The sequence below is a fragment of the Streptomyces sp. NPDC002537 genome (assembly GCF_053594975.1).
Genome location: NZ_JBSFWT010000065.1, coordinates 1 through 42,316, shown reverse-complemented (window position 1 = coordinate 42,316; position 42,316 = coordinate 1). Strand labels below are relative to the sequence as shown.

Below are 42,316 nucleotides of genomic sequence, written 5' to 3'. Positions count from 1 at the left end.
CCGGCTTGTCGAGCCAGCGGTAGCGGGCTGTCTGGCGAGCTTGAGCACCCGGCACGTCACCGTGATGGGCGCCCCGTCCACGGCCAGCTCTTTCGGGCCGGGGGCGTACCGAGTATCCAACGCCGGGACACCACTGCCACAAGAGCCGCTATTCCGCCACCCGGCGGACCGCCCGTACCGCAAAAGTTGCCGGACAAAACCTGATATGTAGCATTTTCGATGTGTGCATAGCGGCAGGCCCGCTGGACTGGTCCCTGGTGAGCGGATGGATTCCGCTCACCCTCCTTGTCGTGGGCCTGTGCTCCCTGGTGGCCCTGTTCTGCTCCCGCCGACGCACCTGGTGGACCCGCTGGGGCCCGGCCGCCGTCCTGCTGGCCGCCCTGCTCACCTGGCTGCTGCGGACCGCCGTCGACGACTGGCTGCAACCCTTCCCCGACCCCCTGCCCACCGACGTGGTGATCTGGGTCGGCGTCGCCGTGCTCGGCGTCTGCCTCGCCGTCCTCCGCATGCCCACCCTCCGCTGGAAGGGCCGGGCCGGCGCCGCCCTGGCGGGCCTGCTCGTCGTGCTGCTCGGCGCCTCCGAGGTCAACAAGCACTTCGACCAGTACCCCACGCCCCGCACCGCCCTCAACTCCTGGCTCACCAGGACGACCCGCCTCACCGAGGCCACCGGAGGCACCGAACCCGCCCTGAAGGTGCCGAGCGGCAAGACGATCGCCGACGTCTGGCACCCCCCGCCCGGCCTGCCCAAGGACGGCACACTCTCCAGGACCGCCATCCCCGGCACCGTCTCCGGCTTCCACGCCCGCAACGGCTACGTCTACCTGCCGCCCGCCTACCGCACCACCCCGCGCCCCCTGCTCCCCGTGATCGTCCTCATGGCCGGCCAGCCCGGATCGCCCGACGACTGGATCAACTCCGGACGGCTCGTCGACATGATGAACGCCTTCGCCGCCGACCACCGCGGACTGGCCCCCGTGGTCGTCGTCGTGGACCCCCTCGGCTCCCAGTTCGCCAACACCCTCTGCCTGGACTCCCGGCTCGGCAACGTCCAGACCTACCTGGCCACCGACGTCCCCGACTGGATCCGCGGCCACCTCCAGGTCGCCACCGCCCGCACCTCCTGGATCGTCTCCGGCATCTCCTTCGGCGGCACCTGTTCCCTCCAACTCGGCGTCAACGCCCCCCAGGTCTACGGCGTCGTCAACGACATCTCCGGCCAGGAGGCCCCCACCCTCGGCAGCCCCAAGAAGACCGTCGACAAGGCCTTCGGCGGCGACACCGCGGCCTTCGCCAAGGTCAACCCGCTCGACGTGCTCGCCCGGCAGCGCTTCCCCGACACCAAGGCCGCGTTCGTCGCGGGCAGCGACGACACCACCTACCGGCCCCAGCAGCGCACGGTCTACGAAGCGGCCGTCAAGGCCGGCATGCGCGCCGAATGGGTCCTGCTCCCCGGCGGCCACAGCTGGCAGGTCTGGCGCCCCGGCCTCGAACGCCAACTGCCCTGGCTGGCCCGGCAGACGGGGCTGATCCCATGACGGACACCACCACACCCCCCGCGGCGCCCGTCCCCGGCGACAGCGCCCACCCCTGGCGCACCACCCTCGACCGGCTGCTCGCACCCGTCCGCCACGCCCCCTTCACCCTCGGCTTCCTCGCCGTCCTGTGGATCGTCGGCGCCGTCACCCACAGCCTCGGCAGCGGCCCCAGCACACGCCGTATGGAGCACATCGCCGTCGGCGTCCCCGCCCTCGCCGAAGGCCGCTGGTGGACCCCCGCCACCTCCCTCCTCTGGTGCCCCGGCCTCGGCGGCTACATCGGCTCCACCCTCGTCGTCCTGCTCCTCGTCACCCCCGCAGAACGGCGCCTCGGCGTCGCCCGCACCGCCGCCGCGCTCCTCGGCGGGCAGATCCTCGGCACCCTCCTCGGCGTCGGCGTCGTCAAGCTCGGCTCCCTCGCGGGGGAGTGGTGGCTCGACGAACTCTCCGGCGACCTCGCCGTCTCCCCGAGCGTCGGCGCCCTCGCCGTCGGCGGCGTCCTCAGCTACCGCCTCACCGCCCTCTGGCGCCGCCGCACCCGCCTCGGCATCACCGCCTTCGCCCTCGTCATGGCCCTCTACATCGGCCACCTCCAAGGCGTGCTGCGCCTCGGCGGCGCCGTCGTCGGCCTCGCCATGGGCGCCCTGCTCCACCCGCGCGGACGCACCTGGCGGATCCGCCACTCCTCCCACACCGAGGCCAGGGTCCTCGTCGCCCTCGTCGTCGCCGCGGCCGCCATCGGCCCCATGGCCGCCATCCTCTACCGCGACGCCTACGGCCCCTTCAACTCCTTCCAGCTCTACGTCGCCGTCCAGCCCACCGACCAGGAAGTCACCGACGCCTGCGCCGCCTCCACGGCCGACTGCCACTACGTGCACGCCCTACGGGGCTTCTACGACTCACCTGCCACCGTCATGGCCGTCCTCGTACCCGCCCTGATGCTCGTCCTCGCCGAGGGCCTCCGCCGTGGCCTCCGGCTCGCCTGGTGGCTCGCCGTGCTCGTCCACCTGGCCTGGATGGCCCTCTTCTCCTACTGGCTGCACGACTTCCTGGCCCACCCCGCGGGATGGGCCGCACCCGCCGAACGCTCCACCTACGCCCAGGCCTTCGCGGAACAGATGCTGCTGCCCGTCCTCGTCCTGCTCCTGCTCGTCGTCACCCGCGCCCGCTTCGACCTGCGCCTGCCCCGCTCGACGACCCACCGCCTCACGGCCGTCGTCGGCGGCGCCCTGCTGCTGGCCTGCGCCGTCTACATCGGCATCGGCTACGCCGTACGCGACCAGTACGACCCCGAGGCCACCCCCGTACGGCTCCTCCAGGGGCTCGCCCCGGAATTCCTGCCGCCCACCCTCATCGACGTCTTCACCGACTGGCCGGTCCCGGTCGGCGGCACCGCCCAGGCCCTCTTCCACTACTGCGGCCTGTTCTTCTGGCTCATCACCCTGATCGCGCTGCTCGTCACCTTCCGGCGGCCCCGCCTGCACACCGACGCCGACGCCGCCGTGCGCGCCCGCGAGATCCTCGTCGCCCACGGCGGTTCCACACTGGGCTTCCTGAGTACGTGGGACGGGAACTACTACTGGTTCGACGAGGGCGAGCGGGCCGCCGTCGCCTACCGGGTGATCGCCACGGTCGCCCTCACCACCGGTGAGCCCTTCGGCGCGCCGGACGCGAGGGCGGCCGCGGTCGCGGGCTTCGCCCGCCACTGCGACGAACACGGCTGGACGCCCTGCTTCTACAGCATCGGCGCCGAGGCCCGCGAGGCGGCGGAACGCCTCGGCTGGCGGTCGGTCCAGGTCGCCGAGGACACCGTCGTACCCCTGCCCGGCCTGGCCTTCACGGGAAAGAAATGGCAGGACGTCCGGACCGCCCTCAACAAGGCCAAGAAGGAGGGCATCACCGCCGAGTGGTGGACCTACCCCGACGCTCCCGTCGCGCTCACCGACCAGGTGCACTCGATCTCCGAGGAATGGGTCGCCGACAAGGGCCTGCCGGAGATGGGCTTCACTCTCGGCGGCCTGGACGAACTCGACGACCCGGCCGTACGCTGTCTCCTCGCCGTGGACGCCGACCGTACGGTGCACGGGATCACCAGCTGGATGCCGGTCCACGAAAACGGCCGACCGGTGGGCTGGACCCTGGACTTCATGCGCCGCCGGGCCGGCGGATTCCGCGGCTCGATGGAATTCCTCATCGCCTCCGCGGCCCTCGGCTTCCAGGAAGAGGGCGCCCGCTTCCTCAGCCTCTCCGGAGCCCCCCTCGCCCGCAAGGCCACCGCGGAACCCCCGGCGGCCCTCCAACGCATGCTCGACTACGCCGGCAAGGTCCTCGAACCGGTCTACGGCTTCCGCTCCCTCCTCAACTTCAAGGCGAAGTTCCAGCCGCAGTACCACCCCCTCTACATGTCCTACCCGGACCCGGCGGCCCTGCCGGCCATCACCCGAGCGATCGCCAAGGCGTACCTGCCGCATATGACGGCGACTCAGGGAGTACGGCTGATGCGGCAGTTCTCGGGGTGAACGGGGGAGGGGGGACTCGGCGGCCGGGGGCACGGTGGGACAGGGCCGCAGCGGTACGAACACCGCGTTCTGGAATTACAACGCCACGGGCTGCTGACCCGACCCTGAGCATTGCGTGGGGGGATCGCCCCGCGCCCCGGGCACTGGCAATAAGGATCACGTCAGAACTGGCAGGCCAATGGCCAGATTTGATCACTACTGGTGATCGGGTCGGAACCCTAGGGTGAGGGTGTGGTCCGCGGTGTGCGGGATGCGAGCAGAGAGGGATGTACGAGGGTGACGGTCAAGATCTTCGAAGGCAGTGGCGTCGAGGCGTGCCCTAAGGGCTGGTACGCGCTCTACGAGCACGAGGACTTCAACGCCAAGGAAGGCGGGCGGGTCCTGCTCTCCGACCAGACGCTCGGGGACCTGGGGGCCTTCGGGTTCGACGGCCGGGTCCTGTCGGTGGTGAACCACGCCGAGCAGAGCGTCGCCCTCCATGTCGAGCCCGACTCCAAGGGCTTCGCCGCCCAGGTGGGCCCGCGGGGCGAGCTCCGGTCCATTGCCGACAAGGACACACGGGAGATCGACGGCCTCGGAAGCCCGGTGGGCGAGTCCCGCAACAAGCTGGGCCCGGCGCTGAAGAACCGGACGGCCTCCATACGCATCTTCCCGCTCGGCTCCGACGCCGCACAGGTGATCCGCAAGCTGCCCGTCGAGGAGGGCACGTACATCCTCACCAACACCGGCAGCGGCAAGGTGCTGGACGTGCTGGGCGACGAGAAGGAAAACGGGGCGAACGTCGGCCAGTACACTCGTCACGGCGGTCCGAACCAGCAATGGACGCTCACGGCCGTGCGGCGCGACTACTCGCGCAACAACCCGGTGTACAACGTCACCGGCGAGTACGAAATCGCCTCCAAGGCGAGCGGAAAGCTCCTGGAGGTCGCCGGAGGGGCCCTGCAAGACGCCGCGAACATCCAGCAGTGGGACCGTACCGACGCCTCCAGCCAGCGCTGGTGGGTCACCCCGATCGGCGACGGCGTCTTCGTGATCAGCAACATCCACAGCGGCAAGACCGTTGATGTCACCGGAGCTTCCAAGGACAACAGCGCCAACGTCCAGCAGTACACGTTCAACGACACCGTCGCGCAGAAGTGGCGGCTCGAGCGCGTCTGACCACTGCCCGGCCGGCCCTGCGGAGTACTCGGCTCCGCAGGGCCGGTGCGTCAGCTGGTCGACGCAGTGCAGGTCAGGCCGTAAAGGTTCCGGCCGGGATCCCAAGTGTTGTACGCGAGGATGGCCTTGCGCTTGAGCGCCATCTGCGCTGACGGGATGTTCAGGACGTATGAAGCGCCTTTCGCCCGATCCGCCTCCGAGCGCTGCTTGTACGCGTAGATGTGGTTGAAGCGCACGTCCGTGAGTTCACCGCTCTGCATGAGCCGGTACGCGGCGTCACTGCACGCTTTGTGGGTGGCGGTGACATCAAGCCATCCAGCCGAGAACTTGTGCGAGGCGCCGGGATACGCGGCCGCTCACGTTTCACTCACGTTCCGCTGACGTCTGAGGGGTGTGTGATGTGCGGGTCCGAGCCCGCCACCGACGCATCACCGGCCCCGGGGGCCGGATGCCGTCAAGCACCTGAGAACATAGCCATCGGGCGAATCAGTGATTGGCGCTCAGTCCGGAAGACCGCATGGAGACAAGAGTTGCACCCTGAGTCCCAGCAGGCCGTCGAGATCAGGCTCTGCCTTCACTACGGCACAATCCAAATCGCATGCGTAGCGTTCGACCGACAGCCCGACGACGACGGCATCGTAAGCCTCCAAGGCCCGGCCCTGGAGCTCACAAGCCATGACGCGAGCGGCTACCCACTGCTGCGGCTGGAACGCCTCACGGCACCGCCCCGTTCGGTGCCACCGGGATCTTGGGGCTACCAACGCGCCCTTGACGGAATGATGATCTCCGATCCGCCCATCAAGGTACTGAGCCTCACGGGACCAGTAGAGGGTGAACTGGACCTGCCTGCAGGGACGTACAGCCTGCGCGTCCTGCGGGGCTCCAACCCCTCTTACGAAGAACCATCGGACGAGCCGGACGAGTTCATCGACGACGACTTCGACGAAGACGCTCTTCCTGGCGAGCCCGAAGAGCACTGGCTCGTTCAAATCTGGCCCGCCACAGGCGAGCCCGCAGCGTAAGTTCAGCGCTTGTGCAGGAGCGACCGCCGCTCGGCACCAGGGAGGCCTCCGTGTCCAGAACGCCACAGCAGATCTTCGAGAGCTACGTCTACGCCGGTGCCATGACCCGGAATGCTGATGCCCTTGCCGAGAGTTTCACCGAGGACGGAGTCTTCGAGGCACCGCTCATGCCTGTCGGCGCCACCTTCCCCAGGCGGCTGGTGGGTCGTGAGGAGATCCGTAGCGCGATGGCGGCGTACTACGGGCAACAGGCGGAGGACGACCGCTCGCCGAACCTTGAGAAGTCCGGGTACGTACTGCACACCACCTCCAGCCCCGACGTGTTCATCGCTGAAATCGATACGGTTTTCGACGGGGACGGAGAGGACGTGGTGGTCTCGCTGGTGCAGATCTTCCGCATCCGTGACGGGAAGATCGCCCGGCTGCGTGACTACTTCGCGCCACAGCTGACGAGTTGAGCGCGGCTGTCGCTGGGAGCGGTCGCTCAGACCGCGAACCACACCCGTTCGATGCGCTCCTCGCCCACCTCGTAGATGGCCATGGCGGTGCGGACCTGGTCGCCCAGGAAGCCGGTGACCCGCTCCTGGTCGATCACGATGCGCCCATGCGTCACCCGCGAGACCAGTTCCGCGTGCAGGTCCGGGCTGGACGCGAACAGCTTGCCGTAGCGCTCGCGGAACGCGGGGCCCGAGCGGTCGGTGAGGGCCTCGCCCGAGGGGAAGGCGTACACCGGCACGTCCTCGGCGTAGAAGTCGAGGAAACGCTCCAGGTCACCCGCGTTGTATGCGGCGAGCTGGCCGTCGACGATCTCCTCCGGAGACATGAGAACCCCTTTCTGGGTGCGAGATCAAGTGCGAGATCAAGTTCGGACCGTCCTCAGCTGCTGGCGTGCGGGGAGAGCGCGGTGAACCAGAGGAGGGCGACGGTGGCGACACCCATGATGGGGGTGAGTATCTCCGTTTCCAGCTTGTTGCCGCTGTGCTTGATCACCACGATCTCGTAGCGGGTCTTGTGGGGCCAGAGCCAGGGGGCGCCCCGCTTGGTGATGGAGTCGCCGAGCAGGTGTGCCACGCAGCCGAGGCCGATGGCGTAGGGGAGCCAGCCCGGTGCCGAGGGGATGAACTTGGCGATCACCGCCGTGCCGATGCCGGCCATCGCCACGATGGTGCCCCAGGCGTGGAAGCCGTGTCCGGGCGGGCAGATGTTGAGCGCCCGCACTGCGAGGGCCAGCAGGAAGAACGTCATGCCCAGGGTGAACGGCCTGCCGAGGTACGTCACTCCGGCCCAGCTGCCGAGGGTCATGAAGGCCACGAACAGCAGCGAGTGCGTGGCGTGGCGGTGTCCGCCGGAGGCCCATGCTACGAAGCGGCACAGCGCCTTGGACACCGGTCCGAGGAAGTTGGCTATGGTGCCGTCGTGGTGGTCCAGGTCGGGCAGCAGCGCGGCGCCGGCGCAGAGCACCGTGCCCATCAGGATCTCCTGCGGCGCCAGGTGAGCGTCCATCACCAAGGGCGGCAGGTAGGGGGCGGTGCCTGCGAAGAGCAGTGCACCGCTCACGGCATGTGAGTGGCCCATCATCGCGTGTGTGATCTCTCCGTGTCGGCGCCACGACGGTGGCGCGCTCCAAACCCGGCAGACGCTACCAGCAAGATCCGGATGAGCATGTCAACGCGGGCTTCTTCGTGAGCCGCTGCTGCTTCGCGAGCCGCTGTCACGACGTCAGCCAGCCTTGCCGCGCGCCGCCGCCTGCGGAGGCAAGCCGACTCGTTACGCGCCCGGAGGGCGCGCCGCGTCCGCGATCAGTTTCAGCGCGAGGTCGCGGATCTCGGGACCGGCCTTCTCCGGGCTGCCGCTGTCGAAGGGCGGCCGGGGGTCGTACTCCACCGCGAGCTGCATCGCGCGGGCATTCGCCGCGCGCAAGTCCGCACACCCGGCCACCACCGCTGTACACCGGAGGGCCGGCCGACAACTCCCGGGCCGCGCCCCGGCTCACCCGTGGCCTCGAACGCCCTCGCGGTACGGCCCGTATCGCCGCTGGCCACGCACCGCGATGTCCCTCATTCTCCGAATATGGGGGACATCGACGAATCGCCGTTGTGCCGGCAATGCCTCGCCGCCGGTGGCGGTGTCCGGGACCGGGGGCTGCCCTTCGGGGCCGTCTGCGACAAGTGCTTCGTCGAGGTCGAGGCCGCCGCCGACGCCGAACAGGCCCTGCGCGAGGGGGCGACCGCCGCGGGGCCGCCCGCGGAACCCGTCTGTCCCGGGTGCGGGTGCGTACAGGACCGCTTCCCCACCGGCTACGGGTACTGGGTCCTCCTCGAACGGCTCGTCCCGCTGCGCGTCGGCGAAGTCCCGGCGGGGGAGCGCTGGTTCATCGGCCGCGACGGGCGGGCCGTCAACAGGGACGCCGACGGAGACGCCGACGGGGCCGGGCTCCGGACGGCCGACTCCCCGTGCCGGTTCCGTCACGACCTGGTGTGCGGCAACGACCCCCGGCCCGACGGCGGCCTGCCCGAGGTCTTCGCCCGGATCCGGCGGCTCAACCGGCTCAAGGGAGGGTCAGGATACGAGGGCCCTCCTCGGTGATGGCCACCGTGTGCTCGATGTGGGCGGCGCGGCTGCCGTCGACCGTACGGAGGGTCCAGCCGTCCGGGTCGGTGCGGTAGGCGTCGCCGCCGCCCGCCATCAGCATCGGCTCGATCGCCAGGACCAGCCCGTGCCGGAGCGGCAGACCGCGGCCCGGACGGCCCCTGTTCGGCACGGGCGGGTCCTCGTGCATCTGCCGGCCGATGCCGTGGCCGCCGAAGTCGGCCGGCATGCCGCACCGCGCCGCGCGGGCCACCGCGCCGATGGCGTGGGCGATGTCACCGATACGGTTCCCGACGGTGGCCGCCGCGATGCCCGCGTCCAGCGCCCGCCGCGTGGCGTCGATCAGCCCCGTGTCGGCGGGGCGGGCGGTGCCGACGGTGAAGCTGATGGCGGAGTCGCCGGTCCAGCCGTCGAGTCGGGCACCGCAGTCGATGCTGACCAGGTCGCCGTCGCGCAAGCGGTAGTCGCCGGGTATGCCGTGGACGACGGCGTCGTTGACCGAGGCGCAGATCACCGCGGGGAAGGGGACGGGGGCGAACGAGGGCCGGTAGCCGAGGAAGGGCGAGGCCGCCCCGGCCGCGCTCAACACCGCACGGGCCGCCTCGTCCAGCTCGCGCAGGCGCACCCCCACCCCCGCCGCCTCGCGTACGGCGGCCAGCGCGTGGGCCACGACGCGCCCCGCTTCGCGCATCGCGTCCAGCGCCGCGTCCGACTTGATCTCGACCATGATGCGATGACCCCCTGTGCCGTCGACCTGTGCCGTCGACATCGTGTTGTCGACCTGTGCCGTCGACTGGAACCAATTCTTATACCGGTATTAGTATCACGGTCATGGTGAGAACTCCTTTGACTCCCTGGGAGCGCCGACGCGGCGAGGCCTTCGGGCTGTTGCTCCGTCAGGCCCGCGGCGAGCGAAGCATGGTGGAGATCGCGGCCGCGGCGGGCGTCTCCGCCGAGACGCTGCGCAAGATCGAGACCGGCCGTGCGCCGACCCCCGCCTTCTTCACCGTGGCGGCACTGGCGTCCGCGCTGGGGCTGTCCATGGACGAACTGGCCGCGGCGTCCGTGGCGGACATCGACCCGGAGGCGCCACTCGCCGCCGCGGGGTGACCGCCGCCACCGGAACCCTCTCGGACATCTCCCTGACCGATCGGTTAGATTGCTAACCGATCGGTCAGTCATGGGTTCATGACCCGTCGTGGGTCCATGACGGACGAACACTGACGAGAGGCGGAAGCATGGAGCGCACGACGTGCTGCATCGTGGGGGGCGGACCGGCGGGCATGATGCTCGGTCTGCTGCTTGCCAGGGCCGGCATCGAAGTGACCGTCCTGGAGAAGCACGGGGACTTCCTGCGGGACTTCCGGGGGGACACCGTCCACCCCTCGACCCTGCAGCTCCTGGACGAACTCGGGCTCGGCGAACGGTTTGCGAAGCTCCCCTTCCCCAAGATGGAGGAGATGCGGATGGAGATCGGCGGTACCACCGTCGTCGCGGCCGACCTCCGCCGCATCCCCGGAAAGCACAAGTACATGGCGATGGTCCCGCAGTGGGACTTCCTCGACCTCCTCGCGTCCGCCGCCGCGGCCGAACCGTCCTTCACCCTGCGGATGCGCACCTCCGTCACCGGCCTGCGCACCGAAGGCGGCCGGGTCACCGGCGTCCACTACGTCGACGAACACGGCGACACCGGCGAGCTCGCCGCCGACCTGACGGTCGCCTGCGACGGCCGCGACTCCCTCGTGCGGCGGGAGGCCGGGCTCCGCCCCGAGGAGTTCGAAGTCCCCATGGACGTGTGGCAGGTGAAGGTCGACGGACCGCGCGGCGGACTCCGGGACGGCCGGGTCCTCGCCCGCTTCGGTGACCGCCAGGCGGCCGTCACCATGGACCGCGGCACGTACTACCAGACCTCCTACCTGATCAGGAAGGGCAGCGACAAGGAGCTGCGGGCCAACGGCATCCAGTGGTTCCGCGACCGCCTCGGTGACCTGTGCGGCTGGGACCGCCGGGTGACGGACGGCATCGGCTCCTGGGACGACGTCAAACTGCTGGAGGTCTCCATGGGCCGGCTGCGCCGGTGGTACCGGAACGGCCTGCTCTGCATCGGGGACGCGGCCCACACCATGTCCCCGGTCGGCGGCGTCGGTGTCAACCTCGCGATCCAGGACGCCGTCGCGGCAGCCCGTATCCTCGCCGGGCCCCTGCGCGACGGCTCCGTCTGCGTGCACGACCTGGAGCGCGTACAGAAGCGGCGCTGGCTGCCCATGGCCGTCGTGCAGAAGTCGCAGCTGGGCGAACACGTCATGCTCCGCATGGCCCTTGAGGGCACGCTCTCCGCGGAGACCATGCCGACGCCGCTGCGGCTGCTCCGGAAGGTGCCGCCCCTGCGTACCGTCACCGCCTACCTCGGCGGCGTCGGCATACGGCCGGAGCACGCGCCCGACTTCGCGCGGGCGTGACTCCGTGATTGCGTAGCCGGCCGGTCGACTGGTCAGTCGGTCGGTTCAGTCGACGCGGCGGATGGCGGCCAGCGTGAACGTCTCCAGCTCGTCCGCCGCCGCGTCGAGGTCGAACTCCGGGTGGGCGAGCCAGTGCGAGATCACACCGTCGATCGCGCCGCCGACCGCCAGGGCCACGGCATCGGGGTCGAACCGCCGCAGCTGGCCCGCCTCCTGCCCCGCGGCCAGGAGGCGGGCCAGCGCCTGCCGACGGCCGTGCGTGTCGTGCGACCCCGGCGACTTCAGCCGGGTGCCGCCCTCGTCGTCGAGCAGCATCTCGGTGATCACCCGCACATGACGGCGGTTGGCCTGCTGGTACGACACCATCGCGCGCACGTACGCGACGACCGCGGCGAGCGGGTCGGACGCGCTCCGCACCCGCTCGTCGACGTACGAGGTGAACTGCTCCAGCACCTGGGCCAGCGCGGTCCGGGTGAGGTTGTCCTTCGAGGAGAAGTGGTAGAGGACGGCCGCCTTGGAGATGCCCGCCGCCCCGGCGATCGCCGACAGGGAGGTCGCCGGATAACCCCGCGTGGAGATCAGGTCGATCGTGCACTCGACGATCTGCTGACGACGGGCTCGCTCCCGGAACGTCTCTGGAGCGGGGCTCCGGGGCGGGGTCATCGGCAGGCCCTTACCTTTCTCGCACGGCGGTCGCCCCCGACCGTACACCGTCCTCCGCGCGCCGCCCCTCCCTCCGGCCGGGGCCCTCAGAAGGCGATGCGCAGCTGGCCCTGGCCGGTCGCGGCCGTCACACCCCCCGCCGCGCAATCGGTGGGCAGCGTGGCCGGGAGCAGGCTCACGTCCCGCGTCACCTCCGCGCCTTCCGCGAACCCCTTGACGACGTGCCCCGTGAGGTGGACCACGTGCCCGCCGCCGACCCGCAGGGCCGACCCCGCGTACGAGATCTCCGACTCCCGGCCGTCGGCGAAGCGCACCCGCTCCTGCGCCCGGGGCGAGTCCACCGCGAGACAGGACGCCCCCGGCGCGACACCTTCGGTGCGCCCGGCGGCGGACACCGTCCCGCCCGGCCGCCCCGAGCAGGTGTACGCGCTCGTCGCGCGGAGAACCGTCGGCTGCGGCACGAGGGTCAGCCCCGGGTCGTACGTCGTGTTCTCCTGCCCCGCGCAGACGATCAGCCCCGCCGCCTGCGTCGCCGGAGCGCAGACGAACGACGAAGCGGCCAACACCGCGGAACACAACGCGACCACCACACCGCGACCACCGAACATGGACATCCTTCCGACCGGTCCCCTGCGCGCCATGCGTGACGCGCGGTCCGTCCCTACCCGCCGGGCACCGCCGATCCGCGCCGCTCTCCCCGCCGCCCGCAGCACGCCCGCACCGGTACGCCGCCGCACACGCACCCCCGCGCACGGCCGAAAACGCACCACCCCATGGCGCGAGCCGGCCCCGGACGTGCTCAAGTAGCCCTGCGGGGACTGTTCGAGGGGAGTAACCGGTGGTCACGGTGGGTTTGCTCGCGGAGATCCCGGGCCTGACGCTGAGGTTCGGGCCGGGGTCGCGGGAGCGCGGAGCACGCCGCACGGTCACGGGCGCCGTGACCGTGGCACAAGGGGAATGGCCGGCCGCCACCGGCCGTCAGGGCGGCCTCGCCGGACTGCTCGTCCGCGTACCGGCCGACGCGGACTGGGCGCGGGACCGGCGGACGGCGGAACTCCACCTGGCCCGGCTGGCGGTGGACGGGCCCGCGGCCCTGGTCGTCCCGGCCTCGTCCGGGCCGCCCGGGGCACTCGTCGAGGCCACGGCCCGGCTGGGGATACCGCTGCTGACGATGGACGACGCGATCCCCTGGCAGCGCGTCCAGCGCGCCATCGACGACGAGCAACTGCGCCAGGCCCGCGGCCGCTCGGCCAGGCTGGCGGAACTCCTGGAGTTCGCCAGGGCGGGCACGCACGACACCCGCACCGCGGTGCGCCGCCTGACGGCCTGGCTCGGCGACGCCGTCGACGGCGCGGTGACCCTGACGGGCCGGGACGGCGTACGGCCGACGGGCGCCGTCCTCCCCGTGCGGGCCGCCCGGGAACTGATCGCCGACGTGGCCGGCGGCAGACTGCACGCGGCGGCCGTCGAGGAGGAACACACGCACCTGCGACTGGTGGCGGTGGGGCGGCGCAGCCCGCACCCGGTGCTCGTCGTGGCGCGGGACCGTCCGTTCGACGAGCAGGCCACCGAACTGGTCGGCCACGCCGCCGACGTCCTGGCGCTGCTGATCCGGGCGCGCGACGCCGAGGAGCACCGCCGCAGGTCGGAGGAGGCCGTCTCCGCGCTGCGGCTGGCCGTGCTCCAACTGCTGATGGGCGGCGACGTGACCCTGGCCCAGCGCACCGCGGGCGGCCTGCACCCCGGGCTGCTCGACGCCGAGTCGGCGGACGTCTACATCCTGGAGGCCCCGGAGGAACAGCGGGACGCCCTGGCGCACGAGTGCGACGCGGCCGTCGACGGCCGTGCCCTGCTGGTGCGTTGCCCGGCGTACGAACGGCACCTCATCGCCGTCGTGCCGCTGACGGGACGGGCGGTGGCGCACGACGAGCGGGCGGACGGTGCCGGGCCCGCGCTGCGGCGGATCGTGGCCGCGCGGGAGGGCGTGTTCCTGGGCGGCAGCGGCCGGCACCCGCTGGCCCTGACCTCGGAGGCGTACCGCGAGGCGTCCCGCGCGCTCGCCGTGGCCCGGTTCCGGCCCGACCGGACGGCCGCGTACACCGCCCGGACGCGGCTGACGGAGATCCTGGACCTCGACGGGGCGGGGCGCTGGGCTGCCGACGCGCTGCGGCCGCTGGACTCCCTGCCGCACCACAGCAGGGGCGCGCTGTTCGCGACGCTCGGGCTGGGGCTGGAGTTCACGGCCGTCAACGCCGCCAAGATCCTGGGCGTGAGCCGCAACACCGTACGCGCGCGCATGGACCGCGCCGCCGGACTGCTGCGCGCCGACCTGACCGACGTACGGGCACGGGCCGTGCTCCACCTCGCGCTGCATGTGCGCGGCAACGGCCCGGACGTGCCCGAGCCGGGCGGGGCGGTCCCGCCGGACCGGCTGCTGGCCACCGAGGGGGCCCGCGGCTGGGCGGCGGAGTTCCTGGGCAGGCTGGCCTGTGACGACCGGGAGCTGCACCGCACCGTACGGACGTGGGTCGAGGAGAACACCGGCGTCGAACGGGCGGCCCAACGGCTGGGCCTGCACCCCCAGACCGTACGCGAGCACATCCGCAGCGCCGAACCGCTGCTGGGGCGCCAGCTGTTCACGAGCGGCGGCGATCTCTACGAGGTGGTCCTCGCGCTCGCCGCGGTGGACGGGCTGCAACTCCCGCCGCTGACCGGCCGCGCCACGGGCGGCGCGGTGTGACGGGAAGCGCCCGGGGCGGCCGGAGAACCGTACGGCGCGTCGCCACGTCGCACGGCATCGCGTTCCCGGGCGCCTGCGCACCCCCGGGTGTCCGCGCCGGGCCGCTGTTTCCCCGGCCGGCTCCGGCGCCGCGTGGCTGCGCACACGGCGCCGGAGCCGTGCACCGGTTTCCGGGCCGAAGGGCCCGGTCCCCGTTTTCCCCCGTGATTCCCCCGTGTACCGCCGCCTCGACAGCGGCGATGGAAAGACCGTAAGGCGCGGGCGCCGGGCGGCAATACCTCACGGGTGCACCGTCGCGCGCTCGCCACTGTCACCCGTGCCCAGTGCACCCTTTTGACCTGCGCGGATATCGGCCGGCAAACACCGGGAACACCTGCGCCGCTTTTCGGCGCGCGGAATTCATTGGCGCGGTAACCGGCCGGCTGGGTAGCGTCGGTGCGGTGACGAGCGACATCGGCCGGATGCCTTCCAGCGACCACTGGCGCGACACCAACCGCGCGCGGTGGGAGGAGCGGGTGGCCATCCACACCGGCAGCGACTTCTACGACCTGCCGGGATTCCGGTCCGGGCGGAACGACCTGCGGGGCTTCGAGATCGACGAGGTCGGTGACGTCACCGGCAAGAGTCTGCTGCACCTGCAGTGCCACATCGGCACGGACACCCTCTCGTGGGCCCGCCGCGGTGCCCGGGTGACGGGTCTGGACTTCTCCGCCGAGGCGGTCGCGGCGGCGCGTGAACTGGCCGCCGGAACAGGCCTGGAGGACGCCCGTTTCGTGGAGTCGGATCTGTACGACGCGCCGTCGGCACTGGCGGGGGAGACCTTCGACATCGTCTACACGGGTTTCGGCGCGCTGTGCTGGCTGCCCGACATCGAACGGTGGGCGCGCACGGTGGCCCGGCTGGTGGCGCCGGGCGGCTTCCTCTATCTCGCCGAATTCCATCCGGTGGGCAGCTGCCTCGGCAGCGACGGCAGCACCTGGGCCGAGGACTATTTCGCCGGGGGACCGCTGATGTACGAGGAAACGGGTACGTACACGGACCGGACGGCCGCCACACGCCACAACCGCGCCGTGGAATGGCAGCATCCCATCGGCGAAGTGGTCAGCGCGGTGACCGCCGCGGGGCTGCAGCTGGAATTCCTGCGGGAATACGACTTCTCGCTGTTCGAGCAGGCCGACGACATGGTCAAGGGGGCCGACAGCAGTGGCACCCGCCCGGGGGCGGCGACCGTCTACCGGCTGCCCGCCGGTCGCCCTCGCGTACCGCTGATCTACTCGCTGCGCGCGGCCGGATGAGGCCGGGGCGGCCGGCGGAGCGAGACGCTCCACCGGCCGCCCCGGACCGTCGCGGGACGGGTGTCAGCCGCGGCGCTTCGCCGGGGTCGAGACGGCGCCCGAGCCCTCCGCGAGCTTCCACTCCCGGTGCAGGGCACCCAGCGGAATGGGCTTCTGGAAGATCGGCGTGTCGAAGATCTTCAGCTGGACCTGGAGGGCCCCCGTCAGATCCAGCCCGCCGTAGGCCTTCCACCGGCCCGACGCCGAGGCGCTGCCGTCGGTGGCCGCACTGGCCGTGCCCTCCGCCTCCGCCCGCAGGTACGGGGCGATGTCGGCGGTGACGCCGACGGCGCCGTACAGGCCCACGCTGGCCTCCGCGCCGAGCGCGGCCTTCACCTTGCCCGCGGCCGTGACCGTGGCGCGCGGTGAAGTGGCCTTCATCTCGGACGAGTTGACCGGCGTCCAGCCCGTGCCGTGCCGGTAGCTGCCGCCGACCTTGAAGTCGCCCTTCAGGTCCTGCTTGACGTCGACATCGATCCTGCCGTCGGCGTCCACCTGGAGGTAGCAGGTCAGACCGAGGTTGACCACGACCGGTATCGCGCCCACCTGGATGACGGGCGCGGCGTGCAGCTTGGCGAAGGGCACCCGCAGCGGCTTGCCGCCCGGGGTGGTGCCCGCCGCCTGGCCCTTGAGCTCCCACTGCGACGACCAGTCGCCGGACAGCGCCAGCGACGCGCCGCCCGGTGCGCCGGCGGTGCCGGAGCCCCGGCCGTCGTACGAGAAGTCGACCTCCGGCGCCAGTTGGACGAAGCCGGACGCCGACGCGGCGGCGGACGCCGGGGCGTCCTTGGCCGTCGCGATGGACGTACCGACGTCGATCCGCAGGCTGCCCAGCGGCAACTGCGCGCCCTTCGGGCCGAAGTGGGCGTCGCCGGTCTTCGCCCAGGAGACCTTGGTGCCCTGGACGAGCGGCTCCACCGTCATGGCGGAGGGGTCGACCGGCACCTTGCCGTCGGCCTTGGCGTCGCCGAGCAGCGCGCCGAGGGAGGCCGGGGCCGTGTTGACCTCGGTGCCCTGCTCGGTCTTGCCGAGCACCTCGGTCACCTTGGCCAGCACCCCGTCGGGGGCGCCGGGCGCGGGCGCGCTGGCGATGATGTCGCCGACGGCCACCTTGGTCTCCCGCGGGGCCTCGGCGGAGCCGGAGGGTGCGGGCGACGTCGGGCGGGCGGCGGCGGGCGGCTTCTTCGCGGGCGTACGGGACGTGTCCGAGAGGACGGCCCGCCCGCTCCTGCTGTCGAAGGACGCGACCTTCAGGGAGGACTTCTCCGCCTGACGGCCGCCACCGGACGGGTGGGCCACGGCGCTCGGCGCGGCCGCCCCGTCGGGAGCGGCCTTGACGGCGAGCTGCCGGTCCCCGGCCGCCGCCGCGTCGTCGGCGGCAGCGGCGGGCCCGGCGTCACCGTGGGCGGCGGTGGGCGAGGGGCCGGCGGCCGAACACCCGGCGACGAGCAGGGACGCGGCGGTCAGTGCCGGTAAAGCGACAGCTTTGGCAGTGGTTCTGCGCACGTTGGATCCTCGGGAGCGTGAGGTGGGGGCGGGCCGGAGGGGAAACGACACTTCCGGACCGCGTCACACGGCCCTGCGAGCAGTGATTACTCGCAGGTAATGATCTGCATGATCATGCCACGGGGGTGATCGGCGCCTCACCCCTTCACAGGGCGGGAAACCATGATCTCGATCACAGTCGATCCGGGCGTGTGCCCACCGAGGGGGCGCCGGGCGTGGCAGGGAGCGATTCCGGCCGAGTTGTGGCAACTTTCGTGACCGCTGAACGCGGTTGAGACTGGAAGAGGGGGGAGAGAGAAGGTATCGCCATGGTGGCCACTGCTCACGCTTCCCACGCCAACCACACCCATCGGCACGGCAGCGGGTGCGGGCACGTCGCCGTGCCGCACGGCGACCACGTCGACTACGTCCACGACGGGCATCTGCACAAGGCCCACGAGGACCACGTCGACGAGTGCGAGGTCATGGGACACACCGTCCACGAGAGCCACGACCACGAGCACCGGCCCGGTTGCGGCCATGTCGCGGTGCCGCACGGCGACCACGTGGACTACGTCCACGACGGCCACCGCCACGCGCTGCACGAGGGGCACTGGGACGACCACTGACCCCGGGCCGGTCGGACCCCGGCGGGGGTTCGGCCGGGCGCGGTGGGTCGCTGCACAAGGAAGGTGGCGGCGTACACGGCGGTGAACTCCCCCGCGTCGACGGAGAAGTTCACGCCCGACCACAGGGCGGGCGGCCGCCCATGCGGACGGCGGCGTCGTGGAGGACGAGCATCGGGCCGTCCGCGCGGGACTCCGTAGAGCGTTGCCATGTTCTGACGGAGTGCGCCCGCACGTCGCCCTGGGCGGACATCGTCAGGAACTGCTGGAGGCGACCATGGCCAACGTGCCGCCGATGCCGTTGCCGATGGTGTCGATGCCGACCTTGGCCGGAATCGACCACTCGCCTTGGCTGTCGCGGATTCTCGGGACGTTGAGGAACTCCGAGAGCGCGGTGGTGAGGATGAGGACGGACCCCGCCAGCGCCCAGCCCTTCAGCTGGTTGTCGACGGCCTGATAGATCATGTAGCCGAGGCTGCCGAGTCCGAGCACCGTCAGGATGACGGGGCCCGCTGTCTGAGCGAACTCCTTGATCCTTTCGTTCTTGACGAATGCCCACATCCCGATGCCGACGACCGCCGCGGCGACGGTACCGGCGAAGAGGATCCAGCCCAGGATCGCCTTGAGCCCCTTCCAGCCCAGCCCGGCGTTCGACAGCCCGGCGATGATCGCCGCGAGGGTCAGGCCCACCGCGGTGAGCCAGTCCGGAGCCTCCTCGCCCAGGATGTCCGCCGTGGTGGCCGTCATGACGTTCATCGCCTGGAGCAGGCCGCTGACCATGAGGCAGGTCCGGACGGCCCCGAACTCCTCCTCGGCGTTCGCGCCCGCGGCGGGCGGCTGAGGCAGGGAGCCGTGCGGGAAGGGCTGGTCGTCGGCTCCGTACAGGAGCTTGTAGGCGATGGTGACCGGAAGCGCGGCCAGCAGGGCGAGGAGCCCCCCGAAGGTCAGCCTGTCGCCGGAGTGGCCCGCCAGAGTGGCGAGCCAGTCCCAGAGTTTGTTGAGGGGTCCCAGGTGCAACTCGGTGTCGAGCATGCTCCGGAACGCCTGGAGGCCGTTCTCCACCAGGCGCTCGATCTCGGAGACGAGTGCGGCGGCGAGGTCGAGCCCCACATCGACGACCCCTTCGCTCGCGATGGCGAATTCCCCTAGGGAGGCATCGGGGTTCTTCAGCAGATCGCCGACCGCCCGTGCGTACGCCACACCCGAGTCCCCCAGTCTGGCGACGGACTGCTCCACCCAGGCGGCCAGCGAATCGGGCACCTCGTAGCCCTCGGCGCCGCCGTCGCCCGTGAACAGCGGCATGGACTGCGCCTGCACCTTGTCCATCAGCCAGTTCCGGTGCACGTCGTGCCCGGAGGCCGCACCGGCCACCCCGGAGTGGGAGTCGGGCACCCTCGGCACCAGGGGACGGCCGCCGTGCTGCTTCGCGAACTGCTGGATGCACGTGTGCAGGTCCCGCTTCCCCTGGTCGATCCACTGGCGCGCGTCCCGGGCGACTTCCTTGGCCGCGTTCCGCAGCAGGGGCCCGGCGGAATCCATGGCCTGCTCGAAGGCCTTCTTGGTGTTCCAGATGTCGCGGAAGCTGAAGAGCGCCTTCAGCCACTCGATGATCTTCTCGATGGCGGCGCCGATGGCCTTGAGGACCTGCACGATGAAGTGCGCGACCTGCTCCAGCGCGTGCAGGCCGAGTTTGATGCCTTTGATCACGACCTTGCCGATCCGCACCGCCAACGTCACGAGCTTCTTCCCCCCTTCCACGACGGCCTCGGTGATGACCATGGCCCCGCGCTTGAGCCCGTGCCAGAGGTCGCCCGCGACTTTCGTGATCTTGTGCCAAACCCCCACGGCCTTGTCCCAGAGGGAGTAGCCCTCGGGCAACTCGCCGGTCACCCCTGTGGCGAGGGCCACGCCGGGGCCCGCTTCCATCAGGGCCAGCTGTTGCCGTACGTCCTCCTGGGACCGCAGGGTCGCGCATGTGACGCCGCCGCGGCCCGCCGTGCCTCCGTCGGCGAGGGCGAAGGAGAAGCCCGCGTCGCTCGTGTCGATGCCGAGGCCGATGGCCGCGCTCTTGCGGATGGCCTTGGCCGCACTTCCCGCGTCACCCGGATCGACACCGGGCGCGAGCCTGTCGAGCCCCTTGCCGTCCTCGGTGAACTCGGGCAGCCCGCCTCCGGGGTTGGTGGGGTTGAGCGTCTTCCGCTTTCCGGCCAGATACTCGTGCACCGTACGGCCCGGCTCCAGGAGGACGGGGCTCTTCAGGCCCTCGGCCGTCAACTCCAGGCGGGGCGTGGCGAGTCCGTCCGCGGGCAGCGAGATCGTCAGCCGTCCGTAGCTGTCGGTGAACAGTTCGGCGGGCTCCCGGCTGACCGCGACGGTGCGCCCTTGGCAGACGACACGGCATGGCGTGCTCCCGTCGGCCACCTTCAGCAATACCCGGCACTTGGGCACCGGGGCGCCCTGATCGTCGGTGAGGACGGCCTCCAACCGGTGCCGGGACATCTCGTGCAACTGCGTCCCCCCGTCCGGTCCCACGTCACCGGTCTCCCCGGGCCGCGGCTCCGGCACGTGGACGCGCAGAATGACCTCCTGCCACATCCCGGACTTCTCGTCCTGGACGTCCAGCCGCAGGCTCGTGCCGTCCCGGGTGTAGGAGAACAGCGCCGTGGAGTGCCCCGGGGCGTGACTGATCGATGTGCCGCCGATGTTCCGGTCGAGGGGTACGGGCGGCGCCCACCGCAAGGTGCCGTTCTCCTCCCGAGGCAGGTCGGGGTCCTGACGCATCGCCCAGAGCGTGCCGTCGTCGTCCTCCCCGAAGAGGTCCCAGACGGCTTCCAGGCGGGTGAGACCGGTCAGCTGCACGGCGTCCGCCCGGAAGTTCAGCCGTCCCATGGACTGTCCGGCCATGGCATAGCTCCGGCTGTTGGGCTCTCCTCCTCTGGCGCCCAGGACGGTGACCCGGAGCTGGTGCAGGTTTCCGTCCCGCGTGCGCACCAGGTACAGGACTCCGGAATCGGCGAGGCCCAGCCCTCCGACCACTGCGTCGACCGGCTGGTCGAACTCGTAGGTGAGGACGTGCCCTTCAGTACGGTGACGGCTCGAATTGATCCCGACTCTCACGGAAGACTGGCTCGGCCACGCCGCGAACACCCACGAGTCGCCGGGAGCGCGCCGCAGCAGCACGGCACGGGACGTGGAATCCGCCTTCATCGCGCAGCTGAAGTGCTCGTGGCCGCCGTCCTCGCCGACGCTGAGGTACAGCGCCGTGGGTGTGTCCCGGAACCGCCCGTACACCAGCGGCGGATGCCCCGGTGTGTACGCCACTTGCAGGCCGATGAGCTTGCGGGCGGGAATGTACTCCTTCGGTTTCCCCCAGCCGGCCTCCTCCAGATGAGAGAGGAAGACCTGGTCCCCGGAGCGGAAGAAGCACTGCACCGTGGTCGGTCCCGCCTCGACGACCACCATCTCCTCCGGGGCGTGATCGGCGAACACCTGCCGCGCGGCCCAGCCCGACTCGTGTCCCAGCTGCGGCATCACATGGAGGACCTGAGGCTTCTCCGCGCCCGCGGGCCAAGTGCGCACCAGGGCCTCGTGCTGGAGCTCGGGTGCCTTCGGGAACCGGTGGGGGTTGCGGAAGGCGACGACGGGCTTCGCCGCGCCTTCCCTGGTCAGGGACAGCGGATTGCCGAAGAGGGCGTCCTGGCCGATCACGTCCGAGACGGCGACGCGGCGCGGCACCGGCTTCGCCGACCGGGCCCGGTCCTGCTCCTGGGAAGGGGACGTCTGCATGCGCGAACCTGCCTTGCGGTGGGGGTCGGGGGCGAGCCCGGGTTGGACACCCGGTGGACGCATCCCCGCCCTGGGCGCCGTATGTCCGGGCGTTGAAGGCGGATCAAGCATTCGCACAGCCCGACGCCATCCGCGAGCGCACGCGCCGAGCCCCGCCGCTCCCGGCCCCGAATAGCCCCGCAAACGCCTGACCGCCCACGGTGCAGCCCGGATCAGGCGGGCCGCACGGTGGGCGGTAGTTCATGGGCGGTCGTGCTCGGGGGAGCGGGAGCGCGGTCCCGGGTCAGGACACCGGGGCGTCCGTGAGGTCGGTGACGAACAGGCGGGCCCGGCCGCGCACCACCGGTGTCACGCCGTGGATGAGCTGCGCGCCGTACGCGACGGCGACACCGCGGCCCGCGCGGGTGAGCCAGCGGGTCCTGGCCGTGCCCGCGAGCCACTGATCCTGGGGAGTGGGGTCCTCCGCGACCTCGTGCGGCAGGCTGCGGGCCAGGGGCGTGCCGGAGACATAGCCGTCCGCGACACCCAGCATGGTCGTGGTCCAGGGGGCCGGGTCGGCCGTGGTCTCCGCGTAGAACTCGCCGCCCTCGTCCGCCTCGGCGATGAGCACGCGGATCCGGCCGATCCGGCGCGGGGCGGTGCGCGGGCTGGCGATGCCGTCCACGTGCGAGGGCACGCACTGGCCGATCGCCAGCTCGGTGTAGCTCCAGGGCGCGATGGCGGCGACGGAGGGCATGGCGCGGCGGATCGCGGGCAGGGCCCGGACCGCGGCGAGCGAGAGGATCTCCTGCGCGAGCGCGGGGGCGGGCAGCAGCTCCGCCTGCCTGTGCGGGCGCCACCCGGCGGCCTCGCTGTCCATGATCTTGGTCAACCGGGCCGTCTCGTCCGTGCCGAGGAACTCCTCGACCGTCTGGATGGCCAGGGTTTCACTGATGTGGATCATGATGCCCCCTGCACTCGCTGCTCCGGTGCGCGGCCCTGACCCTCACCACCATCCCGGTCCCGGCGCCTGGTGAACCGGGCGCACGCGGGGGCGCGTGGGTGCGCGCTCACGGCGCACGCGCCCCCACGGCGCCCTGGCCGGGTGCTCAGCGCTTGACGGCCCGCAGGATGACGAACTTCGGGTCGCTCGCGACGACCTCGCAGTTGCCGAAGAGACGGCGCAGCCGGACGTGGTAGCCCAGGTGCCGGTTGCCGACGACCCACAACTCGCCCCCGGTGCGCAGCGCGTCCCGGGCCCCGGAGAACATGCGCCAGGCCGTCACGTCCGTGGTCGCCTGGTGCGAGTGGAACGGCGGGTTGTTCAGCACCAGGTCCACGCTGCCCGCGGGGATTCCCGACATGCCGTCGCCCACCCGGAAGTGCGCCGTGGCGTCCGTGCCGAGGCTGGCCCGGAAGGTGGCCTCGGCCGAGGCCACGGCCTGGTGGGACTCGTCGATGAACGTCACCTCGGCCGCCGGGTCGGCCAGCGCCGTGGCCGTGCCCACCACGCCGTTGCCGCAGCCGAGGTCCACCACGTGCTCGGCGCCGCGGAGTTGCGGCAGGTGTGCCAGGAAGAACCGGGTGCCGATGTCCAGGCGTTCGGCGCAGAAGATGCCCGCGTGGTTGACGACGGTCCGGCCGGAGGCCACGCCGATGCCGTCCGGCAGCGCGTAGCTGTGCGGCCAGGGGTTGGTGCCCCGGTCGAGCTCCGGGTCCGGCGAACAGAAGATCAGCCGCGACTTCTTCACGGCCAGCGACGTCCGTGTGGGGCCGAGGATCTGCTCGAACAGCCGGAGGGTCGAGGTGTGGATCTCGGTGACCCGGCCCGTGCCGATGACGACGGTGCCCGCGTGCACATGGGGCGCCAGGCGGTGCAGCTGGTCCTCCAGCAGGGCCAGGCTCTTGGGCACCCGGACCAGCAGTACGTCGATCCGCTCCGGCGGGGTGTCGCGCGTCGACAGCAGCTGCACCGCGTCCGGGGCGAGGCCGTTGCGCTCCAGATTCGCCCGCGTCGCCTGCTGGGCGAGGAACGAGTCGGTGATCTGCGCGGGCCGGTGGTCGGCCAGCGAGACGGCCAGCGCGCCCCAGCGGTCGCCGACGATCACCACGCTGCCCGACAGGTCGGCCGGCTCGCCGTCACCGCCCTTGAGGTGGCTGAGCAGGTACTCGTCGGCGGCGTCCCAGGCGCGGAGCCTGTCGCGGGGGTCCTCGGGGAAGCGGGTGAGTTCGTACTCGCCCCATGACGTCATCAAACGGTTCATTGTGCGCTTCAGGCTAGCGGAGTGCGGCACCCTCCGTGGCCGCCAGGCCGCGCAGCAGCTTCTTGTCCGGCTTGCCCGCGTCGGTCAGCGGCAGCGCGTCGAGGAAGACGACACGGGCCGGTTCGTACATGGCGCCCCGCTCCTCGCGGACCATGGCGCGGAGCTCCTCCTCGTCGACCGTGCCGCCCGGCGCGCGGACGACGGCCGCGTGCACCTGCTCCATGAGGTTGGCGTCCGGGACGCCGAAGACGGCGCTCTGCAGCACCTGCGGATGGGAGTTGAGCACGTCCTCGAGCTCGGCGGTGTACACGTGACCGCCGACCACGACGATCATGTCCTTGAGCCGGTCGACGATCGTCAGGTACCCCTCGTCGTCGAGGAACCCGACGTCACCGGTGTGCAGCCAGCCGTCCCTGAGCACCTCGGCGGTGAGCTCGGGCTGCTTCCAGTACCCCTCCATGACCTGGTCCGAGCGCACGCAGATCTCGCCGCGCTCGCCGTTGGGCAGGTCCCGGCCCCGGTCGTCGCGGATGGCGACCTCGACGCCCTCGATGACCTTCCCGGCCGTCCGCAGCAGCTCCGGACGCTCCGGGTCGTGGTCCTCGGGCTCGAGCCGGCTGATTCCGCCCGCCTCGTTCTGCCCGTAGAACTGGTGCAGTACGGGGCCGAAGCGCCGCACCGCCGCGGCGAGCCGCGCGGGGGAGGAGGCGCAGCCGCCGTACGTGAGTTGGCGCAGGCTGGAGAGATCGGCCCGGTCGGCGTCCGGGTGGTCCATCAGCTGGTACAGCAGCGGCGGCAGCAGGAACAGATGGGATATGCGCTCGCGCTCGATCGCCGCGAGCGCGGTGGCCGCGTCGAAGTCGTCGAGCAGCACGACTGTGCCGCCCGAGTTCAGGGCGAGGTCCGCCATCAGGCCGGCGGCGTGCGCGAGCGTGGTGCACACCAGAGCGCGGATCCCGTCTTCGTCCGCCTTGTCGGACCGGAGCATCCGCATCTGCTCGAAGGTGGTGCAGATGGCCTTGGGGTGGCCGGTGGTACCGCCGGTGTGGCGGATGGTGCAGATGTCGTGCGGGTGCGCCAACCCCTGGAAGGGCTCCGCGGATTCCTCGGCGGCCAGCGCCAGCAGATCACGGCCCGTGTCCGAGGGGCCCAGGACGAACACGTCCCGCACCGGCACCCGCCGGATCAGCTCGGCGGCGCGCTCGGCGTAGGCCGGGTCGACGATCAGGACCTGGGTCTCGACGTCCTGGAGGATCGCGGCCTGCACGTCGGCCGACAGCCTGTTGTAGAGGTGGTTGACGGGGCAGCCGAGGAGGCCTGCGGCGTACCGTGCGGCGATCGTCTCCGGCAGGTTGCCGCAGAGAAGGGTGACGGTCCGGCCGCGCTCCACGCCCTGGGCGCGCAGGGCCCGTGCCATGCGGTGGACGAGGTCGCGCAGTTCGCCCCCGGTGACGCGGCGGCCCCGGTGCACCACGGCTTCCTTGTCCGGTTCCTGCCCGAGCACGTCGAGGTTGTGCTCCACCTGGCTGCGGAACTGCTCGGTGGCGACGGTCATGGGTCACTCCGTTTAGGTTGACTAAGGCAACTAATTGGATGGTAAGCGCCGATGATCGGCGGGCCCAAGCTCGAACGTTGAATTCTGGTCAACAGCGCCGCGGCGGCCGCGTGTGGCTCCGAGGCGCCGCATTTGCGGCTATCTATCCCGGTATGCCGCCTGGGTAGTTGGTGCGGTTGGCGCAACAGGTCGGCTGGATTCCGACCCTTGTTCCGCCGGGCCCCGACCGCCGTACGGGAACCGGTCGCGCCGGAGCCCCGCCCGGCGCGCAGGCCGGTCGATGCCCTCAACAGGACGCGGACGGCGGCACGGTGACCGTCGCCGGGCCCTCCTCCGGTACGCCGCCGGGCGACGGCAGGGTCGCGGCGGCGTTCAGTGCGAGGGCGGCGAGGGCGGCGAGGGCGGTGCGGGGGTGGCCTCGGCGAGGCGGAGGGCGTAGTCCGCCCACCAGTGGCCCGCCGGGGGCGCCCCGCGGCAGGCGCCGTCGGACTCGCCGGGGCGTTTGATCCAGAGGAAGGCGTCGATGAGGGGACTGCCGGTCGCGGTCGTGGGCGGAGTGCCCAGGGCGCGGCCGGGAGGGTTGCACCAGGGCTCGTCCCCGCCCGACCGCAGGGCCCGTCCGACGGCGCTGCGGAACCAGTCGTCGTCGACCCCGACCGTATCGGTGTCCTCGGCGGCGGCCGGAGGCCCCGCGGCGGGCGCGGGCGCGGAAGGCTTCGGCCCCGCGACCGGTGCCGGTTTCGGTACCGGCGCGGGCGCGGCCGCCGGTGGGGGAGGCGTCGCCCCCGGGACGAGGGGACCGTTGCCGTTGCGGCTGGTGTCGACGATGTAATGCGCGCCGCCGAGCAGCGCCGACAGCCGGTCGCCGTAGGCGCGGGTCACGGGCGTGGTGTGGAAGTTGGAGACGTTCAGCGCGAAACCGTCGGCGTGGGCGATGCCCGCCTGGCCGAGAGCGCCGGCCATCCGCCGCTCGTCCGTGATCCAGCCGGGGTTCCCGGCGTCGATGTAGACCGAGGTCCCGGGGCGCGCCTTGAACGTCCGCACGGCCTCCGCGAGCAGCGTCAGCCGCTCGGCGGCCGCGGCGGCGGGGACGCAGCCGGAGGCCCACTGGGCGAGGGCGTCGGGTTCGAGGACGACCCACGCCTGACGGGTGCCGATGCCCTCCGCCGCGCGCGCCGTCCACGCCCGGTAGCGGGCGGCGTCCGCGGCCCCGCCGGAGGAGTACTGGCCGCAGTCGCGGTGCGGGATGTCGTACGCGACCAGCACCGGGATGCGGCCCGCGCGTTCGGCCCGCCGGGTGACCTCTTCGGCCTGCGCCTCCGGGTCCTGGTCGGTCAGCCATACGGCCGTGGGCCGCCCCGCGATGCGCTCCAGGAGCGCGGCGTCGCCCTCCCGCCCCCGCTCCTGCCACACCTTCACCTGACGGGCGGCGGGGCTCCCGGGCTCCACCCAGAACGGGGACGTGGCCTCGCCCTCGCCGTCGGCGGACGCCTTCCCCGTAGGGCACACCATGCCCGTGCACACCAGCAGGACCGCCCCGCGCCGGAGGGCGGCTCTGTGCCGGTGCGCGGCACCGTGCGGACGGCGCGGTGCGCGGTGCCGTGGCCTGTCGCCGCTCCGCCCGTGGTGGGCGAGAAAGCGGGCCGTGTGTCTCCCGGGCCGGTTACCCACATGTCCCCCTGGTCGAGTTCCAGGTCGTTCCGTCTCTTCTGTCCCTTCCAGGCTGACATGTGTCGCACCGTCAGAACTCGTCGAGCTGCGCCGAACGGGTCCGCGGGAGCGCGGGTCACCGTCCGATGGCGTCCTCGCCCCGGTCGTTCTGGAGCTCCCACAGCTCCCGGAAGAGCCCGGGACACCGCGTGAGCTCGCCGAACGTGCCCTGCTGGACGACCTGTCCGCCGTCGAGGACCACGATGCGGTCGGCGACGGCGACGTTGGCCAGCCGGTGCGTGACGAGGACGACGGCCCGGTCCTCGGCGATCCTCCGCAGGCCGGTGAAGATCCGGTGTTCGGCCCGCGCGTCGAGGGCGCTCGTGGGCTCGTCCATGACCAGCAGCCCAGCCTGCCGGTAGAAGGCGCGGGCGATGGCGATGCGCTGCCACTGGCCGCCCGACATGTCCACTCCGCCGAACCACTCCGGTGCCAGGAGCGTGTCGAGTCCGCTGCGCAGCCTCGCGACGACGTCGTCCGCGCCCGAGCGTGCGGCGGCCCGGTGTACGGCGGTGTCGTGGCTTTCGCGCTGCTGCCCGAGGGTGATGTTCTCGCGGGCCGACAGCGGCCAGTGCGCGAAGTCCTGGGGGACGACGGCCGTCTGTTGCCACATCGCGTGCGGATCGAGCTCCCGGGTGTCGACCCCGTCCCAGGCCACCCTGCCGTCCGTGGGGAGGTAAAGGCCCGTCAGGAGCTTGCTGAGGGTGGTCTTCCCGGAGCCGTTCTCGCCCACCAGCGCCAGGACCTCGCCGCGCCGCACCGCCAGGTCGACCTTCAGCACCGCGGGGTGGTCGGCGCCGGGGTAGCGGTACGTGAGGGCCTCCGCCCTGATCGCGAGCGGCGCCTCGGGTACGAGGGACCCGCGGCGCATCCGGTGCCCGCCCGCCTCCTCGATGAACTCCGCCCAGTCGTCGAGGTACAGCCCGGTGCGGAAGAGCCGGGTGCCGTAGCCGACCATGCTCCGCAGCGACGTACCGACCGTGCGCAGGGCGAAGACCGCCGTGCCCGCGGAGGCGACCGACATGTGACCCGACGCCAGGAGCAGCGCCAGCGCCACCCATACGAGCCCGGAAGCGAGTCCTCCGGCGAGGGCGCCCCACAGTGAGTACCGCGCGCCCAGATGGACGGCCCGGTCGGTGGCGCGGTCGATCCGGTCGCCGATGGTGCGGTAGCGGTCGAGCAGGTAGGCGGACATGGTGCAGGAACGCAGCTGGTCGGCGTGGTCCCGGTCGGTGACGCTCCGTCGCATCATGCCCAGGACACGGCGGTCGGCGCTCAGGGCACGGGACGTCAGGTAGTGGACGCGCGCGCCCTTCACCCCGGCGATCCCCTGCGGGAGCGTGGCCAGGAGGAGCAGCGGCAGCAGCACCGGATGCAGCAGCGTCACCACGCCTGCCGCGGCGACCAGCGAGGCGATGCAGGTCATCAGATCCTGCGACTCGACGAGCAGGTCCTGCGCGACCTCCGCGCCCCGGTCCGCGCGCTCGCGCTTGTCGTTGAACCCGGGGCTGTCGTACGCCACGAGCTCCGCGTTGATCGCGGCGTCGAGCATCTGCATCTCCGCCTCGCGGGCGATCCGCGGGGAGAGACGGCTGGAGATATTGGTGACGGCGATGCCGAGGAGCGCGCGCAGCCCGGCCGCGGCGGCGAGCACACACAGGGACGGCAGGGCGTCGTCCAGCCGCTCGGCGATGTGGCCCGAGGCGATGAGCGCGGTGATCGTGCTGGTGGTGGCCAGCAGCCCGAAGGCCTGCGCCACCCCGGAGAGGAGCTGGCAGGTGAGCAGTGCGACGACCGCGCGCCGGTCCACCCGCCAGGCCAGGGCCAGTGCCTTCCGTACGAGCTGGGGCAGGCGTCTGCCCATCGCCCGGGCGGTGAGCGGGTTCTTCTCCAGGGCGGCCAGACCACGGGCGCGGAAGCGCAGTTCCTCCGCGGGTCTGTCATCGCCCCCACCGGCCGTGGGCCTGTCACTGATCTCGGCTGTCATGAACTCCCCAGGGGATACGAGTCGTGGCGGTGAATTCCCGCACGATCCCGTACGATCCTGGCAAATTAATGACAAACAGTGAATAAATCACCCGATAGTGGAATGTCACTCCGCGAGGTACGCGACCGAGAAACTGTCGAGCTCGGGCCCGTAGAGCGGACTGGTCTCGTCCTGCTGCCGGCCCCTGTTGCTGGCCCACAGATTGACGGCGTTCACCGAGCCGGGAGCGAGGCCGTTGAACCTGGCCTGAGTGAAGTCGATCCGGTCGAACCTCGGGAACGACCGGCGGTTGGACTCCACGATCACCTCGGCGCTGGCGTTCGCCGCGTTCCAGCCGTCGACCTTCTTGTTCTCGACCCAGCCCTGGGTCTCGTCGTGCATGGAGAGCTCGTAGGTGGTGCCGGAGACGAAGCGCGCCTGGGCGTGGATGCGGTCCCCGGGCAGCACGCGGTCGTTGAGGTACTCCGGGGGCTTCGGGTAGAACTCGACCCAGTTCGCATAGCTCGGGACGCCGGTCTCGCAGGTCTCCTGGATGCCGATCTGCTCGACCGTGCCGTTGCCCCAGCCGTCCAGGCCCACCCACTCCGCGACGGCGTCGGCGGGCGCGGAACAGGAGATGTCCGGCACGGTCCAGCTGGCCGAGGCCGTCGTGAACGACTGCCCGCCCGCCACATAGCCGCTCCAGTTGTAGCCGTTCTGCGCGCGGCGCTTGCCCGCCGCCTTGCGGGCGTCGCCGCGGTAGCGGTCGAACCCGGTGTGCGGGGAAGGAGGGGCTGGGGCCGCCGTGCTGCGCGCCGGTGGTGCCGTCGTCGGGGTGCCGATGAACCCGCAGGCCAGCGCGACGCCCCCGAGCAGGGACCAAAGGTTCGCTCTGCGCAGCGCCGGATGTCTGCGTCGCAGCGCGTGTCTGTCGGTCACCGGCGTCTCCTGTCGTGAACGGGCGGCCGGGGGAGGCCGCCCTGGGCGGGCGCACCCCCGCGTGATCACAATTTGAAGTATTACCGATACATACGGTGATGAATATCCCTCATCCAGGCGATGTAGTGGCGTCTCCCGCATGAGGTGTCCTGCCGGGGGAACCTCGCACACGTTCCGCCACGTCCCCCCTTACGCCGGACGCTCCGCCGTGTGTGGCCTGGAAGGAAAGCGATATATGAGCAGCCCGCATCTCCTCCTCACCGGAGAACGGCTCGCCCTCGGCATCCCCCGTCAGGAGACGCTGACTGAATACCACTTCTGGGAGAACGACCCGGCGACCATCCTCGGTCGCGGCAACCGGTTCCCGCGGCCCTGGGAGGTCCGCGTGGACGAATGGGAACAGCAGCGCGACGACCAGGACCACGCCACGTTCGAGATCGTGCGCCTGAAGGACAAGCAGCCCGTCGGAATGACCGTGCTGCGCATCGAACCGCGCCTGCGGGCGGCGGAGTTCACGATCGTCCTCGCTCCGTCCCAGCGGGGCAAACGGTATGCGGAGGAGGCGACCCGGCTGACATTGGACTGGGGGTTCCATCTGGGGGCGCTGAGCACCGCGTGGCTGAAGGTGCTGGAGCCGAACCGGGCGGGGATCGTGGCCTTCAGCAAGGCGGGCTTCCGGCTCGCCGGGCGGCTGCGGAAGTCCGGCCACTGGCTCGGCCAGTGCGTCGACGTCCTGCTGATGGACGCGCTGCCCGAGGATTTCCCCGGGCCGTCCGCGATGTGCGCCGCGCTCGGCGGTTAGTGCCGACCTTGACGCCAAACCTCCCCGATGGGGTGAATTCGGGGGAATGGTGGGGCGGTTGTGCCGGTGGGGGTGTAGACGGGTGACGACATTTCCGTATCCCACCGGTATTTCCGAGGTGATGACATGAAGTTCGCAAGGTTTCCCGTCGCTTCGCTCGTCGCGGGGCTGGCGCTGACGGCCGCCGCGGTCTCCGCGCCGCTCCCGGCCTCCGCCGCTCCGCACGCGAGCCGGGCGGCGAGAGCCGAGGTGACGCTGACGAACAGGGACCACGAGCGCTCGGTCGCCGTCGAGAGGGGCGAGTTGATCACGGTCCGGCTCACCGGCTCCCGTACCGAGCAGGCGACGTGGAGGTGGGAGGTGCCGGTCGCCGCCGACGGCCGCGTGCTCGTACGGACCGACACGGGCACCTTCGAGAACGGTGACGCCTGGGCGGCCTTCCGTGCAGAGAAGGACGGCACCACGACCGTCGACTCCACCGAACGCTGCGCCCCCAACCCCGGTTTCGTCTGCCCCGGTGCCGTCATGGACTGGAGGGCCACCGTCTCCGTGAGGTGATGCCCGGCCGACGGGTATTCGAGCCGCGCGCCCCCGGCGCACCGCGCGCCCGGGGGTATGGGCGGTGCCATCCGGCCATGCTATTGACAAGCTCCTGACAATTCGCGGCTTCCGTGGGACTCTCCCTCACGCACCTCGTATCCGCACCGCTCGTCTGCCCGGACCGCAGTGACGTGGTCCGGCCCCCCACCGCCCGCGCGAACCCCTCGCGCGGCCAGGGCAGAAGGAGTACGCGTGAGACGTCCCCGCCGTATCGCCGCCGGCATCCTGCTGGCCGCCGGAACCCTGCTCACCGCCGGGCTCCAGACCGCCACGGCGCATGCCGCACCGGCCACATCCCACACCGTCGCGGCCACGGCCGCCGCGCAGCAGAAGGTCCGTGACTTCTGGACCCCCGAGCGCATGCGCACGGCCGCTCCGCTCGACCTGCCGGGCGTCACCCCCGGCGCCCTCGCGCACCCGAAGCAGCACGGCGGCGCGCCCACCGTCATAGCGCCGACCGCCCAGGATCTCCCCCAGGCGGGCGGCGCGTGGAGCGGTGGCGGCGCCGTACTGAAGACCACCGGCCGGGTGTTCTTCACCTTCCAGGGCCGCACCGCCTCCTGCTCCGGTGACGCCGTCACCAGCCAGAACGGCAGCACGGTCCTCACCGCCGGGCACTGCGTCAAGTACCAGGGCGCCTGGCACACCAACTGGGTGTTCGCCCCCGGCTATCACGACGGCCAGTCGCCCTACGGAACCTGGACCGCGGCCAAGACGCTGTCCACGCCCCAGTGGGTCGCCAGTGAGGACATGAACTTCGACGTCGGCGCTGCCGTCGTCACCCCGCTCGACGGCCGGACGCTCACCCAGGCCGTCGGCTCCCAGGGCCTCCAGTTCAACGGCGCCTACAACCAGTCCCTCTACGCCTTCGGCTTCCCCGCGGCTTCCCCGTACGACGGAACGAAGCTCATCTACTGCAGCGGCACGTCCATCAAGGACTTCCTCCTCACCAAGGACCACGGCCTGTCCTGCAACATGACGGGCGGGTCCAGCGGCGGACCGTGGTTCGCGAGCTTCGACGAGGCCACCGGTTCCGGGCTGCAGGCGTCGGTGAACAGCTTCGGCTACACCTTCCTGCCGAACACGATGTTCGGCCCCTACTTCGGCGACGACATCAAGACCCTCTACGACCAGGCGCAGACGACCTGACCGGAATAGAGGAAGGCGGGGCGGCGGGGGCACGCGCGTACGGACGTGTCGCGCCGCGACCGGGCGCGTTGGGCCGGGCATGCAGCGATTCGTCTCCACGGCCCTGACGTCCCTGACCGCCCTGACCGTGCTCGCCGTGGCCCTCCCCGGGGGCGGGCGACCGTACCTCGCGCCCGCCCTCGCGCACACGGTGACAGCGGCGCGCGCCGAACAGGGCACGCTGGAGCGCCTCTACGGCTCCGCGAACCGGAAGATGCCCACCACGCGCCGCGTCGTGGCCCTGACGTTCAACGCGGCATGGGACGACAACGGGGTCGACACGGTCCTGAAGGTGCTGCGCGAACGGCACGTGCCGGCCACGTTCTTCCTGACGGGGGACTTCGCCGAGAAACAGCCCGCGGCCGCACGGGCGATGGCGGCGGAGCACGGCATCGGGAACCACTCCTACGACCACCCCGCCTTCGACGACCTGAGCTGCGTGGGCGCCGCGGACCAGGTGCTGAGGGCGGACCGGGCCATCCGCGAGGCAACCGGAAAGACGCCCCTGCCGTTCTTCCGTTTCCCCTACAGCGCGACCACGCCGCAGGGGATCGCGTGCGTCAACACGCTCGGATTCGCCGACGTCGAGTTCAGCACCGACACCCTGGGCTACCAGGGCGCCAAGGGCGGGATCACCGTCCGGCGCGCCGTCGACCGGGTGGTGGCCGGCCTCGCGCCCGGCCAGATCGTGCAGATGCACGTCGGCGTCGACGAGGCGGAAGGGCAGCACTCGGCGCTCGACGCCGAGGCGCTGCCGCACATCATCGACGCCGTCCAGGCGCACGGCTACCGCGTCGTCGACCTCCGCACCCTCCTGCTGCCGCCCGGACGTTGAGACACCGTCAGCGCCGCCCGACGGCGCGCCGCAGGGTGCCGTGCGGCCCCGGCTAACCCGCGCGGAAGTGTTCCAAGGTTCTGATGCCCAGGTCCAGGGCCTCCGAGGGCTCCCTCACCGTCTGTTGGAAGTCGAGCACGCAGCCGTCCGCGCCCGTGTCGCGGATCTCGGACAGGGCCGCCGCGATGCTCTCCGGTGTCGTTCCCGGCTCGGAGAAGTGCCGGATCTCCTGGCGCAGCGTCGCGGGGTCGCGTCCGGCCTCCTCCGCGGCGCGCCGGGCGATGGCCCAGACGGCGGCGTGCCGGCCCGGGGGCAGTGCGATGCCCAGCCAGCCGTCGGCCCTGCGGCCGACCCGGCGCAGCGCGGCGGGGCTGAGCCCGCCCAGCAGGACGGGAGGATGGGGCTGTTGTGCCGGTCGCAGGCCCACGTGGGCGCGCGGGATACGCCAGTTGGGCCCCTCGTGCTCGAAGGGGTTCTCGGTCCAGATGCCGTACAGGATGTCGAGGATCTCGTCGAGCCGGGCGCCGCGCCTGGCGAAGTCCGTGTTGAGGGCGGCGGCCTCGTCGCGCAGCCAGCCGATTCCCAGGCCCACGTCGAGCCGCCCCTCGCTGAGCCGGTCGAGGGAGGTGAGGGCGCGGGCGAGCAACAGCGGTGGATACCAGGGTGCGTTGAGGGTGCTGGTGCCGAGACGCGCCCGCGTGGTCGCGGTGGCGGCGATGGTCAGTACGGTCAGCGGGTCGAGGAAGATGGTGAATCCGCGGGGGTACGGGTTCTCCGGGCCGTAGCCCGGTGCCGGGTAGAAGTCGCCGGGGTCGACGGGGGTCAGGACCCGGTCGCTGACCCAGAAGGAGTCGAAGCCGGCGGCCTCGGCGTCCCTGGCGAAGTCCGCGATGAGCGTGGGCCGCGCGTGTGTTCCGTATTGGGGGAGCGCTATGCCGATTCGCATGTGGCCATCGTGTGCTCGCGGGGTGCCCTCGAAGCAAGGGGGCGTGGTCCGGTCCGCGCCGCCGGAGCGTACCCGGAAAGGGTGTTATCTGGCGATTTGTTCAGAGGTGGGGTCCTCGGGTGAAGTCCGGAATCGTGAACGAGTGTCCGCTGCGCGGAGCCGGTGCGCGTCCCGGGCGCCTGGTCGGGCGGCGGCTGGAACGTATGGTCGCGTCCTGGTACCGGCGCGGCGGGGACGCTCCGTCCGGCCCGCTGGACGGCTGGCTGATGGATGCCGACGGGGGGTCCACCCGCGTCACCCCGCTGGGGGGAAGCGTTCTTCAACGAGTGGGGCCGGCCAGCGAGTAGACCCGCTGCGCCGTCCCTCCTGCGATCATCTCGGCGACGCGCCGGGCGTCCGGGGCCGTCCACGCCCCCTCGTCCACCCAGCCGTCGGTGAGGCGGGACAGGGCGTGGGTGAAGAGGCGGGTGGCGACCACGTAGAGCTCGGGGAGTCCGTACGCGTCGGTGGAGAACATCAGCTTGCCGAACGGGGCGAGTTCGAGGGTCTCCGCCAGTACGGCCTCGGCACGTGCCCCGACGTGGGTGAGCGTGAGGCCGACGTCGGTGTGGACGTGGGGGAAGGCGTGGGCGAGGTAGGCGGCGCCGCGGTGGTACGGGTAGGTGTGCAGCAGCACCAGCGGGCAGCCGGTGGGGGCGACCGCCCGGACGAAGTCGGTGAGGAGCAGCGGGTCGCTGTGGTGCAGCCGCAGGTCGGGGTCGCCGAAACCGGTGTGCAGTTGGAGGGGGAGCGCGGTGTCGGCGGCGGTCCACAGCAGATGGCGCAGCAGGACGGGATCGCGCAGCCGGTCCCCGGGTTCGCGGTCGGCCAGCCAGCGGCCCGCGGCCCCTCGTGCCTCCTCCGGGGAGGGCCGTACGGGGTCGAAGCCGAGCCCGTGCCGGTAGGCGACGACGGACTTGAAGGCGACGGCGGTACGGGCGGCCGCCCGCACCGCGCCGGTCAGTTCGTCGAGGAAGGCGTGGGCGGAGCCCGCGGTGTCGGCGGCGTGTTCCGCGAGGGACTCCAGCCGGACGACCTCGTGCGCCCGTCCGCCCGCCGCCGCGGCGAGCTCCTCCGGGGTGGTCAGGCCGTCCGACAGGCCGGTGTCCACGAGGAAGTCGGTGATGCCGGTCGCGCCGAGCAGCCGTCGCAGGACCTCCTCCGGGCCGAGTTCGGCGCGGCGGGCGAGGTAGTCGGCGGGTGGACAGTGCGCGGGCAGCCCGAGCAGCGGCGGGCACCAGCGGCGCAGCGCGAAGCCCAGCTGGGTGTCGAAGAAGGTGGTCCCCGGTGCCGCGGGGGAGCCGGACTCCGTGAGGTACGCGGTGAACCGCCCCTCGGTGAGGGGCGCGCGGGCCACGCCGTGGCAGTGGTGGTCCACCAGGGCCGGAACCGGCTGTCCGTATGTGGTCATCGGCCGTTCCCCGGTGGTCAGTAGCGGCCGCGGAGGGCCTCGGCGAGCTCCTGCGGGGACCGGCCGCGGGCGAGCTCGGTCTCGCCCCGGCGCACGGCGAGGAGGGCCTCGAAAAGGGCGTCGCCCAGCTCCGCGCGCAGGAGTTCCGAACGGGCGAAGTGCTCGAGTACGGCGGGCAGCGAGGTGGGCAGGCGCGGGGCCGCGCCGGTGCCCGCGGGGTTCTCGGGGACGGGGTCCGGGAGGGCGAGGCCGCGGTCGATGCCCCGGAGCCCGGCGGCGATGACGGCACCGGTGAGGAGATAGGGATTGGCGGCGGCGTCGAAGCACTTGAGCTCGGCGTTGGCCGCGTCGGGGGCGAGCGGCGGTCCCGGGACGAAGCGGAGCGCCGCTTCACGGTTCTCCACTCCCCAGCACTGGTAGGCCCCGGCCCACAGGTCGGGCCGGAGGCGGAGGTAGCTGGCGGGCAGGGGAGCGCCGATGGCCAGGAGGGCGGGGAGCTCTTCGAGGGCCCCGGCGAGGAACGACTCGCACGTCCGCGTCATGCCGTGCGGTCCGTCACCCGCGCGACAGAGGTTCTTGCCGTCCTGCCACGGGCTCAGGTGGAGATGGGCGCCGTTGCCGACGGGCCCCGCCGGGACCACGGGCGCGAAGGAGACGGCGAGGCCGTGCCGGTGCGAGACCGCGCGCACGGTCTCGCGGACCAGGACCGTGAGGTCGGCCGCGCGGACCGGGTCGGCGGGTGCGGTGGAGACCTCGAACTGGCCGGTCGTGTACTCGGGATGGATCTGCAGGACGTCGACGTCCTGGGCGGCCAGGGCCTTGAGGACGTCCCGGAGGTAGTCGGACAGCCCGACCACGCGCGTCATGCCGTACGCGGGGCCCTCTGCGGCGCGGGGCACGCGCGGCCCGTGGTCCTCGGTGTCACCGTCGGGCCGGTCGGTGACGGTCCACTCGGTCTCGAAGCCCATGAGGAGGTCGAGGCCGCGTTCGGCCGCGCGGTCCTTCATCCGCCGGGCGAACCGCCGTTGGCAGGCGGCATAGGGGGAGCCGTCCTGCTCGTAGCGGTCGACGGGGGCCCAGGCCCAGCCGGGCTGTGCGGCCAGGACGGTGAGCCGGTCGAGGTCGGGGACGAGGCGGAGGTCGCCGACGGGCCCGCCGATGTGCGGGCTGGTGACCGTCGAATCGTCGGAGAGGTAGACGTCGAAGACGGGGGACATGCCCACGCCCCACTGGGCGGCCTGGGGGAGCCGCGCGGTGGGCACGGCCTTGACGCGGGTCACACCTGAGTTGTCGACCCAGGTCAGGGCGACGCCGTGGATGTCCTTCGCGGCCAGGCGGGCGGCGTGCTGCCGGGCCTGCGACCCCGCGTGCTCGCGGTCGGTGCTGTCCATGCCGTCCATGGAGTGCCTCCTCGTGGCCCGCTGACCGCCGCCCCTCCCGGACCGAGGCCGCCGCGTGGGGCTGCCTCGGTCCGGGAGGGGCGGGCCGTCGCTTCCTGTTCGCTATTAGAGCGCACGCCCGCCCGGGTCGGCGGGCGTATGCGGCGGGCGGGTCGGGCGGTCAGGCCGCCGGTCCGGGGAGGGACCGGTGGACGGGGGTGGAGCACTCGGGGCACCAGTAGCCGTCGCCGTGGATGTAGGCCCAGCCGAGTTCCTTGATGTGCGGGGTGGCGGTGTGCGCGTGGTGGAGGAGGTATCCCCACAGGTCGTCGTCGCGGGACGGGCCGGGGTCGGAGATGACGAGGTCGAAGGTGGTGCGGGCGTCACAGCCGCGGTGGTCGCACGCCAGATAGAACCGGACAGGTCCCGGGGTCTTTCCTGCGGTCGTCAAACTCATGCGTTCCACTGTCGGGGAGCCGCCCGCGCGGCTGGGGTGCGATCGCGGCATGTCTCCCCCGCATCGGTGACGCTGCGTGTGAGTAAGGGCGCCGCGGGGTAACGATCTGTGCTCAACCCCGGCGGAAACAGGCGCATTTGGTGCCGGGGGCCGCGCCCCCGGCACCGGGCGCGCCCGCTACTGCTTCACCATCCAGTGGTCGTTCGCACCCGCCTGCACGAAGCGCAGCCCGGGGCAGAGGAAGTCGCTCCCGTGCGGATCGGCGTCCGTCCACGGCGAGTTCGCGGGCCCGGCCGCGCTCCAGGTGCCGCCCTTGCGCAGCTGGATCGCGCTGCTGTCGAAGACGGTGCCGCGGGCCTCGGTGCAGTAGTACCCCGTACCGGTGGCCGGGTCGGTGCTCGCGTAGATCTCGAACATGTCCCAGCCGTGGTCGAGGCCGCTCCGGTCGCTGCCGGACTGCCGGTAGAGCAGGTCCCAGCCGGACGTGCGGTAGTTGTAGAGGTACGCGGACCACTGGTTGGAGCCGGGGTCGTCCTGCGTCATCTGCACGGTGTACGCGGGGTGTCCGGTCGCGTTCGTGGTGTACGTCGCCAGGAAGTCGGCGTTGACGGCGACGGTCCTGGCCGGGCCGCCGGGGCTGGAGCACCAGTCCCAGGCCCAGAGCTCGTCGCCGGTGTTCCAGTAGGCGGTGACCATCTCCATGCAGGAGTTCTGCGCCTTGGTGGTGGGGGCGTAGGTGAAGTTCTCGGCGTCGGAGACGCGGTAGGCCGGGTCGACGCTGTGGGTGGCCATGATGCCGTCGTGGGTGCCCGGCCGGGGGAAGACGCCCCACCAGTTGTGGGTGAGGCCGGCGTCCTCCCGCTGCCGGCCGGATATCGGGTCCCGGCGTGCGGCGGCCTGTTCCCGGCGGCCTTCCGCGAAGGCGCGTACGGCCCGGTCGCGGCCCGGGGCGGGGGAATCGGCGGGCCGGTGTGCCAGGGTGACGGTCCCGCGGTGCGGCGCGTCGGGCGACGGCGTGGTGGTGGAGACGGCGACGGGGACGGCGGGGCGGGCGGCCGCGGAGACGCCGGTTCCCAGCGCGGCGCACACGGTGAGCAAGGCCGCGGCCAGACAGGCGCGATATCTCTTCACGGGGCTCCTCCAGGACCGAAGAGGTGCGGTGGGGGGGGGTGGGAGCGCGAGGCCGCGGGCCGGTGGATACCGGTCCGGACCAAGCGGGAATGTCCATGACAAGAGGTGAAGTGTCAAGGGCCACGGCGGCCCCCGGGGCGCCGAACCACCCCTGGGGGCACGCATGGCGGGAAACGGTGCCTGTGCGAACCCGCACCGGACGAGGCGGAACCGACGCGCACCGGCGCCTTCACGCGCGCCCCTCCGGGCTCCGTCGCGCCCGCGCGAGGCTCTCCCGTTCACCCGGACGGGACCCTTTGCGCACGCGCGGGCCCTGTGGTTCCGGCCCTATCCTGAAGGACCGTCGAGCCCTTCCCGTGGCGCGAACACCTCTGGGGGTCACCGATGTCAGCAGAGACGGACCTCACCGCGGCGAGCTCCGACTGGGGCAAGACCGACTTCGGCGAAATCTACGACCGCCCGGACCCCAGCGGCTACTTCACCACCCTGCAGCCCCTCGGGTACCAGATCCCCCACCACGGACAGGCCGTTTTCCGGACACTGACGGACACCCTGCACGCGCGCCGACCGGAACACGGGCCACCGGCCGTGGTGGACCTCTGCTGCTCGTACGGGATCAACGCCGCCCTGCTCAACCACGAGATCACCCTCGACGACCTCTACTCCCGCTACGCCACCCCGCGCGCCGTCGCCGAGGACCGCACCTTCTTCGCCGCCCGGCGCCGCCCCGGCGCCGCGACCGTGACGGGCATCGACGCGGCCCCCCGGGCCGTCGCCTACGCCCGCGCGGCGGGCCTGCTCGACCGGGCCTTCGCGGAGAACCTGGAATCCGGCGACCCCAGCCCCGCCCTGCGCGACGCCCTGGCGGCCACCGACCTCGTCACCGTCACCGGCGGCATCGGCTACGTCTTCACCCGGACCTTCAGCAGGCTCCTCGCCTGCATGTCCCGCCCGCCGTGGATCGCCGCCTTCGTGCTGCGCACGGTGCCGTACCAGCCGGTCGCCGAACTGCTCGCCCGCTCCGGCCTGGTCACGGAGAGGCTGCCCGGCCGCAGCTTCCGGCAGCGCCGTTTCACCGACGACGGGGAGCGGAAGGCCGCGTTCGAGGCGCTCGCCGCGCAGGGACTCGGGACGGCGGGCAGGGAGGCCGACGGCTATTACCACGCCGACCTCTATGTGTCCCGGCCCGCCGCCGACGTCACCGAACTGCCGCTCACCGGCCTGCTGTGACGGGCCCGTCGGCCGTCGGCAGCGGCTCCCGCCGGACGAAGGCCCGCCGCCTGGAGTGGTAGGACGCGGAACGGTCGTAGAAGGCGGCGCGCATCCGGGACAGCTCCTCCTCGCGGTGGGCCGCCAGCGGCCGCCGGGCCTCGTCCCGCTCCCGCTCCGTCCTCTTCGTGGCGATCCGCACCGCGATGTCGGTGGTGACGGCCAGGTCACCGGCCAGTTCGCCGACCCGCGCGGCGAACTCCCCGGGGGTGGCGTCGATCAGCCGGTCCACCAGCCCGATGCGCTTCCCGGCCGCCGCGCTGACGGGCGAGGCCCGGTCCGTCAGCCGCTCCGCCGTCTCGGCGCCGACACGCCTCGGCAGGGAGTACGTCCAGTACTCGGAGCCGTACAGCCCCATCAGCCGGTAGTGCGGGTTGAGCACGGCCCCGGTCCTGCACCACACCTCGTCCGCCGCGAGGGCCAGCATCAGCCCGCCCGCGGAGGCGTCGCCGCCGAGCGCCGAGACCACCAGCCGGTCGGTGGTCGTGAGCACGGCCAGGACCAGGTCGTCGAGCGCGTTGACGTTGGCCCAGGACTCCTGGGCGGGATCGGCGGACGCCTCGATGACATTGAGGTGGATGCCGTGGGAGAAGAAGCCCCGGCTCCCGCCCAGGACCAGTACCGACACCGGGCGGGAGCGGGCGTAGCGGTACGCGGCGAGCAGTCTTCTGCACTGCGTCGTGTTCATCGCCCCGCCGGGGAAGGAGAACCACAGGAACCCGGTCTTCCCGTCCTCGCTGTAGCGGATGTCGGTCCAGGTGCGCCGGTGCGAGCCCAGCGCGAGCGGGGCCGTCACCTCCGGCACGCGCGGCAGCAGGTCCCCCAGTGCCAGTGCCGCGGGCAGCTTGACCGTCCCCGGCTCCCCGGACCGGCGGCGGCGCCGCAGCCGGGGGATCCACACCGCGCCGTCGACCGTCGCCCGGCAGACGGCACCCGCCCGCGTGGCGACCACCTCGCCAGGGGCGCCCGTCAGCCGGTCCTCGAAGTGGCCGCCGTGCAGATACCACTCCCGGCCGAACAGCGTGTCCAGCACGCCCGGGTGCGAATCGGCGGCGCGCAGCTTGTGCAGGACCGTTTCTGTGGTGTCCGCCGTCCAGTCGATGCGCCGCAGGCCCTGGGAGAAGTACGGGCGCTCCCGCACGGTCACCCCTTCCGCGTTCTCGACCCCGTCCTGCCGCACCGGCAGATAGCTGCCCGAGGTGAAGCGCTCCACCGCCAGCAGCACCGCCTTGAGCGCCGCGTCGGCGATCTCGTTGCGGTACAGGTCGCTCTTGGCCACCACCGGGACGGCGCAGGGGACGGAGGCCCATACGTCCCCGCCGTCCACGACGTCGTTCGCCTGGAAGACCGTGACGCCCCACTCCCGCACCCCCTCGTGCACCGCCCAGTCCAGTGCGGACGGTCCCCGGTCGCCCATCGGTCCCGGGCGGACGACCAGGCAGGGGTACCGCTGCCACACCGCGCGCGGGATGAGCGAGGTGAGCATCGGCGCGAGGATCAGATCGGGGGAGTGGCGGCCCACGATCGCGGCCGGGTCGCCCCCGTGGGGGACCCGCTCCACCGACACCGTGTGTCCGTGGTCGCCGAGCTCCGCGTAGACGCGCTGGGTGAGGCTGTTGAGCGCGTCGGCGAGCAGCAGGATGTTCATGACGGCCTCCGGGCAGTTCTCGCGTCGGGCCGAAGCGGCGGGCGGCAGAGCCGAGGCGCGGATGCGACATGTGGCCCGTGAGCCTGCCGAGGCGGATGAGGACACCAGGGACGAGCTTCACCCGCACCTGCCCCGGTGCGCCCGAGGCGCGCCCGGATGTCACCCGGACGTCGGCGCGCACGGTACTGACCGCCGCCATGGCGGGCTCCGCGCTCACCCTCGCGGGCGTCATCGTGCTCGCCCCGCTGCTCTCCCGCCCCTTCGTCCTCCTCTTCGGCA

The 42,316-nt window shown here is 71.9% G+C and carries 38 protein-coding genes; 17 read left to right on the top strand and 21 right to left on the bottom strand.

Features of this window, described 5'->3' with window-relative positions:
* Positions 1-221: 221 nt before the first annotated feature.
* The 3 genes from ACWD4A_RS25660 to ACWD4A_RS25650 all read left to right on the top strand — a co-directional run bounded on the left by ACWD4A_RS25660 (position 222) and on the right by ACWD4A_RS25650 (position 5,215).
* The gene (locus ACWD4A_RS25660) at positions 222-1,538 is read left to right on the top strand and encodes an alpha/beta hydrolase (RefSeq protein WP_451197494.1); all 1,317 of its coding nucleotides are present in this window, start codon (positions 222-224) and stop codon (positions 1,536-1,538) included.
* Positions 1,535-4,057, top strand: a complete 2,523-nt coding sequence (locus tag ACWD4A_RS25655) for a phosphatidylglycerol lysyltransferase domain-containing protein (protein ID WP_451197493.1) — start codon at positions 1,535-1,537, stop codon at positions 4,055-4,057. Before ACWD4A_RS25660 ends, ACWD4A_RS25655 begins: the two co-directional genes overlap by 4 nt.
* Positions 4,058-4,333: 276 nt before the next feature.
* Positions 4,334-5,215 (top strand): RICIN domain-containing protein, encoded by an 882-nt coding sequence (locus ACWD4A_RS25650; RefSeq protein WP_451197491.1) that lies wholly within the window; start codon positions 4,334-4,336, stop codon positions 5,213-5,215.
* A 50-nt stretch (positions 5,216-5,265) separates the two neighbouring features.
* Here ACWD4A_RS25650 and ACWD4A_RS25645 read toward each other — a convergent pair whose 3' ends face one another.
* Positions 5,266-5,451 carry a hypothetical protein gene (locus ACWD4A_RS25645; RefSeq protein WP_451197490.1) on the bottom strand — a complete coding sequence of 62 codons (186 nt, stop codon included), beginning with the start codon at positions 5,449-5,451 and terminating at the stop codon, positions 5,266-5,268.
* A 294-nt stretch (positions 5,452-5,745) separates the two neighbouring features.
* Between ACWD4A_RS25645 and ACWD4A_RS25640 the strand changes: the two genes are divergently transcribed.
* Together ACWD4A_RS25640 and ACWD4A_RS25635 are read left to right on the top strand one after the other, a co-directional pair.
* The gene (locus ACWD4A_RS25640; protein WP_451197488.1) at positions 5,746-6,237 is read left to right on the top strand and encodes a hypothetical protein; all 492 of its coding nucleotides are present in this window, start codon (positions 5,746-5,748) and stop codon (positions 6,235-6,237) included.
* Between the two features lie 50 nt (positions 6,238-6,287).
* Positions 6,288-6,695 carry a nuclear transport factor 2 family protein gene (locus tag ACWD4A_RS25635; RefSeq protein ID WP_451197487.1) on the top strand — a complete coding sequence of 136 codons (408 nt, stop codon included), beginning with the start codon at positions 6,288-6,290 and terminating at the stop codon, positions 6,693-6,695.
* Positions 6,696-6,721: 26 nt separating this feature from the next.
* Here the strand turns inward: ACWD4A_RS25635 and ACWD4A_RS25630 are convergent, their stop codons facing one another.
* The 3 genes from ACWD4A_RS25630 to ACWD4A_RS25620 all read right to left on the bottom strand — a co-directional run bounded on the left by ACWD4A_RS25630 (position 6,722) and on the right by ACWD4A_RS25620 (position 8,157).
* Positions 6,722-7,060, bottom strand: a complete 339-nt coding sequence (locus ACWD4A_RS25630; protein WP_451197486.1) for a nuclear transport factor 2 family protein — start codon at positions 7,058-7,060, stop codon at positions 6,722-6,724.
* A gap of 53 nt (positions 7,061-7,113) precedes the next feature.
* Positions 7,114-7,812 carry a metal-dependent hydrolase gene (locus ACWD4A_RS25625; RefSeq protein WP_451197485.1) on the bottom strand — a complete coding sequence of 233 codons (699 nt, stop codon included), beginning with the start codon at positions 7,810-7,812 and terminating at the stop codon, positions 7,114-7,116.
* A 192-nt stretch (positions 7,813-8,004) separates the two neighbouring features.
* Positions 8,005-8,157, bottom strand: a complete 153-nt coding sequence (locus tag ACWD4A_RS25620; protein ID WP_451197483.1) for a hypothetical protein — start codon at positions 8,155-8,157, stop codon at positions 8,005-8,007.
* A 150-nt stretch (positions 8,158-8,307) separates the two neighbouring features.
* On the opposite strand from ACWD4A_RS25620, the gene ACWD4A_RS25615 reads away from it, so the two are divergent.
* Positions 8,308-8,823 carry a DUF6083 domain-containing protein gene (locus tag ACWD4A_RS25615; RefSeq protein WP_451197482.1) on the top strand — a complete coding sequence of 172 codons (516 nt, stop codon included), beginning with the start codon at positions 8,308-8,310 and terminating at the stop codon, positions 8,821-8,823.
* Here ACWD4A_RS25615 and map read toward each other — a convergent pair.
* The gene (gene map / locus ACWD4A_RS25610; protein WP_451197498.1) at positions 8,786-9,553 is read right to left on the bottom strand and encodes a type I methionyl aminopeptidase; all 768 of its coding nucleotides are present in this window, start codon (positions 9,551-9,553) and stop codon (positions 8,786-8,788) included. The two genes, ACWD4A_RS25615 and map, sit on opposite strands and share 38 nt — an antisense overlap.
* A 104-nt stretch (positions 9,554-9,657) precedes the next feature.
* On the opposite strand from map, the gene ACWD4A_RS25605 reads away from it, so the two are divergent.
* Positions 9,658-9,936, top strand: a complete 279-nt coding sequence (locus ACWD4A_RS25605; protein ID WP_451197481.1) for a helix-turn-helix domain-containing protein — start codon at positions 9,658-9,660, stop codon at positions 9,934-9,936.
* 128 nt (positions 9,937-10,064) lie between these two features.
* Positions 10,065-11,285 (top strand): FAD-dependent oxidoreductase, encoded by a 1,221-nt coding sequence (locus tag ACWD4A_RS25600; RefSeq protein WP_451197479.1) that lies wholly within the window; start codon positions 10,065-10,067, stop codon positions 11,283-11,285.
* A gap of 45 nt (positions 11,286-11,330) precedes the next feature.
* Here the strand turns inward: ACWD4A_RS25600 and ACWD4A_RS25595 are convergent, their stop codons facing one another.
* Positions 11,331-11,948, bottom strand: coding sequence for a TetR/AcrR family transcriptional regulator (locus tag ACWD4A_RS25595; protein WP_451197478.1), 618 nt, complete (start codon positions 11,946-11,948; stop codon positions 11,331-11,333).
* A gap of 86 nt (positions 11,949-12,034) precedes the next feature.
* Complete coding sequence (locus ACWD4A_RS25590) at positions 12,035-12,556, bottom strand: hypothetical protein (protein ID WP_451197477.1); 522 nt, start codon at positions 12,554-12,556, stop codon at positions 12,035-12,037.
* Between the two features lie 230 nt (positions 12,557-12,786).
* On the opposite strand from ACWD4A_RS25590, the gene ACWD4A_RS25585 reads away from it, so the two are divergent.
* Positions 12,787-14,688, top strand: coding sequence for a helix-turn-helix domain-containing protein (locus ACWD4A_RS25585; protein WP_451197475.1), 1,902 nt, complete (start codon positions 12,787-12,789; stop codon positions 14,686-14,688).
* Between the two features lie 461 nt (positions 14,689-15,149).
* A complete protein-coding gene (locus ACWD4A_RS25580; protein ID WP_451197496.1) occupies positions 15,150-15,983 on the top strand; it encodes a class I SAM-dependent methyltransferase in 834 nt (277 codons plus the stop codon).
* Positions 15,984-16,046: 63 nt separating this feature from the next.
* On the opposite strand, the gene ACWD4A_RS25575 is transcribed toward ACWD4A_RS25580, so the two are convergent.
* On the bottom strand, positions 16,047-17,528 hold the full coding sequence (locus tag ACWD4A_RS25575; protein ID WP_451197474.1) for a hypothetical protein: 1,482 nt from the start codon (positions 17,526-17,528) through the stop codon (positions 16,047-16,049).
* A gap of 308 nt (positions 17,529-17,836) precedes the next feature.
* Here ACWD4A_RS25575 and ACWD4A_RS25570 point away from each other — a divergent pair, with 308 nt between their 5' ends.
* Entirely contained in the window at positions 17,837-18,136 is a 300-nt protein-coding gene (locus tag ACWD4A_RS25570; protein WP_451197473.1) for a hypothetical protein, read from the top strand.
* Between the two features lie 252 nt (positions 18,137-18,388).
* Here the strand turns inward: ACWD4A_RS25570 and ACWD4A_RS25565 are convergent, their stop codons facing one another.
* The 7 genes from ACWD4A_RS25565 to ACWD4A_RS25535 form a co-directional block, all read right to left on the bottom strand.
* Complete coding sequence (locus tag ACWD4A_RS25565) at positions 18,389-21,919, bottom strand: hypothetical protein (RefSeq protein WP_451197472.1); 3,531 nt, start codon at positions 21,917-21,919, stop codon at positions 18,389-18,391.
* A 283-nt stretch (positions 21,920-22,202) separates the two neighbouring features.
* Positions 22,203-22,862 (bottom strand): hypothetical protein, encoded by a 660-nt coding sequence (locus ACWD4A_RS25560; protein WP_451197471.1) that lies wholly within the window; start codon positions 22,860-22,862, stop codon positions 22,203-22,205.
* 145 nt (positions 22,863-23,007) lie between these two features.
* Positions 23,008-24,162 (bottom strand): methyltransferase, encoded by a 1,155-nt coding sequence (locus ACWD4A_RS25555; protein WP_451197470.1) that lies wholly within the window; start codon positions 24,160-24,162, stop codon positions 23,008-23,010.
* Between the two features lie 13 nt (positions 24,163-24,175).
* Positions 24,176-25,717 carry an AMP-binding protein gene (locus ACWD4A_RS25550; RefSeq protein ID WP_451197468.1) on the bottom strand — a complete coding sequence of 514 codons (1,542 nt, stop codon included), beginning with the start codon at positions 25,715-25,717 and terminating at the stop codon, positions 24,176-24,178.
* Between the two features lie 372 nt (positions 25,718-26,089).
* The gene (locus tag ACWD4A_RS25545) at positions 26,090-27,229 is read right to left on the bottom strand and encodes a glycoside hydrolase family 6 protein (protein ID WP_451197466.1); all 1,140 of its coding nucleotides are present in this window, start codon (positions 27,227-27,229) and stop codon (positions 26,090-26,092) included.
* Between the two features lie 274 nt (positions 27,230-27,503).
* Entirely contained in the window at positions 27,504-29,414 is a 1,911-nt protein-coding gene (locus ACWD4A_RS25540) for an ABC transporter ATP-binding protein (protein WP_451197465.1), read from the bottom strand.
* Between the two features lie 105 nt (positions 29,415-29,519).
* Positions 29,520-30,332: a G1 family glutamic endopeptidase gene (locus tag ACWD4A_RS25535; protein ID WP_451197463.1), complete on the bottom strand. Its 813-nt coding sequence runs from the start codon at positions 30,330-30,332 to the stop codon at positions 29,520-29,522.
* Between the two features lie 235 nt (positions 30,333-30,567).
* On the opposite strand from ACWD4A_RS25535, the gene ACWD4A_RS25530 reads away from it, so the two are divergent.
* The 4 genes from ACWD4A_RS25530 to ACWD4A_RS25515 all read left to right on the top strand — a co-directional run bounded on the left by ACWD4A_RS25530 (position 30,568) and on the right by ACWD4A_RS25515 (position 33,757).
* Positions 30,568-31,134, top strand: coding sequence for a GNAT family N-acetyltransferase (locus ACWD4A_RS25530; RefSeq protein WP_451197461.1), 567 nt, complete (start codon positions 30,568-30,570; stop codon positions 31,132-31,134).
* A 126-nt stretch (positions 31,135-31,260) separates the two neighbouring features.
* Positions 31,261-31,692 (top strand): hypothetical protein, encoded by a 432-nt coding sequence (locus tag ACWD4A_RS25525; protein WP_451197460.1) that lies wholly within the window; start codon positions 31,261-31,263, stop codon positions 31,690-31,692.
* 234 nt (positions 31,693-31,926) lie between these two features.
* Positions 31,927-32,883 carry a trypsin-like serine peptidase gene (locus ACWD4A_RS25520; protein ID WP_451197458.1) on the top strand — a complete coding sequence of 319 codons (957 nt, stop codon included), beginning with the start codon at positions 31,927-31,929 and terminating at the stop codon, positions 32,881-32,883.
* Between the two features lie 79 nt (positions 32,884-32,962).
* Positions 32,963-33,757: a polysaccharide deacetylase family protein gene (locus ACWD4A_RS25515; protein WP_451197456.1), complete on the top strand. Its 795-nt coding sequence runs from the start codon at positions 32,963-32,965 to the stop codon at positions 33,755-33,757.
* Between the two features lie 52 nt (positions 33,758-33,809).
* On the opposite strand, the gene ACWD4A_RS25510 is transcribed toward ACWD4A_RS25515, so the two are convergent.
* From ACWD4A_RS25510 to ACWD4A_RS25490, 5 genes are all read right to left on the bottom strand, one after another.
* Positions 33,810-34,703 (bottom strand): TIGR03619 family F420-dependent LLM class oxidoreductase, encoded by an 894-nt coding sequence (locus ACWD4A_RS25510; protein WP_451197455.1) that lies wholly within the window; start codon positions 34,701-34,703, stop codon positions 33,810-33,812.
* A gap of 319 nt (positions 34,704-35,022) precedes the next feature.
* The gene (locus ACWD4A_RS25505) at positions 35,023-36,153 is read right to left on the bottom strand and encodes an amidohydrolase family protein (RefSeq protein ID WP_451197453.1); all 1,131 of its coding nucleotides are present in this window, start codon (positions 36,151-36,153) and stop codon (positions 35,023-35,025) included.
* Positions 36,154-36,170: 17 nt separating this feature from the next.
* A complete protein-coding gene (locus ACWD4A_RS25500) occupies positions 36,171-37,544 on the bottom strand; it encodes a glutamine synthetase family protein (RefSeq protein ID WP_451197495.1) in 1,374 nt (457 codons plus the stop codon).
* A gap of 169 nt (positions 37,545-37,713) precedes the next feature.
* Positions 37,714-37,989, bottom strand: a complete 276-nt coding sequence (locus ACWD4A_RS25495) for a hypothetical protein (protein WP_451197452.1) — start codon at positions 37,987-37,989, stop codon at positions 37,714-37,716.
* Positions 37,990-38,166: 177 nt separating this feature from the next.
* Positions 38,167-39,120, bottom strand: coding sequence for a carbohydrate-binding protein (locus ACWD4A_RS25490; protein ID WP_451197450.1), 954 nt, complete (start codon positions 39,118-39,120; stop codon positions 38,167-38,169).
* Between the two features lie 384 nt (positions 39,121-39,504).
* On the opposite strand from ACWD4A_RS25490, the gene ACWD4A_RS25485 reads away from it, so the two are divergent.
* Entirely contained in the window at positions 39,505-40,350 is an 846-nt protein-coding gene (locus ACWD4A_RS25485; protein WP_451197448.1) for a hypothetical protein, read from the top strand.
* On the opposite strand, the gene ACWD4A_RS25480 is transcribed toward ACWD4A_RS25485, so the two are convergent.
* Positions 40,334-42,037: a hydrogenase maturation protein gene (locus ACWD4A_RS25480; protein WP_451197447.1), complete on the bottom strand. Its 1,704-nt coding sequence runs from the start codon at positions 42,035-42,037 to the stop codon at positions 40,334-40,336. The genes ACWD4A_RS25485 and ACWD4A_RS25480 overlap by 17 nt on opposite strands.
* A 95-nt stretch (positions 42,038-42,132) precedes the next feature.
* On the opposite strand from ACWD4A_RS25480, the gene ACWD4A_RS25475 reads away from it, so the two are divergent.
* Positions 42,133-42,316: hypothetical protein (locus ACWD4A_RS25475; RefSeq protein ID WP_451197446.1), on the top strand; the 184-nt coding region annotated here is incomplete at its 3' end.

Bases quoted from the DNA above. Each gene is read 5' to 3' on its own strand.
- ACWD4A_RS25590 (WP_451197477.1), bottom strand. From the start codon at position 12,556: ATGTTCGGTGGTCGCGGTGTGGTGGTCGCGTTGTGTTCCGCGGTGTTG.
- ACWD4A_RS25545 (WP_451197466.1), bottom strand. From the start codon at position 27,229: ATGGTGTGCCCTACGGGGAAGGCGTCCGCCGACGGCGAGGGCGAGGCC.
- ACWD4A_RS25655 (WP_451197493.1), top strand. From the start codon at position 1,535: ATGACGGACACCACCACACCCCCCGCGGCGCCCGTCCCCGGCGACAGC.
- ACWD4A_RS25630 (WP_451197486.1), bottom strand. From the start codon at position 7,060: ATGTCTCCGGAGGAGATCGTCGACGGCCAGCTCGCCGCATACAACGCG.
- ACWD4A_RS25495 (WP_451197452.1), bottom strand. From the start codon at position 37,989: ATGAGTTTGACGACCGCAGGAAAGACCCCGGGACCTGTCCGGTTCTAT.
- ACWD4A_RS25515 (WP_451197456.1), top strand. From the start codon at position 32,963: ATGCAGCGATTCGTCTCCACGGCCCTGACGTCCCTGACCGCCCTGACC.
- ACWD4A_RS25565 (WP_451197472.1), bottom strand. From the start codon at position 21,919: ATGCAGACGTCCCCTTCCCAGGAGCAGGACCGGGCCCGGTCGGCGAAG.
- ACWD4A_RS25605 (WP_451197481.1), top strand. From the start codon at position 9,658: ATGGTGAGAACTCCTTTGACTCCCTGGGAGCGCCGACGCGGCGAGGCC.
- ACWD4A_RS25560 (WP_451197471.1), bottom strand. From the start codon at position 22,862: ATGATCCACATCAGTGAAACCCTGGCCATCCAGACGGTCGAGGAGTTC.
- ACWD4A_RS25570 (WP_451197473.1), top strand. From the start codon at position 17,837: ATGGTGGCCACTGCTCACGCTTCCCACGCCAACCACACCCATCGGCAC.
- ACWD4A_RS25480 (WP_451197447.1), bottom strand. From the start codon at position 42,037: ATGAACATCCTGCTGCTCGCCGACGCGCTCAACAGCCTCACCCAGCGC.
- ACWD4A_RS25580 (WP_451197496.1), top strand. From the start codon at position 15,150: ATGCCTTCCAGCGACCACTGGCGCGACACCAACCGCGCGCGGTGGGAG.
- ACWD4A_RS25485 (WP_451197448.1), top strand. From the start codon at position 39,505: ATGTCAGCAGAGACGGACCTCACCGCGGCGAGCTCCGACTGGGGCAAG.
- ACWD4A_RS25625 (WP_451197485.1), bottom strand. From the start codon at position 7,812: ATGGGCCACTCACATGCCGTGAGCGGTGCACTGCTCTTCGCAGGCACC.
- ACWD4A_RS25555 (WP_451197470.1), bottom strand. From the start codon at position 24,162: ATGAACCGTTTGATGACGTCATGGGGCGAGTACGAACTCACCCGCTTC.
- ACWD4A_RS25500 (WP_451197495.1), bottom strand. From the start codon at position 37,544: ATGGACAGCACCGACCGCGAGCACGCGGGGTCGCAGGCCCGGCAGCAC.
- ACWD4A_RS25600 (WP_451197479.1), top strand. From the start codon at position 10,065: ATGGAGCGCACGACGTGCTGCATCGTGGGGGGCGGACCGGCGGGCATG.
- ACWD4A_RS25510 (WP_451197455.1), bottom strand. From the start codon at position 34,703: ATGCGAATCGGCATAGCGCTCCCCCAATACGGAACACACGCGCGGCCC.
- ACWD4A_RS25615 (WP_451197482.1), top strand. From the start codon at position 8,308: ATGGGGGACATCGACGAATCGCCGTTGTGCCGGCAATGCCTCGCCGCC.
- map (WP_451197498.1), bottom strand. From the start codon at position 9,553: ATGGTCGAGATCAAGTCGGACGCGGCGCTGGACGCGATGCGCGAAGCG.
- ACWD4A_RS25530 (WP_451197461.1), top strand. From the start codon at position 30,568: ATGAGCAGCCCGCATCTCCTCCTCACCGGAGAACGGCTCGCCCTCGGC.
- ACWD4A_RS25595 (WP_451197478.1), bottom strand. From the start codon at position 11,948: ATGACCCCGCCCCGGAGCCCCGCTCCAGAGACGTTCCGGGAGCGAGCC.
- ACWD4A_RS25550 (WP_451197468.1), bottom strand. From the start codon at position 25,717: ATGACCGTCGCCACCGAGCAGTTCCGCAGCCAGGTGGAGCACAACCTC.
- ACWD4A_RS25505 (WP_451197453.1), bottom strand. From the start codon at position 36,153: ATGACCACATACGGACAGCCGGTTCCGGCCCTGGTGGACCACCACTGC.
- ACWD4A_RS25525 (WP_451197460.1), top strand. From the start codon at position 31,261: ATGAAGTTCGCAAGGTTTCCCGTCGCTTCGCTCGTCGCGGGGCTGGCG.
- ACWD4A_RS25540 (WP_451197465.1), bottom strand. From the start codon at position 29,414: ATGACAGCCGAGATCAGTGACAGGCCCACGGCCGGTGGGGGCGATGAC.